The following is a 54,897-nucleotide window of genomic DNA, read 5'->3' on the forward strand; positions in this document are numbered from 1 at the left end:
GGGCAATTCGACGCCGAACACAGCGTGTTGCTGGACAACCGCATGCGCGATGGCAAGGCCGGCGTAGAGCTGCTGCAACCCTTCCACGACCAGGCCAGCGGCCTGTGGTTATTGCTCAATCGTGGCTGGCTGCCCTGGCCCGACCGGCGCACCCCGCCGGTGTTCACCACGCCTGAACAGCCGGTGAATCTCGATGCCTGGGTGTACGTCGCACCGGGTGAAACCTTCCAGTTGCACGCCGACCCGACGAGCGCGCAATGGCCGCGCTTGCTGACCGCCCTGCACCCCGACGCGCTGTGGGCTGAGCTTGGGCGTAGCGGTTTTGCCTACGAGCTGCGCGCCGAAGCTGGCCCTGGTACGTACGAAATCAGCTGGCCCATCGTAGCCATGGGCCCGGAAAAGCACCTGGCCTACGCGGTGCAGTGGTTCGCCATGGCATTGGCGCTGCTGGCCCTTTACCTCTACCTCGGATGGCACAACACAAAGGAGAAGCACCATGGGAGCGGCCATGAATCCACTCAACATGTCTGAACCGCTCAATCGGCGTAAAGGCCGCTGGCAGCTGATCCTGATCCTGATGATGGTGATCGGCCCGATGGCGCTGGCCACCTTCATGTACAAGCTGCAGTTCTGGGTGCCGGACAACCGCAGTTACCACGGCGAACTGATCGGCAACGGCCAGACCCGCGCCGATATCGGCGTGCAGGCGGATGAAGAGCGCTGGCAACTGCTGGTCACGGCGCCCACGGCCTGCGCCGCCGATTGCCAGCAACTGGTGTACCTGGCGCGCCAGCTGCAAATCAGCCTCGGCCGGGATGCATCGCGCGCCAGCCACGCCTTGGCCAGCGCGCAGCCGGTGAGCACCGACTACGAGGCCAAGCTCAAGGCTGAATATCCACAACTGCAGCGCTACTCGCTGGACCTGTCGACCTTCACCAAGGACGCCGCCGCGCCGGGCGATGCGCAACTGTGGATCGTCGACCCGCACGGCAACCTGGTGCTGCGCTACGACGCCAAGGTCAAGGGCAAGGACTTGCTCAACGACCTGCGCCATCTGCTGAAACTGTCGAACATCGGATAAGGGCATCGTCATGGCCAAGCCTGGATTTCGCCTCGCGTTGTTTGCCACCCTGCTGGCGCTGATTGTGGTGCTGCTCGGCGCGTATACGCGCCTGACCCACGCCGGTCTCGGTTGCCCGGACTGGCCGGGTTGCTACGGCTTTATCAGCGTGCCCAAGACCGAGGCCCAACTGGCGCATGCCGAGCTGCATTTCCCGGACACGCCGGTGGAGGCGGACAAGGGCTGGGCCGAGATGACCCATCGCTACTTCGCCGGCACCTTGGGCCTGCTGATCGTGCTGCTGGCGGCGCGTTCGTGGAGTCATCGACGTGATCCGGGCCAGCCGGTGAAGCTGCCGTTATTTCTATTGGCGCTGGTGTTCGCGCAGGCGGCCTTTGGCATGTGGACGGTGACGTTGAAGCTGTGGCCCCAGGTGGTCACGGGGCATTTGCTGGGCGGTTTCGCGACCTTGAGCCTGTTGTTCCTGCTGACCCTGCGCCTGTCTGGAGTGCTGCCCGCGTTGATCGTGCCCAAGCGCCTGCAATATTGGGCGACGGCTGGCCTGGTGCTGGTGATCGGCCAGATCGCCCTGGGCGGCTGGGTCAGTTCCAACTATGCGGCGGTGGCCTGTATCGATTTGCCTACCTGTCACGGCCAGTGGTGGCCGGCGGCGGACTTCGCCAATGGTTTCCACCTGATCCAGCACATCGGCCCCAATTATCTCGGCGGCCAGCTCGACAGCGATGCGCGAACCGCCATCCATCTCACCCATCGCATCGGCGCGGTGTTGGTCACCCTGGTGTTGCTGGGGCTGGCCTGGCAGCTGCGCGCGGTGGGCATGACGCGGCTCGCGGGCCTGTTGTTGATTGCCCTGGCGGCGCAGATCGGCCTGGGCCTGAGCAATGTGTATTTCCATCTGCCGCTGCCGGTAGCCGTCGGCCATAACGCCGGGGGCGCGGCGTTGCTGCTGACCCTGGTGCTGGTCAATTACCACGCGCGTACCAGCCTGGTACGGGTGCGCAACCAGCTGCCGTTCGGCTGGCGGTTTATTCCGCGCAAACAGGTGTCAGGCCTGATCACCCTTAAAGGAGAGATGCCATGGCGACCTTGATCGGCGCGCGTCACGGCCAGGCGATCTGGCGTGACTACCTGGAGCTGACCAAGCCGAAAGTGGTGGTGTTGATGCTCATCACCTCGCTGGTGGGGATGTTCCTCGCCACTCGCGCCGGCGTGCCGTGGGCGGTGCTGATTTTCGGCAACCTGGGTATTGCCCTGTGTGCCGGCGGCGCGGCGGCGGTCAACCATGTAGTGGATCGGCGCATTGATGCGGTGATGGCGCGCACGCACAAACGGCCGATGGCCGAAGGGCGGGTATCGCCGTTGGCGGCGCTGGCTTTTGCAGGGTTTCTGGCGGTTGCGGGCCTGGCCTTGCTGCTGGCGTTCACCAACCCGCTGGCCGCTTGGCTGACGCTGGCTTCCCTGCTCGGCTATGCGGTGATCTACACCGGTTTTCTCAAGCGCGCGACGCCGCAGAATATCGTCATCGGCGGTTTGGCGGGGGCCGCGCCGCCGTTGCTGGGTTGGGTCGCCGTCACCGGCCATATCAGCGCCGAACCCCTCCTGCTGGTGTTGATCATCTTCGCCTGGACCCCGCCGCATTTCTGGGCGCTGGCCATCCACCGCAAGGAGGAATATGCCAAGGCCGATATTCCGATGCTGCCGGTCACCCACGGCGAGCACTACACCAAGGTGCATATCCTGCTCTACACCTTCGTCCTGCTGGCGGTGAGCCTGATGCCCTACGTCATCCACATGAGCGGCCTGCTGTACCTGGCCTGTGCATTGGTTTTGGGCGGACGCTTTCTGCAATGGGCCTGGGTGCTGTACCGTGGCGCTCAGCCGCACGCGTCGATCAACACGTTCAAGTACTCTATCGCGTACTTGTTCCTTCTGTTTATCGCCCTGCTCGTAGACCACTACTTACTGTTGAACCTATGACTCGAACTCAAAAAACCGTCTTTATCCTGGTGGCCATCGTCGCGTTGATCATGGGCCTGACCGTCAACAAAGTGCTCTCGGGCAAAGGCCAGGGCGACCCGACCGCACTGATCGATGCCGGCATCATTCTGCTGCCGCAGAGCCGTCAGCTGCCGCCGGTGAGCATGACCAACCAGGACGGCCAGCCGGTGGTGGTCAATGAGTTGAAGGGCAAGTGGAGCCTGCTGTTCTTCGGCTACACCTTCTGTCCGGACATCTGCCCTACCACCCTCGCCCAGCTGCGCCAGATCAAGAGCGAGCTGCCCAAGGAGGCGGTGGATAAGCTGCAGGTGATCCTGGTCAGCGTCGACCCGAACCGCGACACCCCGGCCCAGCTCAAGCAGTACCTGGGTTACTTCGATCCGCAGTTCGAAGGCCTGACCGGCGCGAATGTGGACGATGTGCAGAAGGTCTCGAATGCCGTGAGCATTCCGTTTATCCCGGCCGATACCAGCAAGCCCAACTACACCGTCGACCACAGCGGCAACCTTGCGCTGATCGGTCCTGACGGCACACAGCGTGGATTCATCCGCGCACCGTTGAACAACCAGAAGCTGGTGGCGCAATTGCCGGGATTGTTGAAGCGACCATAAGCCCGGCGCTTCTACCCCGCGGCCTTGTGGGAGCTCTGATCTACGGGCGACCCAAAACAAATGTGGGAGCGGGCTTGCCTGCGAAAGCATCGGTTCAGTCACTGATAAGTCGACTGACACTGCACTTTCGCGAGCAAGCCCGCTCCCACATTTTTTGCTCTTCGGTGTTTCGAATCAGAACGCCGGCAGGATCGCGCCTTTGTACTTCTCGAGGATGAAGGCTTTCACTTCAGGCGTGTGCAGGGCTGCAACCAGCTTCTTCACGGCGTCCGAGTCTTTGTTGTCTTCGCGGGTCACCAGGATATTCACGTAAGGCGAGTCATTGCCTTCGATCACCAGCGCATCCTTGGACGGATCCAGCTTGGCTTCCAGCGCGTAGTTGGTGTTGATCAGCGCCAGGTCGACCTGGGTCAGCACGCGCGGCAGGGTGGCGGCTTCCAGTTCGCGGAATTTCAGGTTTTTCGGGTTGGCGGTGATGTCCTTGATGGTCGACAGGATGTTGGTCGGGTCCTTCAGGGTGATCAGATTGTGCTTGGCCAGCAGCAACAGCGCGCGGCCACCATTGGTGGCGTCGTTCGGGATCACGACGTTGGCGCCGCTTGGCAGGTCTTCCAGCTTCTTGTACTTGCTCGAGTAGGCGCCCAGGGGCTCCAGGTGCACCGCGCCGACGCTCACCAGGTGAGTGCCCTTGGCCTTGTTGAACTCATCCAGGTACGGCTGGTGTTGGAAGAAGTTGGCATCCAGGCGCTTCTCGGCCACCTGTACGTTGGGCTGCACGTAGTCGGTGAAGACTTTGACCTGCAGGTCCACGCCTTCTTTGGCGAGGGCAGGCTTCACGAATTCGAGGATTTCCGCGTGCGGCACCGGCGACGCGGCGACCGTGATGGTCTCGGCGGCGTGGGTGGAAAACGCGGCAACGGCGGCGAAAGCAACCAGTAGTTTTTTCATCCAACAAGCTCCTTGTTCGGACATCTGCCGGCAGTTGGCCGGCAATGGCCGTTATTTTCGAGAAAAGTGCACCACCAGCTTGTCGCCGACGGTTTGCAGAATTTGCACCAGCACCAACAGCATCACCACGGTGACCACCATCACATCGGTCTGGAAACGCTGGTAACCGAAGCGGATCGCCAGGTCGCCCAGGCCACCGGCACCGACCACGCCGGCCATCGCCGTGTAGGACACCAGTGTAATCGCCGTCACCGTGATCGCCGCGAAAATGCCCGGGCGGGCTTCAGGCAACAGGGCGTTGGTGATGATCTGGCGGGTGCTGGCACCCATGGACTGAGTGGCTTCGATGATGCCGCGGTCCACTTCACGCAAGGCGGTTTCCACCAGGCGCGCAAAGAACGGCGTCGCGCCCACCACCAATGGCGGAATGGCGCCGGCCACGCCCAGCGAAGTGCCGGTGATCAGCACGGTGAACGGGATCATCACGATCAGCAGGATGATGAACGGCAGCGAACGCAGAATGTTCACGATCAGCGACAGCAGTGCGTACAGCCCTTTCTGCTCGAACAGTTGGCGCGGGCTGGTCAGGAACAACAGCACGCCCAGCGGCAGGCCCAGCACGACAGTAAAGAACAGCGAACCGAACAGCATGGTCATGGTGTCGCCGGTGGCCAGCCAGATTTCGGACCAGTCGATATTGGCGAAGAAACTCAACAGGACTTCCATTAGCGCAGGACCTCCATGTGGACGTCAGCGGCGGTGAAGCGCGCAAACGCGGCTTCCATATCGCCACCCGTGACGGCGAGGGTCAGTTGCCCGTAGGGGATGTCTTTGATGCGGTCGATACGCCCGGCGAGGATGCTGTAGTCCACACCCGTTTCGCGGGCGACGGTACCCAGCAGCGGCGCGTAGGTCGCTTCGCCCTGGAAGGTCAGGCGCACGATGCGCCCCGGCACGTGAGCGAAGTCATCGCGCTGCTCGCCTTCGTCGACCTGCTCGGACTCCTGCACGAAACGCTTGGTGGTCGGATGCTTGGGGTGCAGGAACACATCGGCGACCGAGCCCTGCTCGACGATCACGCCGGCGTCCATCACGGCGACCTGGTCGCACACGCGGCGGATCACATCCATTTCATGGGTGATCAGCACGATGGTCAGCTTCAGTTCGCGGTTGATCTCGGCCAGCAATTGCAGCACCGAGGCGGTGGTTTGCGGGTCGAGGGCGCTGGTGGCTTCGTCGCACAGCAGGATCTTGGGTTTGGTCGCCAGGGCGCGGGCAATGCCGACGCGTTGCTTCTGGCCGCCGGACAACTGCGCCGGGTACTTCTTGGCGTGATCCGACAGGCCTACGCGGGCGAGGAGTTCGGCCACGCGCTGGTCGATTTCCTTGCGCGACAATTCGCCGGCCAGGGTCAGCGGCAGCGCCACGTTGTCGGCAACGGTCTTGGACGCCAGCAGGTTGAAGTGCTGGAAAATCATCCCGACCTGCTGACGGAAACGGCGCAGGCCGTTGGCGTCCAGTGCAGTGACTTCTTCACCGTCGACATTGATCTGACCGCCGCTGGGCTGTTCCAGGCGATTGATCAGACGCAGCAAAGTACTTTTTCCCGCACCCGAGTGACCAATCAGGCCAAACACCTGGCCGTTTTCGACGCGCAGGCTGGTGGGGTGCAGGGCGGGGATTTCCTTACCGGCGACGCGGTAGGTTTTATGGACGTTATGAAACTCGATCACGTAGCGAACCTTGTGGGGCGCATGGAAAAGGGATCAGCGGTTAGCCGGGCGCGCATTTTAGCCTGTCCGTATAGCGTTTCTTAGCATTTATTTCGCATTCAACCAGTGATTTGGCAATAACGCGATCAAAGGTCATAAAAAAGGAACGGTACAAAACCGTGTCAGTCACTACTTAAGCAACTCGATTTCCCAGGTGCCGTGCCTGGGGTTTTGCTCAAACGAGCCGGGGACCGCTCTGGCCACTTTGAATAAGGAGTTTTGTCTGATGAGTACCAAGAAGCCAGCCACCCCGCCGAAGAGTGAACTTGCCGGCACCGATACCCTGGACCGTGGCAACACCAACGCCAAGCTGCAGGCCCTGGAGGAATTCCGCTCCGATGCGACCGGCCAGGCCCTGCGTACCAACCAAGGCGTGAAGATTTCCGACAACCAGAACACCCTGAAAGTCGGCTCCCGTGGCCCGTCGCTGCTGGAAGACTTCATCATGCGTGAAAAAATCACGCACTTTGACCATGAACGCATCCCGGAGCGCATCGTGCATGCCCGCGGTACTGGCGCGCATGGTTATTTCCAGACCTATGAAAACCATTCGGCGCTGAGCAAGGCCGGCTTCCTGCGTAACCCCGAGCATAAAACCCCGGTGTTTGTGCGCTTCTCCACCGTGCAGGGCCCGCGTGGTTCCGGCGATACGGTGCGCGACGTGCGCGGTTTTGCAGTGAAGTTCTTCACCGACGAAGGCAACTTCGACCTGGTGGGCAACAACATGCCGGTCTTTTTCATTCAGGACGCGATCAAGTTTCCCGACTTCGTCCACGCGGTAAAACCTGAGCCGCACAATGAAATTCCTACCGGCGGCTCGGCCCACGATACGTTCTGGGACTTTGTCTCGCTGCAGCCGGAATCGGCGCATATGGTGCTGTGGGCAATGTCCGACCGCGCCATTCCAAAAAGCCTGCGCGCGATGCAGGGTTTCGGCATTCACACCTTCCGGCTGATCAACACCGAAGGTAAGTCGAGTTTCGTGAAATTCCACTGGCATCCAAAAGTCGGCACCTGCTCCCTGGTGTGGGATGAAGCGCAAAAGCTTGCCGGTAAAGATACCGATTACCACCGTCGCGACCTGTGGGAAGCGATTGAAAGCGGCGACTACCCTGAGTGGGAATTGGGCGTGCAGATCGTCGCCGAAGAGGACGAGCACAAGTTCGACTTCGACCTGCTCGATCCGACCAAGATCATCCCCGAAGAGCTGGTGCCGATTACGCCGCTGGGCAAGATGGTGCTTAACCGCAACCCCGACAACTTCTTCGCCGAAGTCGAGCAGGTGGCGTTCTGCCCGGGCCATATCGTGCCGGGTATCGACTTCACCAACGACCCGTTGCTGCAAGGTCGTCTGTTTTCCTACACGGATACGCAGATCAGCCGTCTCGGTGGCCCGAACTTTCATGAGTTGCCGATCAATCGGCCGGTGGTGCCTTTCCACAACGGTCAGCGCGACGCCCAGCACCGCACGGTGATCGACAAAGGTCGCGCGGCCTACGAGCCCAATTCCATCGACGGCGGTTGGCCGAAGGAAACCCCTCCTGCCGCCCAGGATGGTGGGTTCGAGACCTATTACGAGCGCGTCGATGCCAACAAGGTGCGTGAGCGCAGTGAGTCGTTCGGCGATCACTTCTCCCAGGCCACGCTGTTTTTCCACAGCATGAGCCACCACGAGAAAGAGCACATCATTGCGGCCTACAGCTTCGAATTGGGCAAGGTTGAGCGCGAGTTTATCCGTGCCCGTCAGGTGAACGAGATTCTGGCCAACATCGATCTGGAACTGGCCAAGCGCGTTGCGCAGAACCTGGGTCTGCCGGCGCCGACCCAAGGCACCGTGCCGCCACGCAAGTCGTCGTTGAAGGAGTCGCCGGCGTTGAGCCAGGTGAACCTGCTGTCGGGCGATATCAAGACGCGCAAAGTCGCGATTCTGGCCGCCAACGGCGTGGATGGCGTGGCGATTGCCGCGTTGAAGAAGGCGTTGGAAGCCGAGGGTGCCCACGCCAAGTTGCTGGGGCCGACCTCGGCGCCGGTGACAACCGCCGATGGCAAGAGCTTGAAGGTCGATGCGTCGATGGAAGGCATGCCGTCCATCGCGTTTGACGCGGTGTTTGTGCCAGGGGGTGCCAAGTCGGTGCAGGCCTTGAGCGGCGACGGTGTGGCGTTGCACTTCCTGTTGGAGGCGTACAAGCACCTGAAGGCGATCACGGTCGCCAATGACGCCAAGCCATTGCTGGATCTGCTGAAGCTGGAGGTGGATGCGGGCTTGATCGTGGGGTCGGATGCGAAAGCGTTCAAGGCCTTCTTTGCGGCGATTGCGCAGCACCGGGTTTGGGATCGCGAGCCGAAGGCCAAGGCGATTCCGGCTTAAACGCTTGATTGACCGTTAGACCGCTATCGCAGGCAAGCCAGCTCCCACATTTTGAATTGTGAATAGATTCAAATGTGGGGGCTGGCTTGCCTGCGATGCTTTTACTGCGCCTTGCGCGGAATCAGCACAACCTGCGCCGGAATATTCTTCAGAATCTGCCGGTGGATCTTCAGGTCATACCCCGAATCAATTCGCTTCACCCGTTTGGTCAGCAACGTGGCCAACCACGGGTAATCCTGAGTGCGCGGCGCCTGGATGCTCACGTCGCACTGGTAATTCACCACGTCGGTAGCGATGGCATCGAGTTGATGGCGCAGCGCTTCAATGTCGGTGAGGTTCAACGCCACGGTGGTGCTTTGCGCGGCCGGGTCGATGACCTTGGCGGCAGGCTTGGCTTCGGCGGCCTTGAGGGCCGCCTCGGCCTTGTCCAGCTCGGCTTTGCGCGCATGGGTGATGGCGCTGTTGACGCCGCCGGTCAGGGCCGGTGCCTTGGGCATCAGCGCACGGGCGCGGCTCAAGGCAGTGGCGGCGGCGTTGACGTCACCTTTTTGCAGCACGATCTGGCTGCGCTGCAGGTAGGCCTCGGCCAGCTGACGTTGGTAAGTCTCCAGGGCCGGGTCGTTGGGTGACTGGGCCTGCAACGCGGCCAATTGGTCTTCGGCGGTGGCCAGCTCACTGCTGGCCAGGTTTTGCTCCAGCTGTGCGATGGCCGCAGCACGCGCGTCCGGGGCCTCGGGGGCGGCGGGCGGTGTGCTTTGACAGGCGCCCAGCAGCAAGGAAAATGCGGCAAGGAGCAGATAACGGGAGGTGAACAGCTTCATTCCTGCGACTCTCTATTTGCGCAAAAAGCGAGCAAGTCTACACCCCTCGACGGGGCAGGACAAAACTCAGCAGAAACAGGGCGGCGGCCGTGACCACAATTGACGGCCCGGCCGGCGTGTCCTTGAACCAGGACAACGCCAGGCCCCCACACACGGCGAGCATCCCCAGCAGGCTGGCGCCGATGGCCATCTGCTCGGGTGAGCGGGCGTGGCGCTGGGCGGCGGCGGCTGGGATGATCAGCAGCGATGTGATCAACAATACGCCGACAATCTTCATCGCGACAGCGATCACCACGGCGATCAACAACATCAGCGCCATGCGCAGGGTTGGCACGGGCAGCCCTTCCACCGTGGCCAGCTCTTCATGCACGGTGATCGCCAGCAGCGGACGCCACAGGGCGACCAGCAACACCAGCACGACGGCGCTGCCGCCGAGGATCCAGGCAAGGTCGGTCGGGCTGATCGCCAGCAGATCACCGAACAGGTAGGCCATCAGGTCGATGCGCACTTCATGCATGAAGCTGAGCACCACCAGCCCCAGCGACAGGGTGCTGGGCGCCAGGATGCCCAGCAGCGTGTCGGAGGCCAGCGGCTGGCGCTGCTGCAGGGTCACCAGCAGCACCGCCAGCAGCAGGCAGCCTACGGTCACGGCGATAGTCGGGCTTACATCCAGCAAAAAGCCCATGGCCACGCCCAGCAGCGCGGCGTGGGACAGGGTGTCGCCGAAATAGGCCATGCGTCGCCAGACCACGAACGAACCCAGTGGGCCCGCCACCAGCGCCAAAGCCAAGCCTGCCAGCAGGGCGTAGAGCAGAAAATCAGCCATGCTTGCAGCTATCTCCGTGAACGTGGGTGTGAGGTGCGGTGGGGTCGTCGACCACGGCGCCATGCAGGTCATGGGCGTGGTCGTGATGGTGGTGGTAGATCGCCAGGCTCTGGGCATTCTTGCCGAACAACTCGACGAACGCCGGGTCGCCGCTGACCTGTTCCGGGTGACCTGAGCAGCAGACGTGGCGATTCAGGCACACCACCTGGTCGGTGGTGCTCATTACCAGGTGCAGGTCGTGGGAGACCATCAGCACGCCGCAGCCATGGCGGTCGCGCAGGCGGGTGATGAGGCTGTACAGCTCGGCCTGGCCGGCCACGTCGACGCCTTGCACGGGCTCATCGAGTACCAGCAGTTCCGGCTCGCGCAGCAGGGCGCGGGCCAGCAGCACGCGCTGCATCTCGCCACCGGAGATGCTCTGCACGGGGCTGTCGATGACTTGTTCGGCGCCGACTTCCTTGAGCGCGGCCTGGGCGCGAGTGCGATCCACGCCGGGGACCAGGCGCAGAAAGCGCAGGACCGACAGCGGCAAGGTCGGGTCCACGTGCAGTTTTTGCGGCATGTAGCCGACGCGCAGCTTGGGCTTGCGCCACACGCTGCCGGTGTCGGGCTTGAGCAGGCCGAGCACGGCGCGCACCAGGGTGGTCTTGCCGGCGCCATTCGGGCCGATCAGCGTGACGATCTGTCCTGGTTCCACACTCAGCGCGATGTTATCCAGCACGTTTTGCCCGGCGAACGTGACCCCAACCTGCTCCAGGCGGATTAACGCGTTGCTCATCAAGCCCCCTGGCAGCCCGAGCAGAGACCGACCACTTCGACCGTCTGCCCTTCGACCTGGAAGCCGACGTCGGCGGAGCTCTTGATGATGGCGTCGCTGATGCTTTTTTGTTCAAGTTCGATGGCGGCGTGGCATTCGCGGCAGATCAGGAATTGGCCCTGATGCGCGTGTTCCGGGTGATTGCAGCCAACAAAGGCGTTGAGCGAGGCGATGCGGTGCACCAGGCCGTTTTCCAGCAGGAAATCCAGCGCGCGGTACACGGTAGGCGGCGCCGCGCGGCGACCGTCCTGCTCGCTGAGCACGCCAAGGATGTCGTAGGCACCCAGCGGCTTGTGGCTTTGCCACACCAGCTCCAGCACCCGGCGACGCAAGGCAGTCAGGCGCAGGCCCTTCTGTGTGCACAGGGTATCGGCCTCCGACAGCGCGGTGTGCACGCAGTGAGAGTGGTCGTGGGGACGGCTGGCAAGCGGTGTTTTAGGCATGAGCGGCGACAGATATTTGATAGAGACGTTATTATGTTACCCGTTCCTACGTCATTGAGTGGTCATCGTGTCCCGACTTTTTCCCGTTTTTGTCGTATTTGTCACCAGTTTGTTCATTACCGCTGCCGCTCAGGCCGAGGTCAAGGTGCTGACCAGCATCAAGCCGTTGCAGCTGATTGCCGCGGCTGTGCAGGACGGCGTGGCGATTCCGGAGGTGCTGCTGCCGCCGGGTGCCTCGCCGCATAACTATGCCTTGCGCCCATCCGACGTACGGCGCGTGCAGTCGGTGGACCTGCTCTACTGGATTGGTCCGGATATGGAGAGTTTCCTGCCCCGCGTGCTCAAAGGTCGCACGGCGCCGACGGTCGCGGTACAAGACCTGCCGGGCATGAAACTGCGCCGTTTCGCCGAAGATAGCCATTCGCACGCCGACGATGCCGACGAGCATGATCACGATCACCGTCCAGGCAGCCTGGATGCCCACCTGTGGCTGTCGACGGTCAACGCACGGGTGATCGCCGCGCGCATGGCGACTGACCTCAGCGCCGCCGATCCGGAAAATGCCGCGCGTTACCAGAGCAACGTGAAGGCCTTCGACGAGCGCCTGGACGCCCTGGACGCGCGCTTGAAAGCCCGCCTGGCGCCAATCGGCAACAAGCCTTACTTCGTGTTCCACGAAGCCTTTGATTATTTCGAAGAGGCCTACGGTCTCAAGCATGCCGGTGTATTCAGCGTGGCCGCCGAGGTTCAGCCGGGTGCCCAGCATGTGGCGGCGATGCGCACGCGCCTGCAGGAAGTGGGCAAGACGTGCGTGTTCAGTGAGCCACCGTTGCGTCCGCGGCTGGCTGAAACGCTGGTAGCCGGCCTGCCGGTGAAGCTGGCGGAGTTGGATGCGCTGGGTGGTTACACGCCGGCTACCGCCCAGGGTTACGAGCAGGTGCTGGAGAAGTTGGGGAATGACTTGGCGGGGTGCCTGGAGTCGCTCTGACCGCTGCACCGATCTCCTGTGGGAGCTGGCTTGCTCCCACAGTGACCGAGTAGATCTTTAAAGCGCGAACGGCAGGTGAACGGTGACCTGCTGACGCTGCGCCAGCCGGTGCTCGAACTCCGCTGGGTCGTGGATCAGCACATCCTGGCCTGCGAACGACTCAGCGGCGATCAGGCGAGACAGCCAGAAGCGTACACACGCTACCCGCAGCATGGTCGGCCACAGCTCCGCTTCCTTGGCCGTAAACGGTCGCAGACCCGCATAGGCGCCCAGCAGTGCGCGCGCGCGTTGCCCATCGATCACGCCGTCCGCGTCCGAACACCAGTCATTCAGCGCGATCGCCACGTCGTACAGCATCGGGCCCGAGCAGGCGTTGTAGAAATCGATCAGGCCGGTCAGGTGCGTGCCTTCGAACATCGCATTGTCGCGGAACAGGTCGGCGTGAACGTTGGCGCGCGGCAGGGCAAGGATGTCGGCCTTGTGGGCTTCGATCTCGGTCAATGCCGCTTGCAGCAGTTGCTGTTGTGCGTCGTTCAAGTGCGAAATCAGCTGCGCACCTTCGCTGAGCATCCAGTCCAGCCCGCGATCGGTCTTGCGCTCCAGCACCTTCTCGCCCTGCGTCGCCAGGTGCAGGTGGCCCAGCAGGTCACCGACCTGGGCGCAGTGCTGCGCATTGGCGTCCTTGATGTGCTTGCCGGCCAGGCGCGGTTGTAACAGCGCCGGTTTGCCTTTCAGCTCGCGCAACGCGACGCCGTCGGTGGTGCGCAAGGCGTAAGGCACCGGCAGGTCGGCGTCGTGGAGCACGTCGAGCAGCTCGATGAAGAATGGCATTTCTGCGACGGGGCCGCGTTCAACCAGGGTCAGGACGAATTCGCCCTGTTCCAGGCTGATAAAGAAATTGGTGTTTTCGCTACCAGCGGCAATCCCCTGGAAGTCAAGCAGGCGGCCGAGCCCGTAAGGGGCGAGAAAGGTTTCCAGCTCGGGCCGAGCCAGGGGGGTGAACACAGACATGGTTAAAACTGCCAGTACGGGCGCCGCAGTGCGCGGCGCCAATTTAAGTTAAGAAATCATTTCCATTCGAAGATCTTCCATGACGGGATCAGCATATCCGGCTGGTCAGAGCGGATGAAGTTCGCGTCGGTTCCGTCCGCGCGTACCAGGAAGTACGGTGGTGCCCCCTTTACGGTCACCTTGATTGCGTACAGGAAACCGTTTTGGCGGTACTCCTGGATAGTCCGGTCGCCTTCCGTGCGAATGGTAACGTCCGGATCCCCCGAAGGGGCGCTGTCTGCCGCCATGGCAGCCATCGGAGCGAGTGCAATCAAGCCAGTCAACAGCAGGCGATTGAATGTACGCATGATAACCTTGTCCCTTTGTCGTCATTGGTCCGGCTATTCTAGCGCCTGACCCGCCGAAAAGGTTGATCCTGCTCATGAGCCAAGCCCCCCTCGTCCTGGTGGACGGTTCTTCTTATCTGTACCGCGCCTTCCACGCGCTGCCACCGCTGACCACCTCCAAAGGCCTGCCGACCGGTGCGGTCAAGGGCGTGTTGAACATGCTCAAAAGCCTGCGCAAGCAGTACCCGGACAGCCCGTTCGCGGTGGTGTTCGACGCCAAGGGTGGGACCTTTCGCGATGAGATGTACGCCGAATACAAGGCCAACCGCCCGAGCATGCCCGATGACATGCGCCTGCAAATCGAGCCTCTGCACCAGAGCGTGATCGCGCTGGGCTTCCCGTTGCTGTGCGTCGAGGGCGTCGAGGCCGATGACGTGATCGGCACGTTGGCCCGCAGCAGCGCGGCCGCCAGCCGCCCGGTGGTGATTTCTACCGGTGACAAGGACATGGCCCAACTGGTGGACGGGCACATTACCTTGGTCAACACCATGACCGGTAGTTCGATGGACATCGAGGGCGTAAAGGAGAAATTCGGCGTCGCTCCGGAGCAGATCATCGACTATCTGGCGTTGATGGGCGATTCGTCCGACAACATTCCGGGCGTCCCGGGCATTGGTCCGAAGACCGCTTCCGGCCTGTTGGTGGGCGTGAATGGCGGCCTCAAAGAGCTGTATGAGCAGCTGGATATCGTGCCGACCCTGCCGATCCGTGGCGCCAAGACGTTGCCGGCCAAGCTCGAGGAGCACCGCGAGATGGCGTTCCTGTCCTATCAACTGGCAACGATCAAGGTCGATGTGCCGCTGGACGTGGGCCTGGATGATTTGCACCTGATCGAGCCGGATCGCGAAAAACTGCTGGAGTTGTACACCCTGCTGGAGTTCAAGAGCTGGATCGACGAGATTCAGCGCGATGCCAAGCGCGTGGAACTCAAGGCTTCCGCCGACGTGGTGCCTGCCGCCGCTGATCTTCTCGAAGCGATGCCTGCGGCGCCCGTCGAAACGAACTACACCACGATCCTCGACCAGGCGACCTTCGACACCTGGCTGAAGAAGCTCAATGCTGCAAAATTGTTCGCGTTCGACACCGAGACCACCGGGATCGATGCCCAGCAAGCGCAGCTGGTCGGGGTGTCCTTCGCTGTAGAGCCTCACGAAGCTGCCTACATCCCGCTGACGCATTCCTACATCGGTGCGCCACAGCAGCTGGACCGCGACACCGTGTTGCTGGCGTTGAAGCCACTGCTGGAGGACCCGGCCAAGCTCAAGGTCGGCCAGCACGCTAAATTCGACATGAACATCCTGGCCAACTGCGCCATCGGCGGCGACCCCGCCCAGGGCATTACCGTGCGAGGTATTGCCTTCGACACCATGCTTGAGTCCTACGTGCTGAACTCCACTGCGACCCGGCACGACATGGACAGCCTGGCGAAGAAGTACCTGGACTACGACACCGTCAGCTTCCAGGACATCGCCGGCAAGGGCGCCAAGCAGTTGACCTTCGACCAGATCCCGCTGGAGCAGGCGGGCCCTTATGCCGCCGAAGACGCCGACGTGACGCTGCGCCTGCATCAGGCCCTGCACGCGCAACTGGCGGCCATCCCGAGCCTGGCCAGTGTGCTGACGGATATCGAAATCCCGTTGGTGCCGGTGCTGGCGCGGATCGAGCGCCAGGGCGCGCTGGTGGACAAGGATCTGCTGGGCATCCAGAGCATTGAACTGGGCGACAAGATGGTCGAGCTGGAACGCCAGGCGTTCGAGATTGCCGGTGAGGCGTTCAACCTGGGGTCGCCCAAGCAGCTCGGCGCGATTCTCTACGAGAAGCTCGGCCTGCCGGTGCTGAAGAAGACCGGCAAGGGCCAGGCGTCCACGGCTGAAGAAGTGTTGGCCAAGTTGGCCGAAGATGACTTCCTGTTGCCCAAGGTCCTGATGCAGTACCGCAGCATGAGCAAGCTGAAAAGCACCTACACCGATCGTCTGCCAGAGCAGATCAACCCGCGTACCGGGCGCATTCACACGTCTTATCATCAGGCCGTGGCCGCGACCGGGCGCTTGTCGTCCAGCGACCCGAACCTGCAGAACATCCCCGTGCGCACCGCCGAAGGACGGCGGATTCGCCAGGCGTTTGTCGCGCCCAAGGGCTACAAACTGCTGGCGGCGGACTATTCGCAGATCGAGCTGCGGATCATGGCGCACCTGTCCAAGGACGAGGGGCTGATGAATGCGTTCCGCAACGACCTGGACGTGCACACTGCGACGGCGGCTGAAGTGTTCAAGGTTGAATTGGCACAGGTCACGTCCAACCAGCGTCGCAGTGCCAAGGCGATCAACTTCGGCCTGATCTACGGCATGGGCGCGCAGAAGCTCGGCAAGGACATCGGCGTCGACACCAAGACCGCCAAGGCCTATATCGATGTGTACTTTGCCCGCTATCCGGGCGTGCGCGAGTACATGGAGCGCACGCGTGCCCAGGCTGCCGACCAGGGCTACGTGGAAACCTTCTTCGGTCGCCGGCTGTACCTGCCGGATATCAATTCCAACAAGCCCCAGGAGCGCGCGGCCGCCGAACGCACGGCGATCAACGCGCCGATGCAGGGCACGGCGGCAGACATCATCAAGAAGGCCATGGTGCTGGTGGATAACTGGCTGACCGAATCGGGCCTGGATGCCAAGGTCATCCTGCAGGTGCACGATGAATTGGTGCTGGAGGTGCGTGAGGACCTGGTAGCAGCCGTCAGCGAGAAGATCCGCGAGTACATGAGCGCGGCGGCGCAATTGGATGTGCCGTTGGTCGTGGACGTAGGCGTGGGCGACAACTGGGACGAGGCCCACTGATTCCGGGCCTTTGCCGCCACCCTAGGTGGTGGCAGAGTGCTTTAGTCCAGAAAACGCCGTGGCTTATTACCAATAGTTTTTTGAACGTGCCGGAACTTAACCCATGAAATGCAACTCAGAGTTACTGAATGGGTGGTGAAGCCCTTCAATGCTCCTATGTTGTGTTAAGTGTTGGCAGATATCTGGACCCCGCCCTAGCGGTCCGGAACTTGAACCCCGAACTTCCCCTCCCCATACGAAGTCCGGGGTTTTTTTTGCCCGCAGAAAAGTTATTCCGCGAGTTCCGCGCCCTTGTCAGCCAATTCCATCCAGCCCGCCAGCACGGTGTAAGCCTCTTCGAGGCCCATGCGCTTGGGCGCCGAGAACAGCTGGATGGTGATCGCATCGCCCCAACCCTTACGGATTTCGGACTGCACCTTGAGCAGCGTGTTCTTGGCTGCGCCATAGGTGAGCTTGTCGGCCTTGGTCAGCAGGATATGCATCGGCATGCCGCTGGCGACGGCCCAATCGAGCATCAGCAAGTCGAAGTCGGTCATTGGATGACGGATGTCCATCATCAGGATCAAGCCTTTCAAACTCTCGCGGCCACCCAGGTAAGCCTCCAGGTGACGCTGCCAGTGCAGCTTCAGCGGGATAGGTACTTTTGCGTAACCGTAGCCCGGCAGGTCGACCAGACGCCGATCATCGTCTAGCTTGAAGAAATTGAGCAGCTGCGTGCGGCCCGGGGTTTTCGAGGTGCGCGCCAGGCTGGCATGGGTCAGGGTGTTCAGGGCGCTGGATTTGCCGGCGTTGGAACGACCGGCAAAGGCGACTTCAAAACCTTCGTCATCGGGGCATTGGTCAACTTTGGCGGCGCTGAGCATGAAGGTGGACTGTTGGCACAGGCCGAGGATGGGGTTCTTGAGTTGCATGAGATTTCCGATGTGGGCGGTGCCGAGAAAGGGTGCGGCAAGCGGTGTCGTTTCCGTTTCAGTAGCGCCAGTATATAATGCCGCAGATTTTGTGTGTGCTTTGTCCCAGCGAAGGATGAAGTTCACGGGAGCGAAAGACCTTCATTGCGCATTAGAACGCAAAACGCTCTCAAACCCTGAAAAGGTCGATGTATGACCAGATGGTTGCTCGCTTTCGGTGTCCTGATTCCGCTTTTCGGCGCTCAGGCTACACAGGATCCGGAAGCGGTGTACAACCGAGTTTGCGTGGCTTGCCATGCCGGCCAGCTGCCGAACGCCCCCAAGCGGGGTGACCAGGCAGCCTGGGCGCCAAGACTGGCGCAGGGCATGGACACGCTGGTGCAGCACGTAGACCAGGGTTTCAAGGCAATGCCGCCGCGTGGTTTGTGCATGGACTGCAGTACTGAGGATTACCAGGCCGTCATTGAGTTGATGGTGAGTAAACCCGGTAGATAACTCTTAAACCCTTAGCCGTAGTTGGATTAGCTGATGAACAAACTGATCGTGAGTCTGCTGTTGACCTTGGGCGTCACCGGTGTTGCCTTTGCTGCAGAGGGCCCCCTTAAAGGTGATGCCACTGCCGGCCAAGCGAAAGCTGCCGTGTGTGGTGCCTGCCATGGACCGGACGGTAACAGCCCGGCTCCGAACTTCCCCAAACTGGCCGGCCAGGGCGAACGTTACCTGACCAAGCAGATGCACGACATCAAGGATGGCAAGCGCACGGTACTGGAAATGACCGGCTTGCTGACCAACCTCAGCGACCAGGACCTGGCAGACATCGCGGCGTATTTTGCCAGCCAGAAAGGCAGTGTGGGAGCTGCCGATCCGAAATTGGTCGAAAAAGGCCAAGCATTGTTTCGCGGCGGCAAGCTCGCTGAAGACCAGCCTATCGGCGGCATGCCCGCCTGCAAGGCGTGCCACATTCCGGACGGCGGCGGCCTCGCCGCTGCAGGCTTTCCTCACCTGAGTGGCCAGCATGCTCAATACACGGCCAAGCAGCTGAAGGATTTCCGCGAAAAAGTGCGCTACATCGACGGCGATGCCGGCAACAAAATGATGACCGACATCGCGGCCAAGCTCTCGGACAAAGATATCGAAGCGCTGTCCAGCTACATTCAGGGTCTGCACTGATCAGTCTGGCAACGTTAACACTCGATTAATCCCGTGATGCAAGCATAAAAAGGGTGGCCCAGGCCGCCCTTTTTTGTGGCCGGTGCCGTTACACTAACGAACTCATGCCCGCGTAGACCTGTCACAACAAAGGTCGCGTGAGGCGACTTTATTTGTCCAGGAGTAAAGCATGCGTAATCTGATCCTCAGCGCCGCTCTCGTCACTGCCAGCCTCTTCGGCATGACCGCACAAGCTGCCGACGTGCCGCTTGAAGCCGGTAAAACCTACGTTGAATTGGCCAACCCTGTACCCGTATCGGTACCCGGCAAGATCGAAGTGGTGGAGCTGTTCTGGTACGGCTGCCCGCATTGCTACGCGTTTGAACCGACCATCAACCCATGGGTTGAGAAGCTGCCTAAGGACGTGAACTTCAAGCGTATCCCCGCCATGTTCGGCGGCCCATGGGATGCCCACGGCCAACTGTTCCTGACCCTGGAAGCCATGGGTGTCGAGCACAAGGTGCATAACGCGGTATTCGACGCGATCCAGAAACAAGGCAAGCGCCTGACCAAGCCGGACGAAATGGCTGACTTCGTTGCCACCCAGGGTGTCGACAAGGACAAGTTCCTCGCCACCTTCAACTCCTTCGCCATCCAGGGCCAGATCAAGCAGGCCAAGGAACTCGCGCAGAAGTATGGTGTGCAAGGCGTACCGACCATGATCGTCAACGGCAAATACCGCTTCGACCTGGGCACTACCGGTGGTCCTGAACAGACCCTCAACGTTGCCGACCAGCTGATCGCCAAAGAGCGCGCAGCCAAGTAAGGGGCCCGCCATGCGCCGCTGGGGTACCGAACGCGTTGTTGGCCTGCATGACCCGCAGGTCAACGAACATCACCTGGAATCCACAGGCCTGCCGGCAGACAGCCGCTTGCGCCTGCTCAGCTTCAATATCCAGGTGGGGATCAGTACCGAGAAATACCGGCACTACCTGACCCGTGGCTGGCAGCACCTGCTGCCGCACAATGGGCGTGCCGGCAACCTGCAGAAGATCGGCAACCTGTTGCATGACTTCGACCTGGTTGCCCTGCAGGAAGCCGACGGTGGCAGCATGCGCTCCGGCTACATCAACCAGGTCGAGCACCTGGCCCAGCTCGGTGCCTTCCCCTACTGGTATCAGCAACTCAACCGCAACCTGGGGCGCCTGGCGCAGCACAGCAATGGCGTGCTCAGTCGCTTGAAACCATCCGCCATCGAAGATCATCCGCTGCCGGGCCCCAAGGGGCGCGGGGCGATTCTCGTGCGTTTTGGCGAAGGGCCTGAGGCCTTGGTGGTGGTGATGATGCACCTGGCGTTGGGTGCACGCACTCGCACGATGCAGCTGGCCTACATCCGCGAGTTGATTGGCAATTACAAACACCAGGTGTTGATGGGTGACATGAACACCCATGCCAACGACCTGCTACAGAATTCTCCGTTGCGCGACCTTGGGCTACTGGCACCGCAAGCCGAAGCCACGTTCCCCAGCTGGCGCCCGCAACGCTGTCTTGACCATATCCTGCTCAGCCCGACCCTCACGCTGGAAAGCGTGAAGGTGCTGGCGCAGCCCATCTCCGATCACCTGCCGGTCGCGGTAGAGATTCGTCTGCCGGGTTCGCTCACGGCTGATGCATTGCCCGCGTTGAGCCCCGGCCCTCGCGGACCCCTTGCATGAGCGACGACGCCCAGCGCTGGAAAGAAAAATACCTGAAGAGTATCGAGCAACAAGAAAAGCTCGAACGCCGCTGGGCTGCGCGCCTCGACCTGTTGCGCCGTGGGCTGGTGCGCAGCACGCTGGCCGCTGAAGGCACCGACCGTGCGGTCGATCAATGCATGAAGGAAATGCGCGACGTTGTCCGTAGCGATGATATGGACGCGGCCCTCGCGGCCTTGCTGCCGCGCCTGGAAAAAGCCGTGCTGGATTCGGAGCAGCGCCGCGAAACCCGGGTGGACCAGATGAGCACTGCGCTGACCTCCCTGGTCGCGCAGTTGCAAAAGCTGCCACTGCCGCGTGAGGTCGCACGCCCGCTGAAGACCTTCGCCAAGCAGTTGGACGGGCGTGTCAGCCAGGCCCGTGAGATCCCCTTGCTGCTCAGCGAGCTGAGCAACTTGCAAGGGCAGGCGCTGGATAATCTGGAACCGGACGGCGAGACCACGCGCCCAGGTCCCGGGTTGTTGCAGCGCCTGTTCGGCGCCAAGGAGACGGCCAACGAAGCGGTGGCCAGCGAGCCGGCCCCTTCGCCTGTTGCAACCAAACCGGTCGCCGTGGCTCAGGAGCCCGAGCAATCCGAGGAACTCACCCAGGCCTTGCGGGCCTTTGCGCCACAGCCGCAAGAGGCGGTTGCCCCGCCCCCTGAACCCGTCGCGCCGGCCAGCGTTGTCGAGGCGCCCAGTGAGACGTTGGCCTTCGAGGCCCCGCCTGCGGTGGCGCCCGTTGACGTGCCCGCAGTATCCAGGGTGCCCGAGTCGCAGAGCGAAGAACCCGCTCCCGAAAGCGCCCTCGCGGCTTTTATCGACGTGCCATCGGATGAGGTCGAGGCGCCGGACGAAACCACTATCGGCAGTCTGTCGCTGCCGCCTGTGCTGGAGCCCGACGAGCCCGATCCCGACGAGTTGCAAGCGGATGCCACCTATTCCCTGCCGGACTCGCCGGAGCCGTCCTACAGCTCTGTCGCCAAACATATTGAAGACACCCTGCTCGGCCTGCTCGAAGACCTGTCCTTGCCCGAGCGCCACAGGCCCCAGGCCGAAGCCATGCGTGAGCGCCTGGCCCACGGCCTGAACTGGTACGAACTGCTACCGATTCTCGATGATCTGGCCGTGCTGATGCTGGCGATCACCGACAGCGGCCAGCATGAGTTCGAGGCGTACCTCAAGCAGCTCAACGAGCGCCTCGAAGCCTTCCAGGGGCATTTGCAGGTCGCCAGCGACGGGCATGCGGACAGCCGATCCGCTGCCCGCGAGCTGGACACGCAGATTCGCGAACAGGTCGATGGCTTGCAAAGCAGTGTGCAGGACGCCGCCGACCTCGACAGCCTCAAGCACGTGCTGGAAAGCCACCTCGAAGGCTTGCTCGGCACCATGGACGAGCACCAGCAGCAACGCGACCAGCGCGAGCAGGAAGTGGCCGCGCGCTTGAAAGGGCTGGCCGAGCGGGTCGCCAATATGGAGCAGGAGGCCCAGGGCTATCGCGAACACCTGGAGGTGCAACGCCAGAAGGCCTTGATCGATCCACTCACCGGCCTGCCTAACCGCGCAGCCTGGAGCGAGCGCCTCGATCTGGAGGTCAACCTCTGGCACCAGCGCGGCAACAGCCTGTCGTTGGCGATGCTCGACCTGGATCACTTCAAGCGCATCAACGATGGCTACGGCCATCTGGCCGGCGACAAGGTGCTGAAGATCATCGCCAACGTGCTGCGCAAGCGCCTGCGGCCGAACGATTTTATCGCACGCTTTGGCGGAGAAGAGTTTGTGTTGCTGATGCCGGACTCCTCATTGGCAGAGGCCGTGGCGGCAGGCGATGCGTTGCGTGCAGCGATTGAGGCGTGCCCGTTTCACTTCAAGGGCGAGCCGGTAACGATCACCGTGTCCATGGGCGTCGCGCAGTTCCAGGCGGGCGAGCGCAGTGACCTGGCCCTTAAGCGTGCGGATGCGGCGTTGTACCGGGCCAAGGCTGCGGGACGCAACCAGGTGCAGGCGGCGTAAAAGATGTTCCATTTTGTAATTTGACCGCCGAGCCACAAACGGTACGTTACACTGTTGCATTATCGTCTTCAGCGTAATGCCTTCTGCCATGAAATCCCTGTACTTCGCCTTTTTGTTCCTTTTACTCGCGGGCTGCGCCAGTGGCCCGCGCCTGGACACCACTCACCCCTCGGTGAACCACGATAACCGCGTGCAGTTCGTGGTTGTCCACTACACCTCGACCAACCTTGAACGCTCCCTGGCACTGCTCACCCACGGCCAGGTCAGCAGCCATTACCTGATCGGCGATGACGCCTCTGCCACCATCTACAAGCTGGTCGACGAGAGCCAGCGCGCATGGCATGCCGGGGAAAGCGAGTGGATGGGCCGGACCTGGCTCAACTCCAGTTCAATCGGTATTGAAATCGTGAACCCCGGCTACAAGGACACACCGACCGGTCGCCTGTGGTACCCCTACTCCGAAGCCCAGGTGAAATCGCTGGTGGTGTTGCTCAAGGACATCAGCAAGCGCAATGGCATCGACCCCAAGAACATCATTGGCCACAGCGACATCGCGCCGCTGCGCAAGCTGGATCCGGGTCCGCTGTTCCCGTGGAAGCGACTCGCCGCTGAAGGGTTGGGGGTCTGGCCGGACGCGCAGGCTGTTGCCCGATTCCAGGTGCAGTACGCCGCGGATCTACCGAGTATCACGTGGTTCCAGGAAGAGCTGGCGCGCCTGGGCTACCAGACACCGCAGACCGGCGAGCTGGATGTCGCCACGCGGCATGTCATCGCGGCATTCCAGATGCACTTCCGGCCATCGCTGTTTGATGGCACACCGGACGCCGAAAGTGCTGCGATCCTGCGGGCCTTGAACCGCAGTTAAGGTGTTAACCGATTCAAAAAAGTGGGAGCGGGCTTGTTCGCGAAGGCAGTGTGTCAGTCATCAAATGCATGGACTGATCCCCCGCCTTCGCGGGCAAGCCCGCTCCCACTTTTTTGCGGTGACCGGACAGGTTACAGCGGCAACGCCATGTAGAACTGTGTGCCCTGCCCTGGCCGCGAGTACACGCCCATGCGGCCACCGTGCAGTTGCACGATTTCTTTGCACAGCGCCAACCCCAGGCCGGCGCCGCCTTTCTTGCGGCCCACCTGTACGAACGGTTCGAAGATCCGCCCTTGCTGCCCGTAGGCGATGCCTTCGCCGTTGTCCTCGACACTGATTATTACCCGCTCACCGTGGCGACGTGCCTGCAGGCGGATCTGCCCGCCTTCGGCGGTGTGGCGCAGGGCGTTGCCGAGCAGGTTGTCGAGTACGCGCTCCAGTTGTGCCTGGTCGGCATACAAGCGCGGCAGGTCGGACTGGGCTTCTACCAGCAGTTCGATGCGTTGCGCGTTGGCCGGTTCGACGAAGCGCGCACGCGCATGTTCAAGCAAGTCGGTGACATCGCACGCGCCCAGGGTGAGTTTTTGCAGGCCGTTCTGGTAGCGCGAAAAGTTGAGCAAGTCGTTGATCAGCTGCATCAGGCGCTGCATTTCTTCATTGACCGTATCCAGCAGGTCCGCTTCGCGCGAATCCGCCGGAAATTTCGCGCGCTCGCGGAACAGGCCGAACGCCATGTGCATGCCGGTCACCGGCGTGCGCAGCTCGTGGGAGGCGCGCAACACGAACTCGCTGCGCACGCGTTCGAAGGCGCGTTGTTCGGTGACGTCATGCAACACCATCACGGCACCGAGGATATGCCCCTGGGTATGGCTGACGGGCGTCAGGCTATAGGTCAGCAGGCGCAGCTCGCCTTCGACTTCCACTTCCAGGTCGTCCGGAGCGCGCTCCAGGTTGCCCCCACGCAGCACCAATTGCAGTTGTTCATCCAGTTCCGGGCGCACCAGTGCTTCACCCAGACCCTGGCCGAGACGTTCTTCATCCCAGCCCAATTGGCGCTGGGCGACGGGGTTGAGGTGCTCCAGGCGGCCCTGGCGATCGATCATCAGCAGGCCATCGTCGATGCTGTCGAGCACGGCTTGCAGGCGTTGCTGGCCGGCCAGCAGTTCGTCGACGTTGGTTGCCTGATGCTGGCGCAGGGCTTCGGCCATGATGCCGAAGCGACGGGTCAGCTGGTTCATCTCTGCCGCCGATGAGATCGGCAGCGTCACTTCGAAATCACCCTGCCCGATCTTGTCCGCCGCCTTGGCCAGCGCTTCGATCGGCCCGCCAAATCGCCGGGCAATGCCATGCGCGGTCACAAATCCGATGATCAATACCGCAAGCCCCACCAGCCCCAGTAAACCTGCGATCAATAGCGCCCGCTCGCGAGACTTGTGCTCGCTGTTGCTGATGTTTTCCAGCGCTTGCTTGTGCTCGTTGATCAGCCCGTTACGCAGCTCATTGAAGGTTTCGGTGAGCTTTTCCTTGGTACCCGGCGGTGGTTCTGCTTGCTGGGATTGGTCAAATGCCTCCAGCAATGCCTGGTACTGGCCTCGTGCCTGGCTGAATCCGGTCCCGTGACCGTCGCGCTGTTCATGGGCGATACCTTGGTCCAGCAAGTCGAAATAGCGCTGTTTGGAGGCTTGCAGGGCCTCCGGGTCCGGCGGCTCTTCGAGCATCATGATCAACTGGTCGCCCAGGCTCTGGCGCAGCTTGAGGCCCAGGTCCAGGGTGATGAAATTGCTGCGAATCAACGACTCCTGGGTCTTGGCCATTTGCATGACGCTCACCAGACCCAGGATCAAACCCAGCAGGGCGACGGTAATCAGCGCAGAAATACTCAGGAACAAACGAGTGCGCAGTTTCATCGCTAGCTTCATAGAGTGCTCACAGGTTGTACTGTTTGCGTTTGCGGTACAGGGTCGAGGCGTCGATACCCAGGGTGCGCGCGGCCTGGTCCAGGGTGTCGCTGGTGGCGAGGACGGCGCCGATGTGGGCCTTCTCCAGCTCGTCCAGGCTCAGTGCCGCGCCGATACGCGGCGCATTGTTGGTCGGCTGCTCGGCCATGCCGAGGTGGCTGATTTCAACTTTTTCCTGTGGGCAGATAATGCTGGCGCGCTCGACCACGTTGCGCAGCTCACGGATATTGCCCGGCCAGCGATAGTTCAACAGCGCCTCACGTGCTTCATCGCTGAAACCGCGCGCCGGCCGTGCGTATTCCTTGACGAAGCGGGCCAGGAAACGGTCGGCCAGGGTCAGGATGTCCTCGCTGCGCTCGCGCAGCGGCGGCAGGTGCAAGGTGATCACATTGAGGCGGTAGAGCAAGTCTTCACGGAAGCGGCCGTCGCGCACCATGTCTTCCAGGTTCAGGTTGGTGGCCGCCAGGATCCGCACGTCGGCACGGCGGGTGACCGGGTCGCCCACGCGCTCGTATTCCTTGTCCTGGATAAAACGCAGCAATTTGGGTTGCAAGGTGAGGGGGAAATCGCCGATCTCGTCGAGAAACAGCGTGCCGCCGTCTGCCTGGTTGACGCGGCCCAAGGTGCTTTCACTGGCACCGGTAAACGCCCCCCGGCTATGGCCGAACAGCTCGCTCTCCATCAACTCTGCCGTCAGCGAAGGGCAGTTGATGGTCACGCAGGACTTCTTCGACCGCTTGCTCCAGCCGTGAATGGCCCGGGCCAGCTCGCCTTTACCGGTACCCGACTCGCCGAGAATCAGGATGTTGGCATCTGTGCCGGCCACTTGGCGCGCGGTTTCCAGTACCACCATCATCGAGGGGCTGTGGGAATCGAGGCCGTCTTTGGGCTGGCGCACTGCGCCTTCCAATGCTTCCAGGCGTGCAGAGAGTTGGCGCACTTCCAGTTGCTTGGCGGTGGCCAGGCGCAATTGGTCGGGGCTGCAGGGCTTGACCAGGTAATCGGCCGCACCCGCCTGGATCGCGTCCACGGCGGTATCCACTGCCGAATGGGCGGTCACGATGACCACGCGCATCCACGGTGCTTGTATGCGCATTTGGGCCAGCACATCCAGGCCGTTGTCTTCGCCCAGGCGCAGGTCGAGGAAGCACAGGTCGAACACCTGGCGCTGCATCAAGGTATCGGCCTGGGCGGCACTGTTGGCGGTGGCCACGGTGTAGCCTTCATCTTCCAGGCAATAACGGAAGGTGCGGAGGATCGCGGATTCGTCATCCACTAAAAGAATGCGGCCTTGAAGTTCCTTGGCTGATTCCATCTGTCCCGCGCTCCTTAACTATGAATGATGGTGTTTAGTCCCGGAATAATCGGGCAAGTTGCATGGTCTATTCTGATCGATAATAGGCAGCATCGTGCAGCTATCTGCGCGGTGTCCTACAAAGCCCTGCCTGATGGCGTTTTCATGCCGTCTTGCCCCTTCGGCAACATTCCCTCTGCTTTCTATCCCTCGACCCGACCACTGACCATCGTGCATTTCGCACGGCGTACAGGGGGGCATCGTGCAGGATGCTAGGCGATTGCCCTAACGCATATATTTAACCTATTGATTTTATTGAGTTTTATTTTGCAAAAAAGCTGGCATGCGCTCTGCAATAGCTATCCCAACGAATAATCAGAATGCGGGAGAAATGCAGCATGACTCGCCAAAGCCTCAACCAACTGCGTGTATCGCCACTGCGCTTGCAACAAGGTCTGTTTGCCAGCCTGGCCTTGATGGTCACGCTGATTGCAGGCCAGCAGTTTCAGCATTGGCAGCAGAGTCAGCAGCAGACCCCGCAATTCGAACGTCCGGTGATGACCCAGACGCATTTTCGATCCGTCGGTAGCGTGACTGCCGATGTGACAGCCCCGCAATTGCGCGTAGCCGACCAGGATTCAACCCTGGGCGAGCTGCCAACCCAAGAGCGCTGGGTGTTCTAGGCAAGAACGTCGGGGGCTCGTTTTGAGCGTCCGTACCGCACTACCGCTGTTACCTCTAAAAGAAGCGTAAGGAGAATCACCATGTTGAGTTGGGCAATCACATTTCTGATCATCGCCATTGTGGCTGCAGTCCTGGGCTTCGGTGGTATCGCGGGCACCGCCACGGGTATCGCCAAGATTCTCTTTGTCGTCTTCCTGGTGATGTTCATCGCTTCGTTCTTCTTTGGTCGTCGCGGCCGAGGCTGAACATGACCACTTCCTTTAAAGCCATGGCTGCCGCCCTGCTCCTGGGCGGCAGCGGCCTGGCGATGGCCGCCAATGACGGTCAATCCCGGGCCAACGAACTGCTCAGCGCGGACCCGCAATACCGTGAGACCTGGCAAAGCGTGGTGAAGAAAGAAGAGCGCCTGCCTGAATGGGTGATGAACCTGTCAGGCACGGCCGAACAAATGAATGCCGTGGAAGAAGATGGCGACAAATACTTGGTGGGGCCGCTCTGTGAAACCGCAGACACATGCCTGAACAAGCGCCTGATCGTTGCCTTCAGCTTCGACAAGGATGATGCCTACGCCATGTTGGTCGAAGTCCCTGCCGGCTTGCCGGCGGACAAGTCGCCGACTCGGCACGCCGATTACCGGTTTATCGGTAAGCCGGATGAAGGCATGCAGAAGCTGCTGATGGACCAGCTGAAGAAAGATCCGAATTGGTACTAGGTTCCGTCTGACGCGTTTGTCGTCTGCGGGATCAGCGTCCATAGAAAGAAGCCCCTCGCTTCTTTCTGTCTGCCTCACTCGCCACGGGTGAGGCATGACCAGGGGGCCGGGTTGCTCTGATCAATCGAGATCGGCGTGACCTACGGGTACAGGGAGTGCCTGCGCAAGGGCCGGGTCAGGCGAAAAGCTGCGACGCAGGTTCACAAGTCCTCAAGCTTGCTGAACTTGCGGCGTGCTTACGCTGCTTACTTCCCTCCTCATACCGCTCTTAGCCGAGAATTTCCTTTCTGCCTGCACTTAACCATTACTTGGTGTGTACGAGCGACCATCTATCGAGAAAGTTTTGCCCTCGCTATAGGACATTTCTGACACGACGCCCATGAATTTCCAGGCATTTTTGCCAATGGCCTGAAGTCGTCCTGAATCTCTGAGCGAGCCTGAATTGGCCGGTTCACGGCATGTTCACCTGCCAAAATGTCGCATTTGAACTGACCGATCAGACAGTTATTATGAAAAAAAGCCATGCCGATTCGGCATAGGGTAGGCGTTTACGGCATTAGACGTCGCCCCCTTGCATCGGAATAGTTGCGCCTTTTTTCGCCTGCCAGTAAGCCATTTCGGCCACGCTGCGGTGACCTTCCATGGAGGCAGATGCACACACTTTTTCGCTCTCGAGCGTTCCAGCTGGCGCATTTGCCTTAAGTCCACTTGAAGTAAGGGTAATGACATGAAGAAGGCAAAGCTAAGCCTCGCCTGGCAGATCCTCATCGGTTTGGTGCTGGGGATTGCAATCGGTGCAGTGCTCAACCATTTCAGTGCTGAAAAGGCCTGGTGGATCAGCAATGTGTTGCAGCCAGCGGGCGATATCTTTATCCGCCTGATCAAGATGATCGTGATCCCGATTGTGATTTCTTCGCTGATCGTCGGCATTGCCGGGGTCGGTGACGCGAAAAAGCTCGGGCGTATCGGTGTCAAAACCATCCTTTACTTTGAAGTGGTCACCACCATCGCCATCGTGGTCGGCCTGTTGCTGGCCAACCTGTTCCACCCCGGTGCCGGTATCGACATGAGTACCCTGGGCACCGTCGATATCTCCAAGTACACCGCCACCGCTGCCGAAGTGCAGCATGAGCATGCGTTTATCCAGACCATCCTCAACCTGATCCCGTCGAACATCTTCGCCGCCGTCGCCCGTGGCGAAATGCTGCCGATCATCTTCTTCTCCGTGCTGTTCGGCCTCGGTTTGTCGAGCCTCAAGCCGGAGCTGCGCGAGCCGCTGGTGACCATGTTCCAGGGCGTGTCCGAGAGCATGTTCAAAGTCACCCACATGATCATGAAATACGCCCCTATCGGTGTATTCGCGCTGATCGCGGTGACTGTCGCCAACTTCGGCTTCGCCTCCCTGCTGCCGCTGGCCAAGCTGGTGATCCTGGTTTACGTGGCCATCCTGTTCTTCGCCTTCGCGGTGCTGGGCTTGATCGCACGCCTGTTCGGCTTCTCGATTCTCAAGCTGATGCGCATCTTCAAGGATGAGCTGGTGCTGGCCTACTCCACCGCCAGTTCCGAAACCGTGCTGCCACGGGTGATCGAGAAGATGGAAGCCTACGGCGCGCCGAAGGCTATCTGCAGCTTCGTAGTACCGACCGGCTACTCGTTCAACCTGGATGGCTCGACCCTGTACCAGAGCATCGCGGCGATCTTTATCGCCCAGCTGTATGGCATCGACCTGTCGATCGGCCAGCAACTGATGCTGGTGCTGACCCTGATGGTCACTTCCAAAGGCATCGCCGGCGTGCCGGGCGTGTCCTTTGTGGTCCTGCTGGCCACCCTGGGCAGCGTGGGTATTCCGCTGGAAGGCTTGGCGTTCATCGCCGGTGTCGACCGCATTATGGACATGGCGCGCACCGCGCTCAACGTGATCGGCAACGCGCTGGCCGTGCTGGTGATCTCGCGTTGGGAAGGCATGTACGACGACGCCAAGGGCGAGCGCTACTGGAACTCCCTGCCGCACTGGCGCAGCAAGCAGGCGCTGCCGGCCGGCGAGACCAGCCGCGGCTGATGCTGGCGTGATCTGAACAAACCCCGGGAAATCCGGGGTTTGTCGTTTCTGCCAGCCCCGCTATCATTCGCCCCATCTTTCGGGGGATTCAACTGATGCTCAATGGCCTGTGGCTTGGCTTCTTTGTCGTGGCAATGGTGTCAGCACTGGCGCAATGGCTGGTCGGCGGTAACGCCGGGATTTTTGCAGCGATGGTGGAAAGTATTTTCGCCATGGCCAAATTGTCGGTGGAAGTGATGGTGCTGCTGTTCGGCACGCTCACGTTGTGGCTGGGCTTTCTGCGCATCGCCGAAAAAGCCGGAATCGTCGACTGGCTGGCCAAGGCCCTCGGCCCACTGTTTCGTCGCCTGATGCCCGAGGTGCCCGCCGGTCACCCTGCCATCGGCCTGATCACGCTCAACTTCGCCGCCAATGGCCTGGGCCTGGACAACGCCGCGACGCCCATCGGCCTCAAGGCCATGAAGGCGCTGCAGGAACTCAACCCCATCCCCAACACCGCGAGCAACGCGCAGATCCTGTTCCTGGTGCTCAACGCGTCCTCGCTGACGCTGTTGCCGGTGACGATCTTCATGTACCGCGCCCAGCAAGGCGCCGCGGACCCGACGCTGGTGTTCCTGCCGATCCTGCTGGCGACCAGTGCGTCGACCCTGGTGGGCCTGCTGTCGGTGGCGGTGATGCAGCGGCTGCGGCTGTGGGACCCGGTGGTGCTGGCGTACCTGATTCCGGGCGCGCTGGTGCTGGGCGGTTTCATGGCATTGCTGGCGACATTGTCTGCCACCGCGTTGGCGGGGTTGTCGTCGATCCTCGGTAACCTCACGTTGTTCGGCCTGATCATGCTGTTCCTGGTGATCGGCGCGTTGCGCAAGGTCAAGGTGTACGAGGCGTTTGTCGAAGGCGCCAAAGAAGGCTTCGACGTCGCCAAGAACCTGCTGCCGTATTTGGTGGCGATGCTGTGCGCCGTGGGCGTGCTGCGCGCTTCCGGAGCGTTGGATTTCGGCCTGGAAGGCATTCGCCATCTGGTCGCCTGGACCGGGATGGACACACGCTTTGTCGACGCGTTGCCGACGGCGATGGTCAAGCCGTTCTCAGGCAGCGCCGCACGGGCGATGCTGATCGAGACCATGCAGACACAGGGCGTGGACAGCTTCCCGGCGTTGGTGGCGGCGACGATTCAGGGCAGTACCGAGACCACCTTCTATGTGCTGGCGGTGTACTTCGGCTCGGTCGGCATCCAGCGCGCGCGGCATGCGGTGGGGTGTGCGTTGCTGGCGGAGTTGGCCGGCGTGGTGGCGGCGATTGCGGTGTGCTACTGGTTCTTTGGCTGATACCGCTATCGCAGGCCGGCTCCCACTCAGAATGTATTCACCGTTCAAATGTGGGAGCGGGCTTGCCCGCGAAGAGGCTCTCAGCGTTTAGGAGCTGCATTGCCCTGCTGCACCACCCAATCCACCACCTGCTTGTTCAACTGATCCCCCGCCTGCCCAAACCCGGCCACCACCGCTGACACCTTGGTGTCGCTTACCGGCTGGTGAATCTCAAAGCGGCGGCTGGCAATAATGCGCTGGTCACTGCCGCGTACCAGGCGTGCGTCGAGGCGTATCACCACCTCCACCGCACTGCCGCGGTATTCACTCTGGAACGCCAGCAATTGCCCGCCCAACTCATAGTCGGACTGCAAGTTGGTGTCGTCGGTACTCAGCAGCGTCACTCGGCCATCCCGCTGGAAACCATCCATGAAGCGATTGCGCAGCAGCACCGGCGACGGATCGCTCCAGCGTGAGTTGGCGTAGCTGCTGATCAGGTCGCCATTGGGCACCACGGCAATGCGCGGGCTGTCGAGGAATTCGCTGGTCTGCGGCTTGTTCACGCGCAGCGACCAGCTCACCGGGGTGCCCTGGCTCGCGGTCTGGCTCGAGGCCAGGCGGTACACGTCCGAAGGGTCGGCCTTGGGCAATATCGAGCATGCGCTGACCAGCGCCAGGGCCACGGGAATGATCAGTTGGTAAGCACGCTTCATGGCGTGAACTCCTTGTTCTTGTCGCTGCCCAGCAGGTAGCCGCTGGGGTTGGCTTCCAGGCGGCGAGAGATGGCACGCAGCGAGCCGAGGGTCTCACGCAGTTCGCGCACGGCCGGCGCCAGTTCGTTGAGGCCCTGCATGCCGCTGTTCACCGAGTCCTTGTTGTTGGTCAGCAAGGTGTTGATGGTCGCGGTGCTTTGCTCCAGGGATTTCATCGCCTGCTCGGCGCTGCCGAAGGCCTGTTTGCCTTGGTCGTTGAGCAGGCCGTTGGCGTTGCGCATCAGCGTGGTGGTTTGCTCGAGCGCGGCGCTGGCCTGCTTGCTCACCTGCATCAGTTGCTGCATCACCACCTTGATATCGCCGCGCTGGTCGGCGATGGCGCCGGTGGTTTGCTGCAGATTGTCCAGGGTGTTGCTCAGGCGTTCGACGTTCTCCCGCGAGAACATGTGATTGGCGTTGTGCAGCAGCAGGTTGATGCTGGTCATCAGGTCGTTGCTGTTATTCAGCAGGCGGGCAATCGGCGATGGCGAAGCGATAATCTCCGGCAGGTTGCCGTCCTTGCCCTTGAGTTCCGGGCTTTGTGGCGTGCCCCCGCTGAGCTGGATGATCGAGGTGCCGGTGATGCCGGTCAGGGCGAGCTTGGCCTGCGTGTCTTCCTTGATCGGCGTCTGGCCGGCCAGGCGGATGCGCGCCAGCACCCGGCGCGGGTCGTTGGGGTCCAGGCGCAGGCTGATCACATCGCCGACCTTGATTCCGCTGTATTGCACCGAACTGCCCTGGGACAGGCCGCTGACCGCCTCGTTGAAGATCACTTCGTAGTCCTGGAAGGCCGTATCGACGCTGGACTTGGCCAGCCACAGGCCAAACAGCATCGCGCCGACCACCACGATCACGCTGAACAGACCGATCATCACATGATGGGCTCGGGTTTCCATGTCATACCTCGTTGAGCGGTTGAGCGGCATCCAATGCCGCGCGGCCCCGGGGGCCGTGGAAGTATTCGTGAATCCAGGCGTCGTCCGTTTCCGAGACGACATCGATGGCATCGGCCACCAGCACTTTCTTCTGCGCCAGCACCGCCACGCGGTCGGTGATGGTGTACAGCGTGTCGAGGTCATGGGTGACCAGGAACACGCTCAGGCCCAGCGCATCGCGCAGGGTGAGGATCAGTTGGTCGAATTGCGCCGCGCCGATCGGATCGAGGCCGGCGGTGGGTTCGTCGAGAAACAGGATGTCCGGGTCCAGCGCCAGCGCGCGGGCCAGGGCGGCGCGCTTGATCATGCCGCCGGACAGCGACGCCGGGTATTTGTCGGCCGCCGACAGCGGCAGCCCGGCCAGGGCCAGCTTGACGGCAGCCAGGTGCTCGGCGTCGGCGCGGCTGAGGCCGGCGTGTTCGATCAGCGGCAGCGCGACGTTCTCGGTCACGGTCAGCGAGGAAAACAGCGCGCCCTTCTGGAACAGCACACCGAAGCGCCGTTCCACCTGCGAGCGCTCGTGTTCCGACAAGCTCGGCAGGTTCTTGCCGAATACCCGCACCTCGCCCGCGCTGGGGCGCCGCAGGCCGACGATGCTGCGCAAGAGCACCGACTTGCCGCTGCCGGAGCCGCCGACCACCGCGAGGATCTCGCCCTTGTACAAGTCCAGGTCGAGGTTCTCGTGCACGCTCTGTTTGCCAAAGCGATTGCACAGGCCACGCACCTCAATCACCGCCTCGGCGGGCGCACGGTGTAGACGACTCACCAGCCCATCTCCATGAAAAACAGCGCGGCGACCGCATCCAGCACGATCACCACAAAGATCGATTGCACCACGCTGGAGGTGGTGTGGGCGCCGACCGATTCGGCGCTGCCGCTGACCTTGAAGCCTTCCAGGCAACCGATGGCGGCAATCAGGAAGGCGAAGATCGGCGCCTTGACCATACCCACCAGGAAGTGCTGCACGCCAATGTCCGATTGCAGCAGCGAGAGGAACATCGCCGGCGAAATATCCAGGGCCACCGCGCACACCACGCCGCCGCCGACGATGCCCGAGAGCATTGCCAGGAACGTCAGCATCGGCAGTGCCACCAGCAGCGCCAGTACCCGTGGCAACACCAGCAGCTCCATTGGGTCGAGGCCGAGGGTGCGGATCGCATCGATTTCCTCGTTGGCCTTCATCGAGCCGATTTGTGCGGTAAAGGCACTGGCGGTGCGGCCGGCAATCAGGATCGCGGTGAGCAGCACGCCGAATTCGCGCAGGAACGAGAACGCCACCAGGTCCACGGTGAAAATCGTCGCGCCAAAACTCTTGAGGACCGTGGCCCCAAGGAACGCCACCACGGCGCCGACCAGAAAGGTGAGCAAGGCGACGATGGGGGCGGCGTCGAGGCCGACCTGTTCGAGGTGCGCAACCATCGGCGTCAGGCGCCAGCGCTTGGGCCGGAAGATGCCGCGGGCGAAGGTTTCGAGGATCAGGCCGATGAAGCCCAGCAGTTTCTTGCTGTCCTGCCAGACCGTGTCCACCGCGCGCCCGATACGCGCCAGCACCTGGATGCCGGCGGTTTCTTCCGGGGCTTTGTCTGGCACACAAAAGTCATTGAGGGAGCGGTAGACGGTCTTGAGCAGTGCGCGGTCGGCAGCGCTGAGGCTGCAGTCGGTCTGCTCGGCGGATTGCTCGATGCGGTCGGGCCCCAGCAGCTCCACCAGCAACGAGGCACCGGCAGTATCCAGGGCGCCGAGGCCATTGAGGTCGATGCGCGCGCCGGCGTCGTATTGGCCGTCGAGTTTGTCGGAAAGCTTTTTCAGGCTGGCGTAGTGGGCAAGCGTCCAGTCCCCCGTAATCCTGAGTAACGGAGGGGCGGTAGACGTATCGAGATGGGCGGCGCCGGCCGTTGTGCTGCTGGTCATAAGCTCCGAGCTTGTCTGGCTATCCACAATTGCTACGTAATAGCACGATCCGGCCTACTTTGGGTTGTCCGTTTGTGCTGCGTCCGCCACTTTGAAGCGCAGGACGCCGATCACTTGCCCGTCCTCGGTCAGCACCTGTACTTGCCAGCGGCCCACCGCGTCGGCCGGGAAATTCTGCTTATGGGTCCAGGCGCGATAGCCTTCCTTGCGCCCGCCGTGGATATCCAGGGCGATGCGGTCGACTTCTTTGCCGTTGAATTTCCACACATGGTAAATGCGCTCATCCAGCCCGCGCGGCGCATTGATCGCCGTGTAGGCGTACAGCCCGCCGCTGCGCAGCTGGGCGGCGGTGACTTCTTTGAGATCGTCACCCGGCGTGCGGTCTTGCAATTGTGTGCTGATGGCCACTTCGGTCATCCACAGGGTGGCCGGCGGCACCCAACTGCGCAGGAACCAACCGGCGCAGCCGATAGCGGCGGTGACCCCCAGCAGCATCGCCCAGCCCTTGAGGCTGCGCAGCGGCAGGCTTACCGCCAGGCTTGGAATCGACAACGCCATGGCCACGCCGAGGGCGAGCTTGTAACTTTCGGCGGTGGTCAGGTGCAGGATGATCGGCAGCGCGGTGAGCAGCGCGGCGAACAGGGTCAGGGTGTGCAATGCCAGGAACAGCGAGCGCTTGGGCGCCAGCCACTTGTAGTAGAGCGGGTCGGTGATCGACACCAGCGCTGCAGCGCCGAGCAGGCCAGTGAACACCGACTGCCCGCTGTTCCAGGCGGTGGTGACGAAAAAGAACGGCAGCACAAAAAACAGACTTTCCTGGTGGATCATCTGGGTCGCGTAGCGCAACAAGGGTTCGGGGATTTCGCGCTTGAAGACTTTGGTGAACAGCTGGGTAAAGCTGTTTTCGAGCATCAACCACAGCCAGCTCACCAGCATGATCACTGCGATCCAGCTGGCCATGCCCTGCTGTCGGTCTACCAGGATGAAGCTGCACACACCCGAGATAAACCCGCCGAGTGCAATCACCCCTGGGTAGCGCTTCATCAGTTCGAGGACGCGCTGGATAAGACGGGTCAGGTTTGGCATTCGGCAGTTCGCAGTCTTTGTAGGAAAAAATCCCAGACAGAATAACGTCTTAGCCCTGGGTTCGGTGCCTCATTACGCGACTCGTTTGCGATAAACCCGCACGCCGATCAACACAATGGCGATCAGCCCGAGCAGGCCGGCACCGATCCAGCTGAGCATGTCGTAGCTCAGCAGCGGCTTCTCGATGCGCCAGTAGCCCGGTTGCTTGAAGACCTCGCGCATCGCCTGGTTGGTCTGGTCCAGGCTCACGGCCTTGATCCGTTTGACCGGGTCGCTGAAGTGCCCATTGTGGTAATCGCCCGAGGCGCTCCAGTAATAATCGGCCAAGGCGCTGTTGCCCTGCACGGCCCAGGCCTGGCGGGCGACGGCGGCCTGCTGGAGGCGACTGAACACGGCGGGGTCGAGGCCGTCCTTGAGCAGTTGCGCCTTGAGCGCTTGCAGCACGTGTTCGGCTTCGGGGAGATTTTCTCGCTCGAGGTCGGCATTCAGGCTGAGGAAACCGACGCCGCCGAGCACTTCGCGCTCGCTCCATGGGCCGTAGGACAAGGCGTGCTTGAGCCGTAGTTGGCGGTACAGCGCCCAGTCGAGGTAGTCCTTGAGCAGGTCGTAGGTTTCATCATGCTGGTCATCCAGCACCGGCTCGGGGAACAGCCAGTGCAGCTTGGCGCTGTCGCCGACCCAACCGTGGATCAACTCGCGATGGCTGGCGGCGGCGTGCTGGATGTCCGGCAGCGCCAGATGCTCGCTGGGCTCCACCGGCTCAAGTTGGCCGTAAGTGCGCTCCAGGTAGGCGGGCAGCAGTTTGTCGAGGTCGCCGACGATGATCAGCGTCATGTTGTTGGGCGCGTACCAGTTTTTGCGCAGGTTCTCCAACTGGTCGCGAGTCAGCTGATTGACCTCGGCGCGTTCGGCACATTTGAGCCCCAGTTCGACGGCCAGTTGATTGCTGGCGGTGTGGCCCAGGTCCTGGCGGTCGAGCAGGCGTTGCAGGTGTGAGTAATGACCACCGTCCTCGCGCTCCACCACCTGCTTGGCTGCCTGGATGTTGGCGTCGGTCAGTTCGGTGCGGGTGATGATCGCCAGCAGCAGGTCGAGCACCTTGCGCTGGTTTTGCGCGGGGGCTTCGATCACGAAGGTGGTGTCGGCATTGCTGGTGTAGGCGTTCCACTCGCCGCCCAGGGCCTGCATGCGGTCTTCCAGTTCGCCTTCGCCGCCGCCGTCGAGGCCGCTGAACAGCAAGTGTTCGAGCAGGTGCGGCAGCTCCTTGTCTTCGCAACTGAAGTCATCCAGGCCTACACCGACCACCAGTCGGATCGCCACGTGCCCGCGCTCGGTGCCCGGCTTGAGCAGCAATTGCAGGCCATTGGGCAAGGTGTAGCCCTCGACTTGCAGGCGGTCAAAGGCAAAGGCATGGGCGGAACCCATGAGCAGGCAAGCGAATAACAGGCGACGCATAACAAGCTTCCTGGCGTGTGAGGTCAGTTTTAACTGACTTCACGCGCCATCATCCGTTCAGGGTGAATGCGTGATGTCGGCAATATCTTCGGCGGAGAGCGCGCCGGTGTCGGACGTTTCCAACACTACATAAGCACTGCTGCAAAACAACGAGTTCAGACGCTTCATGTCGGCAATCAGCTCCAGGTGCAGGGAACTGGTCTCCAGGCTTTGTACGACTTTGCGTTGCAGGCGGCTGACATGGGCGTGGGCCAGGCGCCGTTCCTGGGCGCGGAAACGGCGCTTTTCGCGCAGCAGTTGGCGGGCGCTTTCCGGGTCGGCGCTGAGGAACACCGACAGGCCCAGGCGCAGGTTGGCGATCAACTGGCTGTGCAGGCCGCTGAGTTCTTCCAGGCCGACCTCCGAAAACTGCCGGCGTTGCGAGGTTTTCTGCTGCTGGACTTTGCGCAGCATGCGTTCGATCAGGTCGCCGGCCAGTTTCAGGTTGATCGACAGCTCGATGATCTCGGCCCAGCGGCGGCTGTCCTGCTCACTGAGGTCCTCGCGCGGCATTTGCGCCAGGTAGAGCTTGATCGCGCTGTAGAGTGACTCGACGTCGTCGCTGAGGCTGCGCATCTCCTGGGTAATGGCGGTCTGCTTGCCGCGCAGCACTTCCTGCATGGCGGTGAGCATGTTGTCGATCAGGTCGCCCAGGCGCAGGGTTTCGCGTGCGGCGTTGGCCAGTGCCAGGCTGGGGGTGGTGAGCGCGGCGAGGTCGAGGTGACGCGGCTTGGCCGTGCCATTGACCTCCTCGCGCTCCGGCAGCAGCCAGGCGCACAAGCGCGACATCGGGCCGATGCTCGGCAGCAGGATCAGGCAGCGGCTGACGTTGTAGAGCAGGTGGAAGGTGATGACCATGCCCTGGGCGCTGTAGTCCAGGCCGTCCATCCACAATACGAGCGGGTCGAGTACCGGGATGATCAGCAGCAGGCCGATCAATTTGTACAACAGGCTGCCCAGCGCCACCTGGCGACCGGCGGCGTTCTGCATGCTGGTACTGAGGAAAGCCAGCACACCACTGCCGATGTTGGCGCCGATCACCAGGCCGATGGCCACGTGCAGGCCGATCACGCCGGCGCCGGCGAGGGTCGCGGTCAGCAACACGGCCGCCAGGCTGGAGTAGGAAATCATCGCGAACAAGGCGCCGACCAGGGCATCGAGCAGGATGTCGCCGGTCAGAGAGGCAAACAGCACTTTCACACCCTGGGCATGCGTAATCGGCCCGGCGGCCTCAACGATCAGCTGCAGCGCGAGGATGATCAGCCCGAGGCCAATGCCTACACGGCCCAACTGCCCTGCCCGCGTCTGTTTGCGTGACAGGAAGAAGATCACCCCGAGAAAGATCAGCAGCGGCGACAGCCATGACAGGTCAAACGTCAGCACCCGCGCCATCAGCGCGGTACCGACATCGGCGCCGAGCATGGTCGCGAGCGCGGGCATCAAGCCCATCAGGCCCTGGCCCACGAAAGAAGTCACCAGCATCGCGGTGGCGTTGCTGCTCTGCACCATGGCGGTCACCAGGATGCCGGCGACAAACGCCAGCCAGCGCTTGGACATGTTCTGCCCGATGACTTGGCGCAGGTTAGAGCCGTAGACCCGCAGGATGCCGGTTCGGACGATATGCGTGCCCCAGATAAGCAGGGTCACGGCGGAAAGCAGATTGAGCAAGGTCAGCATGCTCGGCCCCCCGTGTGGGTTAGCTCAAAAAGAGCAAATGAGAATTGCCGCGTGCCGCTCTACGTCTTGTACTTAAGCTGTAGTTGGCGAATGGGCTGTGCGCCAGCATCGCATAGCTAAAGTCGTGATTGAAATAAAACTGTCATGAAATCAGCTTTTTGCAGAGGGAAAAAAGGGGCTCGAAAGCCCCTTTTCAGCAGCGGGTCAGGTTTATTGACCCGGAATGTCCTTGCGCAGTTTCACAGGATCCTGCTGTTTCTTCTTTTTCGCGATGGCAGTGCGCATCTTGATGTTCACCGCTTCCACCGCCAGCGAGAACGCCATGGCGAAGTAGACGTAGCCTTTTGGCACGTGCACGTCGAAGGATTCGGCGATCAGCACGGTACCCACTACCAGCAGGAACGACAGCGCGAGCATTTTCAGCGACGGGTGCTTGTCGATGAATTCGCTGATGGTGCCGGCCGCCAGCATCATCACCAGCACCGCGACCACGATCGCCGCCACCATCACCGGCACGTGCGAGACCATGCCCACGGCGGTGATCACCGAGTCCAGGGAGAACACGATGTCGATGATGGCGATCTGGATGATGGTGTAGATGAACTTGCCACCGGCGCCCTTCGGCTCGTCGTGGGTTTCGTCTTCACCTTCCAGGGCGTGGTACATCTCCTGGGAGCTTTTCCACAGCAGGAACAGGCCACCGAAGAACAGGATCAGGTCGCGCCCGGAAATGCCCTGGCCGAATACCACGAACAGGTCGGCAGTAAGTTGCATGACCCAGGTGATCGACAGCAACAGCAGGATGCGCGTGACCATGGCCAGGGCCAGGCCGAAGATCCGGGTGCGCGCTTGCATATGCTTGGGCATGCGGCTGACCAGGATCGAAATCATGATGATGTTATCGATGCCCAGGACGATCTCGAGGGCCGTCAGGGTGAAGAAGGCAATCCAGATTTCCGGATTGGTCAGCCATTCCATGTGTATTCCTTTGAGCAAGTGTTAAACCGCGCAAGCTGCAGCGCCGCGCGGTGAGTCGGTACGATTATAGAGTGCTGAACAGCGGAAAAATCCCCATCAGCAACGCGGCGAACATTATGCACAGGCATACCAGTACTGCCCACTTGAGGGTGAAGCGCTGGTGATCGCCAAATTCGATACCGGCCAACGCCACCAACAGGTAGGTCGACGGTACGAGCGGGCTGAGCAAGTGCACGGGTTGGCCAACGATGGAGGCACGCGCCATCTCCACGGCGGTGATGCCGTAATGACTGGCGGCTTCGGCCAGCACCGGGAGTACGCCGTAGTAGAACGCATCGTTGGACATGAAGAAGGTAAACGGCATGCTCACCAGTGCGGTGATCACCGCCAGGTAAGGGCCCATGGCATCGGGGATGACGGCCAGCAGGCTCTTGGACATCGCATCGACCATGCCCGTGCCGGAGAGGATGCCGGTGAAGATACCCGCGGCGAAGATCAGCCCGACCACTGCCAATACGCTGCCGGCGTGGGCGGCGACGCGGTCTTTCTGCATTTGCAGGCACGGGTAGTTGACGATCATCGCGATACTGAACGCCACCATGAACAGGACCGGCAATGGCAGCAGGCCGGCGATCAGGGTGCACATCAGGGCAAAAGTCAGCGCGCCGTTGAACCAGATCAGCTTCGGACGGCGGGCGTCAGGGTATTGCGACACGCTGATTTCGCTGTGGTCGATCTCGTCCCCTTGCAGGTGCAGTTCGCCCAGGCGTGCACGCTCGCGCTTGCCGTACATATAGGCGATCACCATGATCGCGATCACACCGGCGGCCATGGCCGGGATCATCGGAACGAAAATATCCGAAGGGTCCACATGCAGCGCGCTGGCGGCGCGGGCGGTCGGGCCACCCCAGGGCGTCATGTTCATCACGCCACCGGCGAGGATGATCAGGCCTGCCATGATCCGCGGGCTCATGCCGATGCGCTGGTACAGCGGCAGCATGGCGGCCACGCAGATCATGTAAGTGGTGGCGCCGTCACCGTCCAGCGACACGACCAGGGCCAGCACGGCGGTGCCCACGGAGACTTTCAGCGGGTCGCCCTTGACCATCTGGAGGATCTTGCGCACGGCCGGGTCGAACAGGCCGGAGTCGATCATCAGGGCAAAGTAGAGGATGGCGAACATCAGCATCACGCCGGTCGGCGCGAGTTTGGTGATGCCCGCGAGCATCATCGGACCGATCTCCGGCGCAAAGCCGCCGAACAGCGCGAACAGGATAGGCACGATGATCAAGGCGATCAGCGCGGACAGGCGCTTGGTCATGATCAGGAACATGAACGTGATGACCATGGCAAAGCCAAGGAAAGTCAGCATAGGAATACTCCAGGCGTAGCGCGGCTAGGGAATGGCGAACCGGGTGGGGTCAGCGCAGAACGAAAGGCACGTGGCTTACGGGTGGAGTCGGGGCGAACAGGCGGGTACGAGCGGACATCGGGAATCACCATTGTTGTTGTTAACAGCCGGTCTGTTGCCGGCAGTGGGGGCGATCCTAGACGGGGAAGCTTTCAGCCAGCTTTCGCTGGGCAAACAGTTGATGGAGGGTAGATACACGGTCGTCAGATTTACACAGCGCCAATGTGGGAGCTGGCAAGCCAGCTGCCACATTTGAAGGGTGTTTGCCGTGAAGCTGTCAGGGCAGTTCCAGGCCGCCCGCTGCTTTATGCAGCGCTCGCAAATGTTCGCCGACCTGCTTGAGGTTGGCTTCACAGGCGGCAATTTCAGCTGCTCGGGAAGGCTCCAGCAGCGCCCTCACCTCTTTATCCAGCTCGCCGGTGAGTGATTGCAGCTGTTTCTGACGCTCGGCGCTTTCCGACTCCAGGCGCTTGGACTCCGACGGTTGCGGCAGGCCGTAGCCGCCACTGCCGAGCAGTTCTGCCGGGCGGCTGAGGAAGCCACTGTTGGCGAGAATCTGTTGCAGCGTGGCGTTGGCTTTCTCCATGCCGCCATTCTTGAGTTCGCGGGCGCCGAGATAACGTTGTTTGACTTCGTCCTGGGCCAGCATCAATTGTTTGCGAAAGCTCGCTTGCTCCAGCAGCAACAGGGCGGCGCTGGTTCGCAGGTCAGCCTGGGCAAACCACTGGCGGCGCTCCTCGGCACTCAGTGACAACCAGTCTTCGACCTGGGTCTGCTTGATCGGCAGGTGCTTGCGCAGCACGTCGAACATCGCCTGGTAGCGTTCGCGGAAGGAGTCGAAGTGATACCCAAGGCGCATGGCCTCGCGTTTGTCATTCAACACGCTGGTATCGGCCAGGCCACGCGCCTGCAGCACTTCCAGCAGGCCGTTGGGCGTGATGTTGTCCAGGCCGGTCAGCTGCGGGTTGGCACTGCCACTGCGCAACAGTTTCAGGCTTTCGACCGCGCAGTTGTTGGACAGGAAATAGTAGTTGCCGTCATAACTCCAGTGCATTTCAGCGGCATGCTCGACGGTGTCGTTGATCTCTTGGCGGCTGAGTTTCAACGGTACGGAGGCCAGGCCACGCAGCTCGGTCTTGGTGTATTCGTCAATCACCTGGGCCAGCGGCAACACAAACAGGCGAGACGGATACTTGCCCACCAGGCCGTCCCAGCTCGAGAGCTGTACGTCACCCACGAAGGCCCGGTAGGACAGCACCAAATGCTGGTCCAGGTCGAGCCGGCAATCCGGGCCACGCGGGCGGCCGGGCGCGCAGATCACCAGGCGCAGCATGCTGTGCCCCCAGCGGCTCACCAGGTTCTGGTTGGCTTCGGCCAGCAGGTAGTCGATTTCGTAGACCCGTTCCGGATCAACCTGGCCCAGTGGGGTCTTGGCAAAATCGTTGCCAGCGTTGAGAAAAGCGTAGGTCTTGGCGCAGGTGTCCTGTTCGGGTGGCGCCCAGCCGAAGTGTTCCTTGTAATAGCGGAACAGCGCGGGGCGCCGGCAGGCGTAGCTTGGGTCGAGGAGGAAGTACTCCATGTTGACCGCGACGAATTCCAGCGGGCTGGTGGTTTCGTAGATGTCCGGGCTGCGCGCGACCTGGCGGTTGTGCTGTTCGCGTTCGCCGCGACGGCCGACGTATTGCGGCCAGCCGGCGAGATCCAGCAGGCGCGGGTCATCGCTGAGGGTGAAGCGCCGGTCATTCTGGCCCCGGCATTGATCCGGCAGGCCGATCAGGCCGGTGATGTTGTTCTGGCGGCTGCAACGCTGGATCAGCGCGCGCTCGTCCTTGGACCACAGGCGCGCACGGTCATAGATGTGGGTGAGTTCATGCAGCACGGTGGCGAGCATTTCCCGGCGCACAGTGCCGTGGGGGCGGTTGGTTTTCTGGGTGGCGGCGCTGCCGTCGGTCAGGCTGGCGAGCAGGTTGCGGTTGAGGTCCAGCTCGGACACCAGGGAGGCCTGGCCGTAGGCGTTTTCGGGCATCTTGTCGGTCCAGCCGACATCGATGCGCCGGTCCAGCTGCTCGATAAAACGTGGCGGCAAGGAGCGCATCGCTTCATCGAGCAATGCCTGGCTGGCCTGCTGTTCGGCTGGGCTCAAGCCATCGGTCTTGAGCTGCAGTTGCAGGCTGGCCTGGGCTGCGCTGGCACACAGCAGCACAGCCCCGGCCAGGAGCCAGGCGGCGAGTCGCCTCACAGTGCGAGGATAGCTTCGGCGAGGGTCTGGTCACTGGCATCGCGGGCTTCCGGCACGCGGGTTCGCAGGGTGTCGAACGCCGCTTCCAGCTGCGCGCCGCGAATCTCGCCGTTGGTGGCGACGAAACTTGCCGCGTCATCGTGGGCTTCACGCACGACTTTGGAGTCGCGGATGGAGGTGGTGGTGTCCGACGTGAAATCAATGGTGCGGCCAGAGGCGCGAACAATGATGTTACTGGTGGCCACCAGGGTATGCGCCTGGGCAACGTCGGCCAACAACAGCAGGCCAAGGGTGGCGGCGATCAGCGGGCTACGCATGGAATGACTCCGAAATACAAAGATGATTATTGGACGAGAATTGCTTGCGCCAGTTCAAGGTCGCTGGCGTTAAGTTTTGGCTGGGCGCGGCGCAGATAATTCAGCGCTGATTCCAGGCGTGCCCCCCGCCATTGGCCGTCAGTGGCGATGAAAGCGGCTGCATCATCCTGGGCGGCCATGACTACTTTTCTGTCGAAGGGCGCAGAGGTCACCTTGCTGGTGGCGTAGGCGCTCGCGACGGTGCTCTGGGTGGTCAGGTCAAAGGCCGAGGCCATTGGCGACCAACCGATGGAAAACAACACAGGGACTATTAACAGGCGGTATGAAAAAGCCATGGGACTCGACAACTGAAAACGAGCGCCAAGGCTAGCGCAATGCCCGGGCGAGAGCCAGTACGGCGGCACCAAGGAGCGTCGGGCGCTCCCTGTGTCAGCTTAATCAGATAGCCAGGATGGCCTGGGCCAGTTGTGCGTCAGTCGCGGTATTCAATTGCGGGGCTTGTTGGCGGATCTGGGCCAGGGCGCTCTCCAGCTTCACGCCACGGATGGCGCCTTCACTGGCAACAAAGCTGGCGGCGTCGTCGCGGGCGGCGCGCACGACCTTGTTGTCGCGCAGGGACGAAGTGGCATCGGAGCTGGCATCCGAGGTGGCCTTCAGTGCACCGACGATGGAGTCGGTGGTCACGATGAAGCTGGTCGCGTTGGCGTTGGCAGCCAGGGCCAACAGGGCAGCAGCACTCAGCAGGCGAAGACGGGACATGGGGTGACTCCTGTAGATGAACGAATAAAGTGGCGCAGGACAGCTGTTGGGATCAGACGCCCGTCCTAAAGGGTTCGCCACGTGGTGAGCGGATATTAAGCCGCCGTTTATCCGTTCGGGTAGCGTCTTGACTGCCTAGTCACGCCAGAACGGCTTGGAGAGCTCGGCCATTCGGTCTCCATGGCTGATGCCGGAGTCGGACAGTTCACGAGGATCGAGTTGGGCCAGTTGGCGTCTTTCGTATGCGTGACGCGCCCACTTGGTCAGTACGCAGGCGGTACGGCGTAATAGATGCTTACAAAGAGAGGTGCGCGTAGCCATGGTGGGTGCCTTTGATGAGGTCCTGGAACACCATGTTGGGCGAGAGGCTGTGACCGATACAGATACACCAAGACTAAATTGTACTGCTTAATTGTTATAATTATTAAACTGTACCTGTCCCTGCAAAGGCCTTCTGTTTTAGCGCCTCAAAACGGGAATCCCGGAAACAACAAAGCCCGCCTCCGGTTACCCGGGGCGGGCTTTGTTTTGACAAATCAGAGTGCTGGCAGTGGACCCGTGGGGTCAGGGCCAGCGGGCGCCAATCAGCGCCAGAACGGCTTGCTCAGCTCTTCGTAGCGTTGAGCTTCGCTGATACCGGCGTCAGCCAGCAGACGCGAATCCAGACGAGCCAGTTGGTGGCGGCTGGAGATGCGGCGCTGCCACAACATCAGGTTGGCGAGAACGCGCAAAGGCAGGGAGGCCTGGGTGTTTACAGCTTTTTCTTCGAAGAACAGTTCGGAACTGAGTGTACGTTCCATGATGACATCCTTCCGCTTGTGGCGGGATTAGGTAGTGGTTTAACTGATGCCAATGATCCTCCTCCGGCGCAAGACTCTCTAGATACAGTTCACCTGTATTGTGAGGGGCCAGTTAACTGTTTAAGGGTGCTGTACTGTACGGAAATGGGGCAACTGTACCTGTCCGCACCGAAATAGTGCGAAATTGGCAGTTTCGTCGATAATCGTAGGAGATTTCGGTAGGAAATGACCGGTACAGCAGTACAGTTTTTTCAAAAAAGGTCGGTCGGTTCATCGAGCTGATGAAACTGTGTTTGCATCAGCTCGAATCTGTATCAATCAAGCCTTGAGCATATGTCCGGTTTCTTCGAGGTTGATGTGCCAACTCAGTGCTTCGCGCAGGATGTGCGGCGTGTGGCCACCGATGGCGCAGGCGGATTCGAAGTAACTGTTCAGCGCATCGCGATAGGCCGGATGCACGCAATTGTCGATGATCACCCGCGCGCGCTCGCGGGGCGCGAGGCCACGCAGGTCGGCGAGCCCGACCTCGGTTACCAGGATATCGACGTCGTGCTCGGTGTGGTCCACGTGACTGACCATCGGCACCACGCTGGAAATCGCGCCGCCCTTGGCAATCGACTTGGTGACGAAAATCGCCAGGTGCGCGTTGCGCGCGAAATCCCCGGAGCCGCCAATGCCGTTCATCATCCGCGTGCCGCAGACGTGGGTGGAGTTGACGTTGCCGTAGATATCGAACTCCAGCGCCGTGTTGATGCCGATGATGCCCAGGCGCCGTACCACTTCCGGGTGGTTGGAGATTTCCTGCGGGCGCAGCACCAGTTTGTCCTTGTAGTGTTCCAGGTTGCCGAACACATCGGCATTGCGCCGCTCCGACAGCGTGATCGAACTGCCCGAGGCAAAACTCAGCTTGCCGGCGTCGATCAGGTCGAACGTCGAGTCCTGCAACACTTCCGAATACATGGTCAGGTCTTCGAATGGCGACTCGATCAGGCCGCACATCACCGCGTTGGCGATGTTGCCGATCCCGGCCTGCAGCGGGCCAAGCTTGTTGGTCATGCGACCGGCGTCCACTTCCTGCTTCAGGAAGTTGATCAGGTGATTGGCGATACCCTGGGTGTCGGCATCAGGCGGGGTTACCGTTGAGGCGGAGTCGGCCTGGTTGGTGATCACAATCGCGACGATCTTTTCCGGCGGGATCGGGATCGCCGTGCTGCCGATACGGTCGTCGACCTTGACCAATGGAATCGGGGTGCGGGTAGGCCGGTACGTCGGGATATAAATGTCGTGCAACCCTTCCAGGTTCGGGTTGTGTGCCAGGTTGATCTCGACAATTACTTGCTTGGCGAAAATCGCGAAGCTGGCCGAGTTGCCGACCGACGTGGTGGGCACTATATGCCCTTGTTCGGTGATCGCGACGGCTTCGATCACGGCGATGTCCGGCAGCTTGAGCTGGTTGTTGCGCAGTTGCTCGACGGTTTCTGACAGATGCTGGTCGATAAACATCACCTGGCCGGCGTTGATCGCCTTGCGCAGGGTGCTGTCGACCTGGAACGGCATGCGTCGCGACAGCACGCCGGCCTCGGTCAGTTGCTTGTCCAGGTCATTGCCCAGGCTGGCGCCGGTCATCAGGGTGATTTTCAGCGGCGAAGTCTTGGCGCGTTCGGCCAGGGCGTGGGGGACGGCCTTGGCTTCACCGGCGCGGGTGAAGCCGCTCATGCCGACGGTCATGCCGTCCTCGATCAGTGCGGCGGCGTCTGCCGCGCTCATGACCTTGTTCAACAACGAAGGCAAGCGGATACGATCACGGTACATGAATTGTTATCTCAGGCTACGGAAGCAAGGTGGGCAGTGTAGTGATTTCAAAAAATTTCGGCCCGCTACCATGGTCGAATGCCAGGCGGCGATTTAGAGCCTTTGGTCGGGTTTCATGTGAGTGCGCAAAGCGGGACGCAGAGCATCCCTGACTGCATTCCCACGCAGGGCATTGGAACGAAAAAACCCCAGCCTACGGGAGGCCAGGGTTTCGGGTATTGCGCTGGCGCAGTGTTATTCGACGGCTTTAACCATGTCTTCGATGACCTTCTTGGCATCACCAAAGACCATCATGGTCTTGTCCAGATAGAACAACTCGTTGTCCAGGCCGGCGTAACCACTGGCCATCGAGCGCTTGTTGACGATGATGGTCTTGGCCTTGAACGCTTCCAGGATCGGCATGCCAGCAATCGGCGAGTTCGGATCGTTCTTGGCGGCCGGGTTGACCACGTCGTTCGCGCCGAGCACCAGCACCACGTCGGCCTGGCCGAACTCGGAGTTGATGTCTTCCATTTCGAACACCTGGTCGTAAGGCACTTCGGCCTCGGCGAGCAGTACGTTCATGTGGCCAGGCATGCGGCCTGCCACCGGGTGGATCGCGTACTTCACAGTCACGCCATGGTGGGTGAGCTTCTCGGTCAGCTCCTTGAGCGCGTGTTGTGCCCGGGCCACCGCCAGGCCGTAGCCTGGAACGATGATCACCGTGTCGGCGTTGGTCAGCAGGAAAGTCGCGTCATCGGCCGAGCCGGACTTCACTGGGCGCGCTTCTTTAGTACCGGCTGCAGCACCGGCATCCGGCGCATTGCCGAAACCACCGAGCAGTACATTAAAGAAGGAGCGGTTCATCGCCTTGCACATGATGTACGACAGGATCGCGCCGGACGAACCTACCAGCGAGCCGGCGATGATCAGCATCGAGTTGTTCAGCGAGAAGCCGATCCCCGCCGCTGCCCAGCCGGAATAGCTGTTGAGCATCGACACCACGACCGGCATGTCCGCGCCGCCGATCGGGATGATGATCAGCACGCCCAGCACGAACGCAAGGGCCAGCATCAGGGCGAAGGCGCTGAGGTTGCCGGTGAACATGAACGCCAGGCCCAGGCCGAGGGTCAACAGGCCGAGCACCAAGTTCAGCTTGTGCTGGCCGCCGAACTGTACCGGTGCGCCCTGGAAGAGGCGGAACTTGTACTTGCCCGAAAGCTTACCGAACGCAATCACCGAACCGGAAAAGGTGATTGCACCGATGGCTGCGCCGAGGAACAGCTCCAGACGGTTACCCGCCGGGATCGAGTCGCCCAGGTGTTTGACGATGCCCAGGGATTGCGGTTCGACCACGGCAGCAATCGCGATAAACACCGCGGCCAGGCCGATCATGCTGTGCATGAACGCCACCAGCTCCGGCATCTTGGTCATTTCCACGCGCTTGGCCATGATCGAGCCAGCGGTGCCGCCGACCAGCAAGCCAACGATCACGTAGCCGATACCGGCAGTGGCCAGCTCAGCACCGAGCTTATAGATGAGGCCCACGGTGGTGAGTACTGCCAGCGCCATGCCAAGCATGCCGAACAGGTTGCCCCGCCGAGAGGTGGTTGGGTGTGACAAGCCCTTGAGGGCCTGGATAAAGCAGATCGACGCGATCAGGTAGAGCGTCGTGACGAGATTCATGCTCATTACTTCGGCGCCTCTTCTTTTACTTTCGGGGCTTTCTTCTTGAACATCTCCAGCATCCTGCGCGTTACGAGGAAACCGCCGAACACGTTAACGGCTGCCAAGGCCACGGCCAACGTGCCCATGGTCTTGCCCAGCGGGGTTACGGTCAGCGCGGCAGCAAGCATGGCGCCGACGATCACGATCGCCGAAATCGCGTTGGTCACGGCCATCAGCGGGGTATGCAAGGCCGGGGTGACGTTCCAGACCACGTGGTAACCGACATAAATCGCCAGCACAAAGATGATCAGGTTGTAGATACCGGGGGAGATAAGCTCTTCCATCGTCTGAATCCCTGTTAGGCGTTTTTGCGGATGACTTGGCCGTCGCGGCACATCAGGCACGCGGCGACGATGTCGTCTTCGAGGTTGATTTCAAACTGCCCTTCCTTAGTGAAGACCAGCTTCAGGAAGTCCAGCAGGTTGCGTGCGTACAAGGCAGACGCATCGGCGGCGACGGCACCGGCGAGGTTGGTCGGGCCACAGATGATCACGCCGTTCTCGACCACGACCTGATCGGCGACCGTCAGCGGGCAGTTGCCGCCCTGGGCCGCCGCGAGGTCGATGACAACTGAGCCGGGTTTCATCTGCGCGACGGTTTCGGCGCTGAGCAAGGTCGGCGCCTTGCGGCCGGGGATCAGCGCGGTGGTAATGACGATGTCGGCCTGCTTGGCGCGCTCGTGCACGGCCAAGGCTTGGCGCTGCATCCAGCTGGTGGGCATGGGGCGGGCGTAACCGCCGACGCCGACGGCGCATTCGCGTTCTTCATCGGTTTCGTAAGGCACGTCGACGAACTTGGCACCGAGGGATTCGATCTGCTCTTTCACCGCCGGGCGTACGTCGGATGCTTCGATCACCGCACCCAGGCGTTTCGCCGTGGCGATGGCCTGCAGGCCTGCGACACCAGCGCCGAGGATCAACACGCGTGCGGCTTTTACCGTACCGGCGGCCGTCATCAGCATCGGCATAAAGCGCGGGTAGTGATGGGCGGCGAGCAAGACGGCCTTGTAACCGGCAATGTTGGCCTGGGACGACAGCACGTCGAGGCTCTGAGCCCGTGAGGTACGCGGCGCGGCTTCCAGTGCAAAGGCAGTGATGCCCTGCCCGGCCAGCTTGGCGATGGTTTCGTTGCTGAACGGATTGAGCATGCCCACCAACACGGTGCCGCTTTTGATCAGCGCCAGTTCGCTATCGCTGGGAGCCACCACCTTGAGAATCAGCTCGGCGCCAAACGCATCGCCGACGCTGCCAATGGTTGCGCCTGCCGTTTCATAGGCACTGTCGACGATGCTGGCGTTGAGGCCTGCACCGCTTTGAACAGTGACCTTATGGCCCTGGCCGATCAGCTTCTTGATGGTTTCCGGGGTGGCAGCCACCCGCGTTTCACCGGTCTGGGTTTCGAGAGGAACACCAATGTGCACGTCAAATCTCCTGCATGATCTTTTTGCTTTTGATCTTTTTGTAAAAAGGCCAGTGCACCGTGAGTGGCGCAGCTGGGGCGGCCGATCAGCACGATCCCGCTGAAATGACAGCGGGGCGCGGCATTTTGCAGGCGAACTTTACGGCCTTCAAGGGATTATGACGGGTGACGAAAAATTAACTACAAGTCACCCTGTGACTGATTGTCGCAATGCGCCTTAATAACCTCTTTAAATACAGGTGTTTAAAGGGGTGCAGGCATTTGTTGGGACTTTTTCGATGGCCTGTGTGAATAGTCAGGTATGAGCCCGCGATAGTCGCCACAAGCCATGAAAATCATGGCTTTGAGCCTTGTTTTTGGCAGAACCGTACAGTCTGCTTAAAAGCGACATATACGTATATCTGTAGGTCTTTAAATTAATTGACTACAAAGTCAGCTATGGGCTTTAGGCCTTTAAAGACTTGGGCTGTAGCGTTGTGACTGATCGACTAACCAGTCCCTGAATGCATGCAACGATGCGGATTCGACTTTTCTTTCCGGAATCATCAAGTAATAAGCCTTCGAGCTACTCAGGGCCTCAGGGCTCGCGATCACTAGATGCTGCTCTTTCAGCTCGCGCTGGATAAGGAAAGGCGGGATCAGCGCGATACCCATGTCATGCATGGCTGCCTGCGACAACATCGAGAATAGCTCGTAACGCGGTCCTGTCATGTCGCGGGGTATGTTCAGTTGTTGCGCGTTGAACCACTGCCGCCAGGCATAGGGTCTAGTGGTCTGCTGCAGCAATGGCAGTTCTGCGATCTCCTGGGGGCTGAAATGTGTGCGATGGCCCATCAGGCGCGGGCTGCACACGGGGACAGGGTTTTCTCCCATCAGTCTGTGGGATTCGGTACCCGACCAGTCAGCATCTCCAAAGTAGATCGCAGCGTCGAATTCGGTGTCGGCAAACAGAAAGGGGCGCGTGCGGTTAGTCAGGTTAACCGTGACTTCCGGGTGTTGGCGTTGGAAATCCTTGAGGCGCGGTATCAGCCACTGAGTGCCAAAGGTGGGCACCACGGCCAGCTCGATGACATTGGCGCCCTGCTGGCCCATCACTGACAAGGTGTCGCGCTCCACAGCATCCAGCTGCGTGGCGACGCGGCGGCTGTACGAAAGCCCTGCCTCCGTCAGTTTGACCCCGCGTCGAGAGCGTCGAAACAGCTCGACACTTAAAAACTCCTCAAGGCTGGCAATCTGTCGGCAGATGGCGCCTTGGGTGATGGAAAGTTCGTGCGCCGCCTTGGTGAAGCTCTCGTGCCGGGCTGCGGCCTCAAAACTGACCAGTGCGGTGGTGCTGGGTATTTTTCTGCGCATGTACCTAGTCCTCACTTATAAAGTGCCTCTGCGCCCTTCTTGGCTGCTTCGGAGTGAGAAATTAGCACAACCCTATGCATAAACCTCGTTTGCCCTAAGCGTTCGCTCGGCCTAGGCTCCATGCACGACTTCTGATTTTCCCTGCGAGGACTCATTCATGGCTGGTAAGGCAAGCTTCAACTGGATCGATCCACTGCTGCTGGATCAACAGCTCACCGAAGAAGAGCGCATGGTGCGTGACAGTGCTGAGCAATTCGCCCAGGACAAGTTGGCGCCCCGCGTACTCGAAGCCTTCCGCCATGAAAAGACCGACCCTGCGATCTTCCGCGAGATGGGCGAAACCGGCCTGTTGGGCGCGATGATTCCCGAGCAGTACGGTGGCAGTGGCTTGAACTACGTCAGCTACGGGTTGATTGCTCGCGAAGTCGAGCGGGTCGACTCCGGGTATCGCTCGATGATGAGTGTGCAATCCTCACTGGTCATGGTGCCGATCAATGAGTTCGGTACCGAGGCACAAAAACAGAAGTATCTGCCGAAGCTGGCCTCCGGCGAATGGATCGGCTGCTTTGGTCTGACAGAGCCTAACCACGGTTCTGACCCAGGCGCGATGATTACCCGTGCACGCAAGGTGGACGGCGGCTACAGCCTGACCGGCGCCAAGATGTGGATCACCAATAGCCCGATCGCCGATGTGTTTGTGGTGTGGGGCAAGGACGACGCCGGCGATATTCGTGGGTTCGTCCTGGAAAAGGGCTGGAAAGGTCTCAGCGCTCCTGCGATTCACGGCAAGGTCGGGCTGCGGGCATCCATCACCGGCGAGATCGTCATGGACAACGTGTTTGTGCCGGAAGAGAACATCTTCCCGGATGTGCGCGGATTGAAGGGGCCTTTCACGTGCCTGAACTCTGCACGCTATGGCATCTCGTGGGGCGCGCTGGGGGCTGCCGAGTTCTGCTGGCACACCGCGCGCCAATACACCCTGGATCGTCAGCAGTTCGGCCGACCGTTGGCGGCCACGCAATTGATCCAGAAGAAGCTGGCCGACATGCAGACCGAAATCACGCTGGCCCTGCAAGGGTGCCTGCGGCTGGGGCGGATGAAGGATGAAGGCACTGCGGCGGTCGAGATCACTTCGATCATGAAGCGCAATTCGTGCGGCAAGTCCCTGGACATCGCCCGCATGGCGCGGGACATGTTGGGCGGTAACGGCATCTCCGATGAATTTGGTGTGGCGCGGCACCTGGTCAACCTGGAGGTGGTGAACACCTACGAAGGTACCCATGATGTGCACGCCTTGATTCTGGGGCGCGCGCAAACCGGTCTCCAGGCTTTCTATTAATAGGAGCATGGGCATGGGCGCGCTTTCGCATTTGCGGGTACTGGATTTATCACGAGTACTGGCAGGCCCCTGGGCCGGGCAGATCCTTGCGGACCTTGGGGCCGAGGTGATCAAGGTCGAGCGGCCAGGTAATGGGGACGACACGCGCGCGTGGGGGCCGCCCTTCCTTAAGGATGCCTATGGTGAAAACACCAGTGAGGCGGCGTACTACCTGGCTGCCAATCGCAACAAGGAGTCGGTGACCATCGACTTCACGCAGCCGGATGGGCAGAAGCTGGTGCGTGACCTGGCTGCCAAGTCCGACATCCTGATCGAGAATTTCAAGGTCGGCGGGCTGGCGGCGTACGGGCTGGACTATGCGTCGCTCAAGGAGATCAATCCGGAGCTGATCTATTGCTCGATTACGGGCTTTGGCCAGACGGGCCCCTATGCGTCTCGCGCCGGTTATGACTTCATGATCCAGGGCCTGGGTGGGCTGATGAGCCTGACGGGTCGGCCTGAGGGTGATGAAGGCGCTGGGCCGGTGAAGGTGGGTGTGGCGTTGACCGACATTCTCACGGGGCTCTACTCCACGGTGGCGATCCTCGCAGCGCTGGCTCACCGGGATCATGACGGCGGCGGCCAGCATATCGATATGGCGTTGCTGGATGTGCAGGTGGCTTGCCTGGCTAACCAGGCCATGAATTACCTGACGACGGGGGTGTCGCCCAAGCGCCTTGGCAATGCTCATCCGAATATCGTGCCTTACCAGGATTTTCCTACGGCTGATGGGGACTTCATCCTGACGGTAGGTAATGACGGCCAGTTTCGTAAGTTTGCGGACGTGGCAGGGCGGCCGCAGTGGGCGGACGATCCGCGTTTCGCGACTAACACGATGCGAGTGGCTAATCGCGCAGAGCTGATTCCGTTGATTCGCCAGGTTACGGTCTTCAAGACCACGGCCGAGTGGGTGTCATTGTTAGAGCAGGTAGGTGTGCCGTGTGGGCCTATTAATGATTTGGCCCAGGTGTTTGCCGACCCTCAGGTCCAGGCGCGTGGATTGGCGATTGCCCTGCCCCATGCCTTGGCGGGGATGGTGCCTCAGGTTGCCAGTCCAATCCGGTTATCCAAGACGCCTGTCGAGTACCGAAGCGCGCCCCCTCTATTAGGAGAGCATACGGCGCAGGTGTTGAGGGATGTATTGGGATTGGGGGTGGTGAATATCGCGGCGTTGAAGGAGGCAGGCGTTATCTAGGGGCGTCCCTTCTATATATAGAGGCCGAGGGTTGCTTTATTGATGGTTTTTTAACCAATCATAACTAATTGATAGAAAAGCAAAATTAAGGG

Annotated in this window: 53 protein-coding genes (1 of these 53 only partly in view); 21 read left to right on the forward strand and 32 right to left on the reverse strand. The window is 61.2% G+C overall.

Going from position 1 to position 54,897, the window contains the following annotated elements:
- The 5 genes in view from JFU04_RS29885 to JFU04_RS29905 are tightly spaced (at most 10 nt apart) and all read left to right on the forward strand, a layout consistent with a single transcriptional unit that may run on beyond the window.
- Positions 1-531, forward strand: partial view of an SURF1 family protein gene (locus tag JFU04_RS29885; protein WP_201146258.1) — the 3' portion only. Its footprint begins 234 nt before the window's first position; the window shows 531 of its 765 coding nt (coding positions 235-765); its start codon lies beyond the left edge, outside the window; it ends in the stop codon at positions 529-531.
- Positions 497-1,081, forward strand: a complete 585-nt coding sequence (locus JFU04_RS29890) for a hypothetical protein (protein ID WP_065902789.1) — start codon at positions 497-499, stop codon at positions 1,079-1,081. The genes JFU04_RS29885 and JFU04_RS29890 overlap by 35 nt, the downstream gene beginning before the upstream one ends.
- A gap of 10 nt (positions 1,082-1,091) precedes the next feature.
- Positions 1,092-2,171: a COX15/CtaA family protein gene (locus tag JFU04_RS29895; RefSeq protein WP_201146260.1), complete on the forward strand. Its 1,080-nt coding sequence runs from the start codon at positions 1,092-1,094 to the stop codon at positions 2,169-2,171.
- Entirely contained in the window at positions 2,159-3,058 is a 900-nt protein-coding gene (cyoE, locus tag JFU04_RS29900; RefSeq protein ID WP_201146262.1) for a heme o synthase, read from the forward strand. Before JFU04_RS29895 ends, cyoE begins: the two co-directional genes overlap by 13 nt.
- Complete coding sequence (locus tag JFU04_RS29905) at positions 3,055-3,690, forward strand: SCO family protein (protein ID WP_065902795.1); 636 nt, start codon at positions 3,055-3,057, stop codon at positions 3,688-3,690. Before cyoE ends, JFU04_RS29905 begins: the two co-directional genes overlap by 4 nt.
- Positions 3,691-3,864: 174 nt before the next feature.
- On the opposite strand, the gene JFU04_RS29910 is transcribed toward JFU04_RS29905, so the two are convergent.
- Genes JFU04_RS29910 through JFU04_RS29920 form a run of 3 tightly spaced genes read right to left on the reverse strand, consistent with a single transcriptional unit; the run spans position 3,865 to position 6,371 of the window.
- Entirely contained in the window at positions 3,865-4,638 is a 774-nt protein-coding gene (locus JFU04_RS29910) for a MetQ/NlpA family ABC transporter substrate-binding protein (protein ID WP_201146264.1), read from the reverse strand.
- A gap of 51 nt (positions 4,639-4,689) precedes the next feature.
- Positions 4,690-5,364 (reverse strand): methionine ABC transporter permease, encoded by a 675-nt coding sequence (locus tag JFU04_RS29915; RefSeq protein ID WP_065902799.1) that lies wholly within the window; start codon positions 5,362-5,364, stop codon positions 4,690-4,692.
- Complete coding sequence (locus JFU04_RS29920; RefSeq protein ID WP_106805536.1) at positions 5,364-6,371, reverse strand: methionine ABC transporter ATP-binding protein; 1,008 nt, start codon at positions 6,369-6,371, stop codon at positions 5,364-5,366. Before JFU04_RS29920 ends, JFU04_RS29915 begins: the two co-directional genes overlap by 1 nt.
- A gap of 244 nt (positions 6,372-6,615) precedes the next feature.
- Between JFU04_RS29920 and katE the strand changes: the two genes are divergently transcribed.
- On the forward strand, positions 6,616-8,778 hold the full coding sequence (gene katE / locus JFU04_RS29925) for a catalase HPII (protein WP_274610245.1): 2,163 nt from the start codon (positions 6,616-6,618) through the stop codon (positions 8,776-8,778).
- Positions 8,779-8,879: 101 nt separating this feature from the next.
- Here the strand turns inward: katE and JFU04_RS29930 are convergent, their stop codons facing one another.
- From JFU04_RS29930 to JFU04_RS29945, 4 genes are read right to left on the reverse strand one after another with little or no spacing between them, the layout of a single operon-like run.
- Positions 8,880-9,599 carry a PA5502 family lipoprotein gene (locus tag JFU04_RS29930; RefSeq protein WP_065902805.1) on the reverse strand — a complete coding sequence of 240 codons (720 nt, stop codon included), beginning with the start codon at positions 9,597-9,599 and terminating at the stop codon, positions 8,880-8,882.
- Positions 9,600-9,636: 37 nt separating this feature from the next.
- The gene (znuB, locus tag JFU04_RS29935) at positions 9,637-10,425 is read right to left on the reverse strand and encodes a zinc ABC transporter permease subunit ZnuB (RefSeq protein WP_065902807.1); all 789 of its coding nucleotides are present in this window, start codon (positions 10,423-10,425) and stop codon (positions 9,637-9,639) included.
- The gene (gene znuC, locus JFU04_RS29940) at positions 10,418-11,203 is read right to left on the reverse strand and encodes a zinc ABC transporter ATP-binding protein ZnuC (RefSeq protein ID WP_065902810.1); all 786 of its coding nucleotides are present in this window, start codon (positions 11,201-11,203) and stop codon (positions 10,418-10,420) included. The genes znuB and znuC overlap by 8 nt, the downstream gene beginning before the upstream one ends.
- A complete protein-coding gene (locus JFU04_RS29945) occupies positions 11,203-11,685 on the reverse strand; it encodes a Fur family transcriptional regulator (protein ID WP_065902812.1) in 483 nt (160 codons plus the stop codon). Before JFU04_RS29945 ends, znuC begins: the two co-directional genes overlap by 1 nt.
- 58 nt (positions 11,686-11,743) lie before the next feature.
- Between JFU04_RS29945 and JFU04_RS29950 the strand changes: the two genes are divergently transcribed.
- On the forward strand, positions 11,744-12,673 hold the full coding sequence (locus JFU04_RS29950) for a metal ABC transporter solute-binding protein, Zn/Mn family (protein WP_201146267.1): 930 nt from the start codon (positions 11,744-11,746) through the stop codon (positions 12,671-12,673).
- A gap of 57 nt (positions 12,674-12,730) precedes the next feature.
- Here the strand turns inward: JFU04_RS29950 and JFU04_RS29955 are convergent, their stop codons facing one another.
- Both JFU04_RS29955 and JFU04_RS29960 read right to left on the reverse strand, forming a co-directional pair.
- The gene (locus JFU04_RS29955; RefSeq protein ID WP_201146268.1) at positions 12,731-13,684 is read right to left on the reverse strand and encodes a homoserine kinase; all 954 of its coding nucleotides are present in this window, start codon (positions 13,682-13,684) and stop codon (positions 12,731-12,733) included.
- Positions 13,685-13,740: 56 nt separating this feature from the next.
- A complete protein-coding gene (locus JFU04_RS29960) occupies positions 13,741-14,031 on the reverse strand; it encodes a DUF2782 domain-containing protein (protein ID WP_065902818.1) in 291 nt (96 codons plus the stop codon).
- Positions 14,032-14,105: 74 nt separating this feature from the next.
- On the opposite strand from JFU04_RS29960, the gene polA reads away from it, so the two are divergent.
- The gene (polA, locus tag JFU04_RS29965; protein WP_201146270.1) at positions 14,106-16,901 is read left to right on the forward strand and encodes a DNA polymerase I; all 2,796 of its coding nucleotides are present in this window, start codon (positions 14,106-14,108) and stop codon (positions 16,899-16,901) included.
- A 269-nt stretch (positions 16,902-17,170) separates the two neighbouring features.
- On the opposite strand, the gene yihA is transcribed toward polA, so the two are convergent.
- Complete coding sequence (gene yihA, locus JFU04_RS29970) at positions 17,171-17,812, reverse strand: ribosome biogenesis GTP-binding protein YihA/YsxC (RefSeq protein ID WP_010207832.1); 642 nt, start codon at positions 17,810-17,812, stop codon at positions 17,171-17,173.
- Between the two features lie 192 nt (positions 17,813-18,004).
- Here yihA and JFU04_RS29975 point away from each other — a divergent pair, with 192 nt between their 5' ends.
- The 6 genes from JFU04_RS29975 to JFU04_RS30000 all read left to right on the forward strand — a co-directional run bounded on the left by JFU04_RS29975 (position 18,005) and on the right by JFU04_RS30000 (position 23,571).
- Positions 18,005-18,307: a c-type cytochrome gene (locus tag JFU04_RS29975; protein ID WP_065902820.1), complete on the forward strand. Its 303-nt coding sequence runs from the start codon at positions 18,005-18,007 to the stop codon at positions 18,305-18,307.
- 33 nt (positions 18,308-18,340) lie between these two features.
- Positions 18,341-18,982 carry a c-type cytochrome gene (locus tag JFU04_RS29980; protein ID WP_065902821.1) on the forward strand — a complete coding sequence of 214 codons (642 nt, stop codon included), beginning with the start codon at positions 18,341-18,343 and terminating at the stop codon, positions 18,980-18,982.
- Positions 18,983-19,151: 169 nt separating this feature from the next.
- On the forward strand, positions 19,152-19,787 hold the full coding sequence (gene dsbA, locus JFU04_RS29985; RefSeq protein WP_078826720.1) for a thiol:disulfide interchange protein DsbA: 636 nt from the start codon (positions 19,152-19,154) through the stop codon (positions 19,785-19,787).
- A gap of 10 nt (positions 19,788-19,797) precedes the next feature.
- Positions 19,798-20,676 (forward strand): endonuclease/exonuclease/phosphatase family protein, encoded by an 879-nt coding sequence (locus JFU04_RS29990; RefSeq protein WP_065902826.1) that lies wholly within the window; start codon positions 19,798-19,800, stop codon positions 20,674-20,676.
- The gene (locus JFU04_RS29995) at positions 20,673-22,706 is read left to right on the forward strand and encodes a diguanylate cyclase (RefSeq protein WP_120447334.1); all 2,034 of its coding nucleotides are present in this window, start codon (positions 20,673-20,675) and stop codon (positions 22,704-22,706) included. The genes JFU04_RS29990 and JFU04_RS29995 overlap by 4 nt, the downstream gene beginning before the upstream one ends.
- 88 nt (positions 22,707-22,794) lie before the next feature.
- Positions 22,795-23,571, forward strand: a complete 777-nt coding sequence (locus JFU04_RS30000; protein WP_120447335.1) for an N-acetylmuramoyl-L-alanine amidase — start codon at positions 22,795-22,797, stop codon at positions 23,569-23,571.
- Positions 23,572-23,702: 131 nt separating this feature from the next.
- On the opposite strand, the gene JFU04_RS30005 is transcribed toward JFU04_RS30000, so the two are convergent.
- Together JFU04_RS30005 and algB are read right to left on the reverse strand one after the other, a co-directional pair.
- Positions 23,703-25,490, reverse strand: coding sequence for a KinB sensor domain-containing domain (locus JFU04_RS30005; protein ID WP_120447336.1), 1,788 nt, complete (start codon positions 25,488-25,490; stop codon positions 23,703-23,705).
- 7 nt (positions 25,491-25,497) lie between these two features.
- Positions 25,498-26,844: a sigma-54-dependent response regulator transcription factor AlgB gene (algB, locus tag JFU04_RS30010; RefSeq protein WP_064053131.1), complete on the reverse strand. Its 1,347-nt coding sequence runs from the start codon at positions 26,842-26,844 to the stop codon at positions 25,498-25,500.
- A gap of 377 nt (positions 26,845-27,221) precedes the next feature.
- Between algB and JFU04_RS30015 the strand changes: the two genes are divergently transcribed.
- From JFU04_RS30015 to JFU04_RS30035, 5 genes are all read left to right on the forward strand, one after another.
- Entirely contained in the window at positions 27,222-27,506 is a 285-nt protein-coding gene (locus JFU04_RS30015; RefSeq protein WP_065902836.1) for a hypothetical protein, read from the forward strand.
- Between the two features lie 81 nt (positions 27,507-27,587).
- Positions 27,588-27,752, forward strand: coding sequence for a DUF1328 domain-containing protein (locus JFU04_RS30020; protein ID WP_003170804.1), 165 nt, complete (start codon positions 27,588-27,590; stop codon positions 27,750-27,752).
- Positions 27,753-27,754: 2 nt separating this feature from the next.
- Positions 27,755-28,219 carry an inhibitor of vertebrate lysozyme family protein gene (locus JFU04_RS30025; RefSeq protein ID WP_201146272.1) on the forward strand — a complete coding sequence of 155 codons (465 nt, stop codon included), beginning with the start codon at positions 27,755-27,757 and terminating at the stop codon, positions 28,217-28,219.
- A gap of 727 nt (positions 28,220-28,946) precedes the next feature.
- On the forward strand, positions 28,947-30,278 hold the full coding sequence (gltP, locus tag JFU04_RS30030; RefSeq protein ID WP_065902840.1) for a glutamate/aspartate:proton symporter GltP: 1,332 nt from the start codon (positions 28,947-28,949) through the stop codon (positions 30,276-30,278).
- Between the two features lie 95 nt (positions 30,279-30,373).
- Positions 30,374-31,603, forward strand: a complete 1,230-nt coding sequence (locus JFU04_RS30035; protein WP_120447338.1) for a nucleoside recognition domain-containing protein — start codon at positions 30,374-30,376, stop codon at positions 31,601-31,603.
- 80 nt (positions 31,604-31,683) lie between these two features.
- Here the strand turns inward: JFU04_RS30035 and JFU04_RS30040 are convergent, their stop codons facing one another.
- The 20 genes from JFU04_RS30040 to JFU04_RS30135 all read right to left on the reverse strand — a co-directional run bounded on the left by JFU04_RS30040 (position 31,684) and on the right by JFU04_RS30135 (position 52,232).
- Positions 31,684-32,295 carry an ABC-type transport auxiliary lipoprotein family protein gene (locus JFU04_RS30040; RefSeq protein ID WP_065902842.1) on the reverse strand — a complete coding sequence of 204 codons (612 nt, stop codon included), beginning with the start codon at positions 32,293-32,295 and terminating at the stop codon, positions 31,684-31,686.
- Positions 32,292-33,230: an MlaD family protein gene (locus JFU04_RS30045; RefSeq protein WP_065902843.1), complete on the reverse strand. Its 939-nt coding sequence runs from the start codon at positions 33,228-33,230 to the stop codon at positions 32,292-32,294. Before JFU04_RS30045 ends, JFU04_RS30040 begins: the two co-directional genes overlap by 4 nt.
- Position 33,231: 1 nt before the next feature.
- Positions 33,232-34,035, reverse strand: coding sequence for an ABC transporter ATP-binding protein (locus tag JFU04_RS30050; protein ID WP_065902844.1), 804 nt, complete (start codon positions 34,033-34,035; stop codon positions 33,232-33,234).
- Positions 34,032-35,180 (reverse strand): ABC transporter permease, encoded by a 1,149-nt coding sequence (locus JFU04_RS30055; protein ID WP_065902846.1) that lies wholly within the window; start codon positions 35,178-35,180, stop codon positions 34,032-34,034. The genes JFU04_RS30050 and JFU04_RS30055 overlap by 4 nt, the downstream gene beginning before the upstream one ends.
- A 54-nt stretch (positions 35,181-35,234) precedes the next feature.
- On the reverse strand, positions 35,235-36,266 hold the full coding sequence (locus JFU04_RS30060) for a DUF5924 family protein (RefSeq protein ID WP_065902848.1): 1,032 nt from the start codon (positions 36,264-36,266) through the stop codon (positions 35,235-35,237).
- Between the two features lie 72 nt (positions 36,267-36,338).
- On the reverse strand, positions 36,339-37,721 hold the full coding sequence (locus JFU04_RS30065; protein ID WP_120447340.1) for a M16 family metallopeptidase: 1,383 nt from the start codon (positions 37,719-37,721) through the stop codon (positions 36,339-36,341).
- A 57-nt stretch (positions 37,722-37,778) separates the two neighbouring features.
- Positions 37,779-39,437, reverse strand: a complete 1,659-nt coding sequence (locus JFU04_RS30070; protein ID WP_065902852.1) for a Na/Pi cotransporter family protein — start codon at positions 39,435-39,437, stop codon at positions 37,779-37,781.
- A 210-nt stretch (positions 39,438-39,647) separates the two neighbouring features.
- Complete coding sequence (locus JFU04_RS30075; RefSeq protein WP_014716354.1) at positions 39,648-40,415, reverse strand: TerC family protein; 768 nt, start codon at positions 40,413-40,415, stop codon at positions 39,648-39,650.
- Between the two features lie 64 nt (positions 40,416-40,479).
- Positions 40,480-41,787, reverse strand: a complete 1,308-nt coding sequence (locus tag JFU04_RS30080; protein ID WP_201146274.1) for a CitMHS family transporter — start codon at positions 41,785-41,787, stop codon at positions 40,480-40,482.
- Positions 41,788-42,103: 316 nt separating this feature from the next.
- Complete coding sequence (locus JFU04_RS30085) at positions 42,104-44,065, reverse strand: DUF7844 domain-containing protein (protein WP_065902860.1); 1,962 nt, start codon at positions 44,063-44,065, stop codon at positions 42,104-42,106.
- A complete protein-coding gene (locus JFU04_RS30090; RefSeq protein ID WP_065902866.1) occupies positions 44,062-44,382 on the reverse strand; it encodes a DUF2388 domain-containing protein in 321 nt (106 codons plus the stop codon). The genes JFU04_RS30085 and JFU04_RS30090 overlap by 4 nt, the downstream gene beginning before the upstream one ends.
- 26 nt (positions 44,383-44,408) lie before the next feature.
- The gene (locus JFU04_RS30095; RefSeq protein ID WP_065902868.1) at positions 44,409-44,717 is read right to left on the reverse strand and encodes a DUF2388 domain-containing protein; all 309 of its coding nucleotides are present in this window, start codon (positions 44,715-44,717) and stop codon (positions 44,409-44,411) included.
- A 103-nt stretch (positions 44,718-44,820) separates the two neighbouring features.
- The gene (locus tag JFU04_RS30100) at positions 44,821-45,141 is read right to left on the reverse strand and encodes a DUF2388 domain-containing protein (RefSeq protein ID WP_025854295.1); all 321 of its coding nucleotides are present in this window, start codon (positions 45,139-45,141) and stop codon (positions 44,821-44,823) included.
- Positions 45,142-45,276: 135 nt separating this feature from the next.
- The gene (locus JFU04_RS30105) at positions 45,277-45,462 is read right to left on the reverse strand and encodes a DUF1127 domain-containing protein (protein ID WP_106805523.1); all 186 of its coding nucleotides are present in this window, start codon (positions 45,460-45,462) and stop codon (positions 45,277-45,279) included.
- A gap of 263 nt (positions 45,463-45,725) precedes the next feature.
- On the reverse strand, positions 45,726-45,941 hold the full coding sequence (locus JFU04_RS30110) for a DUF1127 domain-containing protein (protein ID WP_003187413.1): 216 nt from the start codon (positions 45,939-45,941) through the stop codon (positions 45,726-45,728).
- 318 nt (positions 45,942-46,259) lie between these two features.
- On the reverse strand, positions 46,260-47,753 hold the full coding sequence (locus JFU04_RS30115; protein WP_065902871.1) for an acetyl-CoA hydrolase/transferase family protein: 1,494 nt from the start codon (positions 47,751-47,753) through the stop codon (positions 46,260-46,262).
- Between the two features lie 234 nt (positions 47,754-47,987).
- The gene (locus JFU04_RS30120; protein WP_201146275.1) at positions 47,988-49,424 is read right to left on the reverse strand and encodes an NAD(P)(+) transhydrogenase (Re/Si-specific) subunit beta; all 1,437 of its coding nucleotides are present in this window, start codon (positions 49,422-49,424) and stop codon (positions 47,988-47,990) included.
- The gene (locus JFU04_RS30125; RefSeq protein WP_003187417.1) at positions 49,424-49,744 is read right to left on the reverse strand and encodes an NAD(P) transhydrogenase subunit alpha; all 321 of its coding nucleotides are present in this window, start codon (positions 49,742-49,744) and stop codon (positions 49,424-49,426) included. Before JFU04_RS30125 ends, JFU04_RS30120 begins: the two co-directional genes overlap by 1 nt.
- A gap of 14 nt (positions 49,745-49,758) precedes the next feature.
- Positions 49,759-50,880 (reverse strand): Re/Si-specific NAD(P)(+) transhydrogenase subunit alpha, encoded by a 1,122-nt coding sequence (locus JFU04_RS30130; protein ID WP_201146276.1) that lies wholly within the window; start codon positions 50,878-50,880, stop codon positions 49,759-49,761.
- A gap of 452 nt (positions 50,881-51,332) precedes the next feature.
- Entirely contained in the window at positions 51,333-52,232 is a 900-nt protein-coding gene (locus JFU04_RS30135) for a LysR family transcriptional regulator (protein WP_065902881.1), read from the reverse strand.
- Between the two features lie 157 nt (positions 52,233-52,389).
- Here JFU04_RS30135 and JFU04_RS30140 point away from each other — a divergent pair, with 157 nt between their 5' ends.
- Positions 52,390-53,571 (forward strand): acyl-CoA dehydrogenase, encoded by a 1,182-nt coding sequence (locus tag JFU04_RS30140; protein ID WP_003187423.1) that lies wholly within the window; start codon positions 52,390-52,392, stop codon positions 53,569-53,571.
- 13 nt (positions 53,572-53,584) lie between these two features.
- A complete protein-coding gene (locus JFU04_RS30145) occupies positions 53,585-54,805 on the forward strand; it encodes a CaiB/BaiF CoA transferase family protein (protein WP_201146278.1) in 1,221 nt (406 codons plus the stop codon).
- The last annotated feature ends 92 nt before the right edge of the window (positions 54,806-54,897 follow it).

Origin of the sequence: Pseudomonas sp. TH21 (assembly GCF_016651025.1) — a bacterium.
GTDB classification, from domain to species: domain Bacteria; phylum Pseudomonadota; class Gammaproteobacteria; order Pseudomonadales; family Pseudomonadaceae; genus Aquipseudomonas; species Aquipseudomonas aylmerensis.

Excerpts from the sequence above, each read along its gene's own strand:
- JFU04_RS30020 (WP_003170804.1), top strand. The coding sequence starts at position 27,588 with ATGTTGAGTTGGGCAATCACATTTCTGATCATCGCCATTGTGGCTGCA.
- JFU04_RS29905 (WP_065902795.1), top strand. The coding sequence starts at position 3,055 with ATGACTCGAACTCAAAAAACCGTCTTTATCCTGGTGGCCATCGTCGCG.
- JFU04_RS29960 (WP_065902818.1), bottom strand. The coding sequence starts at position 14,031 with ATGCGTACATTCAATCGCCTGCTGTTGACTGGCTTGATTGCACTCGCT.
- JFU04_RS29955 (WP_201146268.1), bottom strand. The coding sequence starts at position 13,684 with ATGTCTGTGTTCACCCCCCTGGCTCGGCCCGAGCTGGAAACCTTTCTC.
- JFU04_RS29890 (WP_065902789.1), top strand. The coding sequence starts at position 497 with ATGGGAGCGGCCATGAATCCACTCAACATGTCTGAACCGCTCAATCGG.
- JFU04_RS29995 (WP_120447334.1), top strand. The coding sequence starts at position 20,673 with ATGAGCGACGACGCCCAGCGCTGGAAAGAAAAATACCTGAAGAGTATC.
- JFU04_RS30125 (WP_003187417.1), bottom strand. The coding sequence starts at position 49,744 with ATGGAAGAGCTTATCTCCCCCGGTATCTACAACCTGATCATCTTTGTG.
- znuC (WP_065902810.1), bottom strand. The coding sequence starts at position 11,203 with ATGAGCAACGCGTTAATCCGCCTGGAGCAGGTTGGGGTCACGTTCGCC.
- JFU04_RS30015 (WP_065902836.1), top strand. The coding sequence starts at position 27,222 with ATGACTCGCCAAAGCCTCAACCAACTGCGTGTATCGCCACTGCGCTTG.
- cyoE (WP_201146262.1), top strand. The coding sequence starts at position 2,159 with ATGGCGACCTTGATCGGCGCGCGTCACGGCCAGGCGATCTGGCGTGAC.
- JFU04_RS30145 (WP_201146278.1), top strand. The coding sequence starts at position 53,585 with ATGGGCGCGCTTTCGCATTTGCGGGTACTGGATTTATCACGAGTACTG.
- JFU04_RS30070 (WP_065902852.1), bottom strand. The coding sequence starts at position 39,437 with ATGCTGACCTTGCTCAATCTGCTTTCCGCCGTGACCCTGCTTATCTGG.
- JFU04_RS30035 (WP_120447338.1), top strand. The coding sequence starts at position 30,374 with ATGCTCAATGGCCTGTGGCTTGGCTTCTTTGTCGTGGCAATGGTGTCA.
- JFU04_RS29945 (WP_065902812.1), bottom strand. The coding sequence starts at position 11,685 with ATGCCTAAAACACCGCTTGCCAGCCGTCCCCACGACCACTCTCACTGC.
- JFU04_RS30000 (WP_120447335.1), top strand. The coding sequence starts at position 22,795 with ATGAAATCCCTGTACTTCGCCTTTTTGTTCCTTTTACTCGCGGGCTGC.
- znuB (WP_065902807.1), bottom strand. The coding sequence starts at position 10,425 with ATGGCTGATTTTCTGCTCTACGCCCTGCTGGCAGGCTTGGCTTTGGCG.
- JFU04_RS30005 (WP_120447336.1), bottom strand. The coding sequence starts at position 25,490 with ATGAAGCTAGCGATGAAACTGCGCACTCGTTTGTTCCTGAGTATTTCT.
- JFU04_RS29990 (WP_065902826.1), top strand. The coding sequence starts at position 19,798 with ATGCGCCGCTGGGGTACCGAACGCGTTGTTGGCCTGCATGACCCGCAG.
- JFU04_RS30105 (WP_106805523.1), bottom strand. The coding sequence starts at position 45,462 with ATGGCTACGCGCACCTCTCTTTGTAAGCATCTATTACGCCGTACCGCC.
- gltP (WP_065902840.1), top strand. The coding sequence starts at position 28,947 with ATGAAGAAGGCAAAGCTAAGCCTCGCCTGGCAGATCCTCATCGGTTTG.
- JFU04_RS30075 (WP_014716354.1), bottom strand. The coding sequence starts at position 40,415 with ATGGAATGGCTGACCAATCCGGAAATCTGGATTGCCTTCTTCACCCTG.
- JFU04_RS29975 (WP_065902820.1), top strand. The coding sequence starts at position 18,005 with ATGACCAGATGGTTGCTCGCTTTCGGTGTCCTGATTCCGCTTTTCGGC.
- JFU04_RS30080 (WP_201146274.1), bottom strand. The coding sequence starts at position 41,787 with ATGCTGACTTTCCTTGGCTTTGCCATGGTCATCACGTTCATGTTCCTG.
- JFU04_RS30115 (WP_065902871.1), bottom strand. The coding sequence starts at position 47,753 with ATGTACCGTGATCGTATCCGCTTGCCTTCGTTGTTGAACAAGGTCATG.
- JFU04_RS30110 (WP_003187413.1), bottom strand. The coding sequence starts at position 45,941 with ATGGAACGTACACTCAGTTCCGAACTGTTCTTCGAAGAAAAAGCTGTA.
- yihA (WP_010207832.1), bottom strand. The coding sequence starts at position 17,812 with ATGCAACTCAAGAACCCCATCCTCGGCCTGTGCCAACAGTCCACCTTC.
- JFU04_RS30025 (WP_201146272.1), top strand. The coding sequence starts at position 27,755 with ATGACCACTTCCTTTAAAGCCATGGCTGCCGCCCTGCTCCTGGGCGGC.
- JFU04_RS30060 (WP_065902848.1), bottom strand. The coding sequence starts at position 36,266 with ATGCCAAACCTGACCCGTCTTATCCAGCGCGTCCTCGAACTGATGAAG.
- JFU04_RS30090 (WP_065902866.1), bottom strand. The coding sequence starts at position 44,382 with ATGCGTAGCCCGCTGATCGCCGCCACCCTTGGCCTGCTGTTGTTGGCC.
- JFU04_RS30040 (WP_065902842.1), bottom strand. The coding sequence starts at position 32,295 with ATGAAGCGTGCTTACCAACTGATCATTCCCGTGGCCCTGGCGCTGGTC.
- JFU04_RS29910 (WP_201146264.1), bottom strand. The coding sequence starts at position 4,638 with ATGAAAAAACTACTGGTTGCTTTCGCCGCCGTTGCCGCGTTTTCCACC.
- JFU04_RS29915 (WP_065902799.1), bottom strand. The coding sequence starts at position 5,364 with ATGGAAGTCCTGTTGAGTTTCTTCGCCAATATCGACTGGTCCGAAATC.
- JFU04_RS29895 (WP_201146260.1), top strand. The coding sequence starts at position 1,092 with ATGGCCAAGCCTGGATTTCGCCTCGCGTTGTTTGCCACCCTGCTGGCG.
- JFU04_RS30055 (WP_065902846.1), bottom strand. The coding sequence starts at position 35,180 with ATGACCAGCAGCACAACGGCCGGCGCCGCCCATCTCGATACGTCTACC.
- dsbA (WP_078826720.1), top strand. The coding sequence starts at position 19,152 with ATGCGTAATCTGATCCTCAGCGCCGCTCTCGTCACTGCCAGCCTCTTC.
- JFU04_RS29980 (WP_065902821.1), top strand. The coding sequence starts at position 18,341 with ATGAACAAACTGATCGTGAGTCTGCTGTTGACCTTGGGCGTCACCGGT.
- JFU04_RS30045 (WP_065902843.1), bottom strand. The coding sequence starts at position 33,230 with ATGGAAACCCGAGCCCATCATGTGATGATCGGTCTGTTCAGCGTGATC.
- algB (WP_064053131.1), bottom strand. The coding sequence starts at position 26,844 with ATGGAATCAGCCAAGGAACTTCAAGGCCGCATTCTTTTAGTGGATGAC.
- JFU04_RS29930 (WP_065902805.1), bottom strand. The coding sequence starts at position 9,599 with ATGAAGCTGTTCACCTCCCGTTATCTGCTCCTTGCCGCATTTTCCTTG.
- JFU04_RS30095 (WP_065902868.1), bottom strand. The coding sequence starts at position 44,717 with ATGGCTTTTTCATACCGCCTGTTAATAGTCCCTGTGTTGTTTTCCATC.
- JFU04_RS30120 (WP_201146275.1), bottom strand. The coding sequence starts at position 49,424 with ATGAGCATGAATCTCGTCACGACGCTCTACCTGATCGCGTCGATCTGC.
- JFU04_RS30135 (WP_065902881.1), bottom strand. The coding sequence starts at position 52,232 with ATGCGCAGAAAAATACCCAGCACCACCGCACTGGTCAGTTTTGAGGCC.
- JFU04_RS30140 (WP_003187423.1), top strand. The coding sequence starts at position 52,390 with ATGGCTGGTAAGGCAAGCTTCAACTGGATCGATCCACTGCTGCTGGAT.
- JFU04_RS30065 (WP_120447340.1), bottom strand. The coding sequence starts at position 37,721 with ATGCGTCGCCTGTTATTCGCTTGCCTGCTCATGGGTTCCGCCCATGCC.
- JFU04_RS30100 (WP_025854295.1), bottom strand. The coding sequence starts at position 45,141 with ATGTCCCGTCTTCGCCTGCTGAGTGCTGCTGCCCTGTTGGCCCTGGCT.
- polA (WP_201146270.1), top strand. The coding sequence starts at position 14,106 with ATGAGCCAAGCCCCCCTCGTCCTGGTGGACGGTTCTTCTTATCTGTAC.